General features: G+C 45.9%; 49 protein-coding genes and 1 pseudogene (2 of these 50 running past the window's edge). 36 read left to right on the plus strand and 14 right to left on the minus strand.

Going from position 1 to position 57,671, the window contains the following annotated elements:
* From AC58QO_RS12515 to AC58QO_RS12550, 8 genes are all read left to right on the plus strand, one after another.
* Positions 1–660: the 3' portion of an amidohydrolase gene (locus AC58QO_RS12515; RefSeq protein WP_497265835.1), read on the plus strand. 636 nt of this gene lie to the left of the window's left edge; the window shows 660 of its 1,296 coding nt (coding positions 637–1,296); its start codon lies off the left edge, out of view; its stop codon occupies positions 658–660.
* Between the two features lie 43 nt (positions 661–703).
* Positions 704–1,192 carry a cell wall elongation regulator TseB-like domain-containing protein gene (locus AC58QO_RS12520; protein WP_497265837.1) on the plus strand — a complete coding sequence of 163 codons (489 nt, stop codon included), beginning with the start codon at positions 704–706 and terminating at the stop codon, positions 1,190–1,192.
* A gap of 619 nt (positions 1,193–1,811) precedes the next feature.
* The gene (locus AC58QO_RS12525; RefSeq protein WP_497265839.1) at positions 1,812–2,348 is read left to right on the plus strand and encodes a hypothetical protein; all 537 of its coding nucleotides are present in this window, start codon (positions 1,812–1,814) and stop codon (positions 2,346–2,348) included.
* Complete coding sequence (locus AC58QO_RS12530; protein ID WP_497265841.1) at positions 2,341–3,846, plus strand: AAA family ATPase; 1,506 nt, start codon at positions 2,341–2,343, stop codon at positions 3,844–3,846. Before AC58QO_RS12525 ends, AC58QO_RS12530 begins: the two co-directional genes overlap by 8 nt.
* A gap of 145 nt (positions 3,847–3,991) precedes the next feature.
* Complete coding sequence (locus tag AC58QO_RS12535; protein ID WP_497265843.1) at positions 3,992–4,864, plus strand: 3-hydroxyacyl-CoA dehydrogenase family protein; 873 nt, start codon at positions 3,992–3,994, stop codon at positions 4,862–4,864.
* Positions 4,861–6,069, plus strand: a complete 1,209-nt coding sequence (locus AC58QO_RS12540) for an acetate/propionate family kinase (protein ID WP_497265845.1) — start codon at positions 4,861–4,863, stop codon at positions 6,067–6,069. Before AC58QO_RS12535 ends, AC58QO_RS12540 begins: the two co-directional genes overlap by 4 nt.
* 71 nt (positions 6,070–6,140) lie before the next feature.
* On the plus strand, positions 6,141–7,430 hold the full coding sequence (gene asnS / locus AC58QO_RS12545; RefSeq protein WP_497265847.1) for an asparagine--tRNA ligase: 1,290 nt from the start codon (positions 6,141–6,143) through the stop codon (positions 7,428–7,430).
* Between the two features lie 38 nt (positions 7,431–7,468).
* On the plus strand, positions 7,469–8,161 hold the full coding sequence (locus AC58QO_RS12550) for a DnaD domain-containing protein (protein WP_497265849.1): 693 nt from the start codon (positions 7,469–7,471) through the stop codon (positions 8,159–8,161).
* Positions 8,162–8,313: 152 nt separating this feature from the next.
* Here AC58QO_RS12550 and mtnB read toward each other — a convergent pair whose 3' ends face one another.
* From mtnB to AC58QO_RS12590, 8 genes are all read right to left on the minus strand, one after another.
* Positions 8,314–8,949: a methylthioribulose 1-phosphate dehydratase gene (mtnB, locus tag AC58QO_RS12555; protein WP_497265851.1), complete on the minus strand. Its 636-nt coding sequence runs from the start codon at positions 8,947–8,949 to the stop codon at positions 8,314–8,316.
* Positions 8,946–9,608: a 2-hydroxy-3-keto-5-methylthiopentenyl-1-phosphate phosphatase gene (locus AC58QO_RS12560; protein WP_497265853.1), complete on the minus strand. Its 663-nt coding sequence runs from the start codon at positions 9,606–9,608 to the stop codon at positions 8,946–8,948. The genes mtnB and AC58QO_RS12560 overlap by 4 nt, the downstream gene beginning before the upstream one ends.
* A complete protein-coding gene (locus AC58QO_RS12565; protein WP_497265855.1) occupies positions 9,605–10,873 on the minus strand; it encodes a 2,3-diketo-5-methylthiopentyl-1-phosphate enolase in 1,269 nt (422 codons plus the stop codon). Before AC58QO_RS12565 ends, AC58QO_RS12560 begins: the two co-directional genes overlap by 4 nt.
* A 41-nt stretch (positions 10,874–10,914) precedes the next feature.
* Positions 10,915–11,784: a pyrroline-5-carboxylate reductase gene (gene proC / locus AC58QO_RS12570; protein ID WP_497265857.1), complete on the minus strand. Its 870-nt coding sequence runs from the start codon at positions 11,782–11,784 to the stop codon at positions 10,915–10,917.
* Positions 11,785–11,811: 27 nt separating this feature from the next.
* Positions 11,812–13,059, minus strand: a complete 1,248-nt coding sequence (locus AC58QO_RS12575) for a glutamate-5-semialdehyde dehydrogenase (protein WP_497265858.1) — start codon at positions 13,057–13,059, stop codon at positions 11,812–11,814.
* A gap of 11 nt (positions 13,060–13,070) precedes the next feature.
* Complete coding sequence (locus AC58QO_RS12580) at positions 13,071–14,774, minus strand: proline--tRNA ligase (RefSeq protein WP_497265860.1); 1,704 nt, start codon at positions 14,772–14,774, stop codon at positions 13,071–13,073.
* A gap of 39 nt (positions 14,775–14,813) precedes the next feature.
* On the minus strand, positions 14,814–15,914 hold the full coding sequence (gene proB, locus AC58QO_RS12585; RefSeq protein ID WP_497265862.1) for a glutamate 5-kinase: 1,101 nt from the start codon (positions 15,912–15,914) through the stop codon (positions 14,814–14,816).
* Positions 15,915–16,297: 383 nt separating this feature from the next.
* Positions 16,298–17,497, minus strand: coding sequence for a pyridoxal phosphate-dependent aminotransferase (locus AC58QO_RS12590; RefSeq protein WP_497265864.1), 1,200 nt, complete (start codon positions 17,495–17,497; stop codon positions 16,298–16,300).
* Between the two features lie 154 nt (positions 17,498–17,651).
* Here AC58QO_RS12590 and AC58QO_RS12595 point away from each other — a divergent pair, with 154 nt between their 5' ends.
* The 3 genes from AC58QO_RS12595 (at position 17,652) to AC58QO_RS12605 (ending at position 21,084) form a co-directional block, all read left to right on the plus strand.
* The gene (locus AC58QO_RS12595; RefSeq protein ID WP_497265866.1) at positions 17,652–18,182 is read left to right on the plus strand and encodes a DUF1572 family protein; all 531 of its coding nucleotides are present in this window, start codon (positions 17,652–17,654) and stop codon (positions 18,180–18,182) included.
* 372 nt (positions 18,183–18,554) lie between these two features.
* Entirely contained in the window at positions 18,555–19,364 is an 810-nt protein-coding gene (locus AC58QO_RS12600; RefSeq protein WP_497265868.1) for a carbon-nitrogen family hydrolase, read from the plus strand.
* A gap of 337 nt (positions 19,365–19,701) precedes the next feature.
* The gene (locus tag AC58QO_RS12605) at positions 19,702–21,084 is read left to right on the plus strand and encodes a glycine--tRNA ligase (RefSeq protein ID WP_497265870.1); all 1,383 of its coding nucleotides are present in this window, start codon (positions 19,702–19,704) and stop codon (positions 21,082–21,084) included.
* A gap of 59 nt (positions 21,085–21,143) precedes the next feature.
* On the opposite strand, the gene AC58QO_RS12610 is transcribed toward AC58QO_RS12605, so the two are convergent.
* A complete protein-coding gene (locus AC58QO_RS12610) occupies positions 21,144–21,635 on the minus strand; it encodes a cysteine dioxygenase (protein ID WP_497265872.1) in 492 nt (163 codons plus the stop codon).
* Positions 21,636–21,941: 306 nt separating this feature from the next.
* Positions 21,942–22,814 carry an SDR family NAD(P)-dependent oxidoreductase gene (locus AC58QO_RS12615; RefSeq protein WP_497265874.1) on the minus strand — a complete coding sequence of 291 codons (873 nt, stop codon included), beginning with the start codon at positions 22,812–22,814 and terminating at the stop codon, positions 21,942–21,944.
* A gap of 439 nt (positions 22,815–23,253) precedes the next feature.
* Here AC58QO_RS12615 and AC58QO_RS12620 point away from each other — a divergent pair, with 439 nt between their 5' ends.
* The 17 genes and pseudogenes from AC58QO_RS12620 to AC58QO_RS12700 all read left to right on the plus strand — a co-directional run bounded on the left by AC58QO_RS12620 (position 23,254) and on the right by AC58QO_RS12700 (position 43,391).
* Entirely contained in the window at positions 23,254–24,099 is an 846-nt protein-coding gene (locus tag AC58QO_RS12620) for a helix-turn-helix transcriptional regulator (RefSeq protein ID WP_497265876.1), read from the plus strand.
* 692 nt (positions 24,100–24,791) lie between these two features.
* Positions 24,792–25,793, plus strand: a complete 1,002-nt coding sequence (locus AC58QO_RS12625) for a VanW family protein (protein WP_497265878.1) — start codon at positions 24,792–24,794, stop codon at positions 25,791–25,793.
* 57 nt (positions 25,794–25,850) lie between these two features.
* Positions 25,851–27,581, plus strand: a complete 1,731-nt coding sequence (locus AC58QO_RS12630) for a GspE/PulE family protein (protein WP_497265880.1) — start codon at positions 25,851–25,853, stop codon at positions 27,579–27,581.
* A gap of 36 nt (positions 27,582–27,617) precedes the next feature.
* On the plus strand, positions 27,618–28,829 hold the full coding sequence (locus AC58QO_RS12635; RefSeq protein ID WP_497265882.1) for a type II secretion system F family protein: 1,212 nt from the start codon (positions 27,618–27,620) through the stop codon (positions 28,827–28,829).
* A gap of 128 nt (positions 28,830–28,957) precedes the next feature.
* Positions 28,958–29,509, plus strand: coding sequence for a prepilin-type N-terminal cleavage/methylation domain-containing protein (locus tag AC58QO_RS12640; RefSeq protein WP_497265884.1), 552 nt, complete (start codon positions 28,958–28,960; stop codon positions 29,507–29,509).
* A 75-nt stretch (positions 29,510–29,584) separates the two neighbouring features.
* Complete coding sequence (gene pilM, locus AC58QO_RS12645) at positions 29,585–30,583, plus strand: type IV pilus biogenesis protein PilM (protein ID WP_497265885.1); 999 nt, start codon at positions 29,585–29,587, stop codon at positions 30,581–30,583.
* 5 nt (positions 30,584–30,588) lie between these two features.
* A complete protein-coding gene (locus AC58QO_RS12650; RefSeq protein WP_497265887.1) occupies positions 30,589–31,200 on the plus strand; it encodes a PilN domain-containing protein in 612 nt (203 codons plus the stop codon).
* An 8-nt stretch (positions 31,201–31,208) separates the two neighbouring features.
* On the plus strand, positions 31,209–31,928 hold the full coding sequence (locus AC58QO_RS12655) for a hypothetical protein (protein WP_497265889.1): 720 nt from the start codon (positions 31,209–31,211) through the stop codon (positions 31,926–31,928).
* 30 nt (positions 31,929–31,958) lie between these two features.
* Positions 31,959–33,029 (plus strand): type IV pilus twitching motility protein PilT, encoded by a 1,071-nt coding sequence (locus AC58QO_RS12660; protein WP_497265891.1) that lies wholly within the window; start codon positions 31,959–31,961, stop codon positions 33,027–33,029.
* Positions 33,030–34,229 carry an S-layer homology domain-containing protein gene (locus tag AC58QO_RS12665; RefSeq protein ID WP_497265893.1) on the plus strand — a complete coding sequence of 400 codons (1,200 nt, stop codon included), beginning with the start codon at positions 33,030–33,032 and terminating at the stop codon, positions 34,227–34,229.
* A gap of 15 nt (positions 34,230–34,244) precedes the next feature.
* Positions 34,245–36,623, plus strand: coding sequence for a vWA domain-containing protein (locus AC58QO_RS12670; protein WP_497265895.1), 2,379 nt, complete (start codon positions 34,245–34,247; stop codon positions 36,621–36,623).
* Positions 36,624–36,660: 37 nt separating this feature from the next.
* On the plus strand, positions 36,661–37,191 hold the full coding sequence (locus AC58QO_RS12675) for a type IV pilus modification PilV family protein (protein ID WP_497265897.1): 531 nt from the start codon (positions 36,661–36,663) through the stop codon (positions 37,189–37,191).
* Positions 37,192–37,197: 6 nt separating this feature from the next.
* Entirely contained in the window at positions 37,198–37,737 is a 540-nt protein-coding gene (locus AC58QO_RS12680) for a PulJ/GspJ family protein (RefSeq protein WP_497265899.1), read from the plus strand.
* Positions 37,738–37,763: 26 nt separating this feature from the next.
* A complete protein-coding gene (locus AC58QO_RS12685; RefSeq protein WP_497265901.1) occupies positions 37,764–39,653 on the plus strand; it encodes a hypothetical protein in 1,890 nt (629 codons plus the stop codon).
* A 35-nt stretch (positions 39,654–39,688) separates the two neighbouring features.
* Positions 39,689–40,039: pseudogene (locus AC58QO_RS12690) on the plus strand (response regulator); the annotation flags it as partial.
* Positions 40,040–41,318: 1,279 nt separating this feature from the next.
* Entirely contained in the window at positions 41,319–42,098 is a 780-nt protein-coding gene (locus AC58QO_RS12695; protein ID WP_497265903.1) for a prepilin peptidase, read from the plus strand.
* A 33-nt stretch (positions 42,099–42,131) separates the two neighbouring features.
* Complete coding sequence (locus AC58QO_RS12700; RefSeq protein ID WP_497265905.1) at positions 42,132–43,391, plus strand: methyl-accepting chemotaxis protein; 1,260 nt, start codon at positions 42,132–42,134, stop codon at positions 43,389–43,391.
* Here AC58QO_RS12700 and AC58QO_RS12705 read toward each other — a convergent pair.
* The 4 genes from AC58QO_RS12705 to AC58QO_RS12720 all read right to left on the minus strand — a co-directional run bounded on the left by AC58QO_RS12705 (position 43,373) and on the right by AC58QO_RS12720 (position 47,837).
* A complete protein-coding gene (locus AC58QO_RS12705) occupies positions 43,373–43,684 on the minus strand; it encodes a DUF5658 family protein (RefSeq protein WP_497265907.1) in 312 nt (103 codons plus the stop codon). The two genes, AC58QO_RS12700 and AC58QO_RS12705, sit on opposite strands and share 19 nt — an antisense overlap.
* A gap of 32 nt (positions 43,685–43,716) precedes the next feature.
* Positions 43,717–44,610, minus strand: a complete 894-nt coding sequence (locus AC58QO_RS12710; protein WP_497265909.1) for a LysR family transcriptional regulator — start codon at positions 44,608–44,610, stop codon at positions 43,717–43,719.
* Between the two features lie 147 nt (positions 44,611–44,757).
* Complete coding sequence (gene fhuB, locus AC58QO_RS12715) at positions 44,758–46,803, minus strand: Fe(3+)-hydroxamate ABC transporter permease FhuB (protein WP_497265911.1); 2,046 nt, start codon at positions 46,801–46,803, stop codon at positions 44,758–44,760.
* 11 nt (positions 46,804–46,814) lie between these two features.
* Positions 46,815–47,837 carry an ABC transporter substrate-binding protein gene (locus tag AC58QO_RS12720; protein ID WP_497265913.1) on the minus strand — a complete coding sequence of 341 codons (1,023 nt, stop codon included), beginning with the start codon at positions 47,835–47,837 and terminating at the stop codon, positions 46,815–46,817.
* Positions 47,838–48,070: 233 nt separating this feature from the next.
* Between AC58QO_RS12720 and leuC the strand changes: the two genes are divergently transcribed.
* The 8 genes from leuC to AC58QO_RS12760 all read left to right on the plus strand — a co-directional run.
* Positions 48,071–49,492 (plus strand): 3-isopropylmalate dehydratase large subunit, encoded by a 1,422-nt coding sequence (gene leuC, locus AC58QO_RS12725; protein WP_497265915.1) that lies wholly within the window; start codon positions 48,071–48,073, stop codon positions 49,490–49,492.
* Between the two features lie 70 nt (positions 49,493–49,562).
* Positions 49,563–50,168: a 3-isopropylmalate dehydratase small subunit gene (leuD, locus tag AC58QO_RS12730; RefSeq protein WP_028554372.1), complete on the plus strand. Its 606-nt coding sequence runs from the start codon at positions 49,563–49,565 to the stop codon at positions 50,166–50,168.
* Between the two features lie 276 nt (positions 50,169–50,444).
* Positions 50,445–51,893, plus strand: coding sequence for an N-acetylmuramoyl-L-alanine amidase family protein (locus tag AC58QO_RS12735; RefSeq protein ID WP_497265917.1), 1,449 nt, complete (start codon positions 50,445–50,447; stop codon positions 51,891–51,893).
* A gap of 68 nt (positions 51,894–51,961) precedes the next feature.
* Positions 51,962–52,546: a GerMN domain-containing protein gene (locus AC58QO_RS12740; protein ID WP_497265919.1), complete on the plus strand. Its 585-nt coding sequence runs from the start codon at positions 51,962–51,964 to the stop codon at positions 52,544–52,546.
* Between the two features lie 30 nt (positions 52,547–52,576).
* Entirely contained in the window at positions 52,577–55,303 is a 2,727-nt protein-coding gene (locus AC58QO_RS12745; RefSeq protein ID WP_497265921.1) for an S-layer homology domain-containing protein, read from the plus strand.
* A 195-nt stretch (positions 55,304–55,498) separates the two neighbouring features.
* Positions 55,499–56,170, plus strand: coding sequence for an endonuclease III (gene nth, locus AC58QO_RS12750; protein ID WP_497265923.1), 672 nt, complete (start codon positions 55,499–55,501; stop codon positions 56,168–56,170).
* 25 nt (positions 56,171–56,195) lie between these two features.
* Positions 56,196–56,471: a hypothetical protein gene (locus tag AC58QO_RS12755; RefSeq protein WP_028554377.1), complete on the plus strand. Its 276-nt coding sequence runs from the start codon at positions 56,196–56,198 to the stop codon at positions 56,469–56,471.
* Positions 56,472–56,558: 87 nt separating this feature from the next.
* A protein-coding gene (locus AC58QO_RS12760; RefSeq protein WP_497265924.1) for a dynamin family protein crosses the window boundary here: on the plus strand, positions 56,559–57,671 show its start. Its footprint extends 2,598 nt past the window's final position; the window shows 1,113 of its 3,711 coding nt (coding positions 1–1,113); its start codon is at positions 56,559–56,561; its stop codon lies off the right edge, out of view.

A 57,671-nucleotide genomic window follows, 5' to 3' on the forward strand; every position in this document is an offset into this window, starting at 1 on the left:
CACATGTCCGAAACACGACGCGAAGTTGAAGGCAATGTAGAGCAGTATGGTGCAAGACCTGTTGCTCACTTAGAAAAGCTAGGTGTGTTTACTCGACCTACCCTTGTCGCACATGGCGTTCATTTGAATGATGAAGAAATTGCGATTCTCAAAAATTATGATGTGCGTGTATCACATAACCCAGGCAGCAACCTGAAGCTAGCCAGCGGTGTTGCTCGGTTACCAGAACTGCTGCGTGCAGGAGTCAAAGTTTCATTAGGGACCGATGGCGCGGCATCCAACAATAACTTAGACATGTTTGAGGAAATGCGATTAGCTGCTCTTATTCATAAAGGAGTATCAGGGGATCCACTAGCTATTCCAGCGAAAGAGGCCTTGCTTCTTGGAACTCGCATGGGAGCCGAATCGATCTGGTTGGATGATGTAGGTCATCTTGCGCCTGGTATGAAGGCAGACTTCATCGCCTTGGATATTGATCAACCTCATTTCCTGCCTAAGACTGATTTCGTCTCACACATCGTGTACTCCGCTTGCGCTAAGGATGTCGTTGATGTCTGTGTAGATGGCAATTGGATCGTGCGTAAAGGTGAATGCTTAACACTTGACGAAGAAAAAATTAAGCGTGAATTCGAATTATGCTTTGATCGACTAAAAGGCTGATGCTTAGGCTTAGTATGTGGACATGGGGAGGTGCGCCGCGTTCATGAATGCGAAGCGAACAATTACACTTGGCATCTTTATCGTAGCAACGCTGGGTGTTGTGCTGAGCCGATTTTACCTAAATGTGCAGAATGAACACTGGGATGAGAAGCGAGTTGCTGTTGAGAAAGCCTATGAGGGAAGTATGATGACGAAAGCCTCGAAGGTCGATTTTTTCTATGGTGATGAGGCATTTCAGATTGTATATGGGGAAAATAAGCTCGGACAAAGCTTAATTGCTTGGGTGTCAGAAGAAGAGGTTCATACGGAGAGTACGGACGAAGCCTTCACGGAGGCGCAAGCCCGAGATGCCGTTATGAAAAAGGCGCCTGGCAGTCAAATCGAGCGTGTTATGCCAGGCAAGCTAGGTAATGACTTTGTTTGGGAAGTATTTTATAAAACGAAGGATGATAGAGGTACTCGGTATTTCTATGACTACTATGCCTTCAAAGACGGCAAATTTCTGGATACGTATCGGCTCAGCCTTCAATAAGAAGGTTGAGCTTTTTTCTTTTTTAACAGTAGCGCCGCCGGCTGTCGCACGCTAGCGCACAAAAAATGTGCGCAAGAGCACTAGCGCCGCCGGCTGTCGCATGCTAGCGCACAAAAATGTGCGCAAGAGCAGTAGAGCCGCCGGCTTGTCGCATGGTAGCGCACAAAAAATGTGCGCAAGAGCAGTAGAGCCGCCGGCCGCCGCACGGTAGCGCACAAAAAATGTGCGCAAGAGCATCAGAGCCGCCGGCCTCCGCAAGGTAGCGCACAAAAAATGTGCGCAAGAGCATCGGAGCCGCCGGCTTTCGCACGGTAGCGCACAAAAAATGTGCGCAAGAGCAGTAGCGCCGCCGGCAGTTGTACGCTAGCGCACAAAAAATGTGCGCAAGAGCTCAGCGCCGCCGGCTGAAGCATGCTAGCGCACAAAAAATGTGCGCAAGAGAAGTAGCGTCGCCGGCTTTCGCACGCTAGCGCACAAAAAATGTGCGCAAGAGCAGTAGCGCCGTCTGCTCTGCATTTCCACTGTTTACATAAGGCATGGGGTGTGTACGAAGTGATATACTACTCGTATAGCTTTTGAAGCGAGAAAATATTTTTTACAGAAAGGTGGACGCCAATCCATGAAGATGAAGCTGCGCCTTTTACCTGTTGTCTTGAGCGTGATTATTTCGGCCGGAGTACTTTTTGGAGGCTGGTTCGCCTATACAAGCTTTGCGATGGAAAATCCATTATCACACATAATCAGTTCGGCACCGGGTGTGACCGACTCAACCCTTAAGCTTTCATCCAATCAAGTAGACATTGAAGTGACATTAAAGCCAGACGCTAATTTACGTAATGTTGTTGAACAAATTAAGCAAGAAGGCGCCTCGATTATCGGGAAGCGTTCTGTGAACATATCCGTTAAGAACCAATCGTCAGATAAGCTGGATCAGTGGTGGTCTAAAGCTTTATTTGAGGTAGCGCAAGCTATGGAAACGAAGCATTATGCTGATATTCCAACAACCCTGGAGAAGTATGCAACTGGTGTTCCTAATATGAAAGTAGACAGTGAAATGGATGAACACAACGTGTATATCCGCCTAACAGATGGTGATGCTACGAGATTTATCATGCTGCCAAGAATCTCCCAGATCGGAGTGTGGCCGAATGAGTAAAATATATAAAGAAATTGGGATAGGTTTTATTCCTGTCCTGCTCGTTTTTTTAGCATTTCAAGGTGTGAATGTCATTCCGATTATTTTCGTAAGTGCTCTTGGTGTATCGTTATTCTATATGATGAAAACCCGCGGCGGCATCGGGGCGGCAGCAGGCGGCGGAGATCGAAAAAGCAAAAATCGGACGCCGTCTTTCTTGACCTTTGATGAGATCGGCGGACAAGATCGTGCGAAGAAAGAATTAATGGAAGCACTTGATTTTTTGATCAAGCATGAAGAAATTAAGAAGTTAGGTATTCGTCCGCTAAAAGGATTACTGTTGACTGGTCCTCCAGGTACAGGGAAAACGTTGATGGCTAAAGCGGCTGCCCACTATACGAACTCCGTCTATATGGCAGCTTCAGGTAGTGAATTTGTTGAGATGTATGTAGGTGTCGGTGCGAGCCGAGTGCGAGATTTATTTAAAGAAGCAAGAGCACGTGCTGTCAAAGAGGGCAAGGATAACGCCATTATTTTTATTGATGAGATTGATGTCATTGGTGGTAAGCGAGACGGCGGTCAACAGCGCGAATATGACCAGACATTGAACCAGTTATTGACGGAGATGGATGGGATTCATACCAATGAAGCGCCGCGCATTCTTATTATTGCTGCAACGAATCGTAAGGAAATGCTAGATAGCGCATTGCTGCGTCCGGGTCGTTTTGACCGACATATTGAGGTAGATTTGCCTGATAAGAAGGGGCGTTTGGCTATTCTTCATATTCACGCCAAAAATAAGCCGCTCGCAGAAGGTGTTACTTTGGATCAAACAGCGGATCAAACCTTTGGTTTCTCAGGGGCACAGCTTGAAGGTGTATTGAACGAAGCAGCCATTTATGCCATGAGGGAAGATAAGCCAGCCATTGAGCAGCCTCATTTGGCTTCAGCGATCGATAAAGTCATGATGGGTGAACGAACAGATAAAGAAACTGCGAATGATGAGAAAGAGCGTGTGGCGTATCATGAATTAGGCCATGCTATTATTGCAGAGCTAGTTCGTCCAGGATCCGTTTCACAGGTTACCGTTAGTCCGCGTGGGAAAGCATTAGGCTATGTACGTCATAACCCGCCTCAGGATCATTATTTGTATACAAAAGATTATATTGAAGATCAGATTATGATTGCCCTAGGTGGAGCAGCCGCGGAAGAAATGATATACGGCGGTCGCAGCACCGGTTCTCGTAACGATTTTGAACAATCGCTTTCGATGGTTCGCAACATGATGGACGCTGGTCTTACGAGCTTAGGAATTATTGATCGTGAGATGGTGACAAAGGAACAGTTGATGAAAGAAAATGCAGCTATTCTGGATGCGTTGATGCTTCGTACGAAAAAGATGTTAGAAGAGCAACGTAGTGTGTTTGAGCATTCTTTTGCGATTTTGATGAAAGAAGAAGTGCTCTCAGGAGATACATTTCGTACCTTATTTGACGCCTCGGTGTCTCAAAGTGCATAATAATGACCGTTGGCCAATTAGGCCAGCGGTTCTTGTCTTTACCTGGGGCATGGATTATACATATACTTATTAAGAAGACTTCATAAGATCTATGAACATTTGTAATTTCCGTGAGGAAGATGTATGGATGAAGGAGAAACAGGCTATGATGTTCAGAACAATTGGTGTAATCGGCGGCGGAACGATGGGGCAAGGTATTTCTGAAATGCTTGCGGCTCGAGGACTTGATGTTATTCTTGCCGAAAAATCAACAGATAAGCTGGATCGAGCGATCGAGCAGATCACGGTAAGTTTAGATAAGCAAATTGAGCGTTGGGCTTTAACGGAAGCGGAGAAGAAATCCATCCTCTCGAAAATTAGAAGAGCTGACTCGATACAGGACATGGCCTCCTGCGAGCTTGTTATTGAAACGATTTCCGAAGATTTGAATGCGAAAAAGCATGTCTTTTTCCAACTGAATCAAATTTGCTCGCCACAAATTATTCTGGCCACGAATACCTCGACGTTAAGTGTAACAGAGATCGCTGCGATTACGTCTCACCCAGAGCGTGTAATTGGGCTTCATTTTCTACACCCAGTCGCCAAAGTGAATCTTGTGGAAATCGTTCGCGCTATGAAAACGTCGGATGAAACCTATAATCACGTTCGTCGGTTTGTTGACGATTTGCTTTCGAAAAAGAGCATTAAGGTAAATGAATCGCCAGGTTATATAACGACGCGGCTGATTTGTACGCTCATCAATGAGGCACTTCACACGTTATCCGAAGGTGTTGCTTCGGCAGAAGATATCGATCAAGCCATGCGCATAGGCTATGATTTCAAGCATGGTCCACTGGAGATGTGTGACCGTTTTGGACTCGACGCCGTGTTAGCTGCGTTAGAAGGTATGTTCCGCGAATATGGCGATATCAAATATCGTCCCTCGTATTTGCTGAAGCAAATGGTTCGTGCGGGGCACCTTGGGGCGAAGACAGGGGAAGGCTTCTTCCGTTATGACAAGGATGGTGACCGAATATGAACATTCTGGTGATCAATGCGGGCAGTTCTTCCGTGAAGTATCAACTTTATGATATGGAAAATGCGAGCGTTCTTGCCAAAGGCAGAGTAGAGCGCATCGGCATGGATACTGCGATCCTGATGCACGAGCCTGCGGACAAATCCGAATTTCATAAGGTTGATGAAATTCTCGAGCATACAACCGCCATCCGCAAAGTGCTGGACGTGCTAGTCCATCCCGAGCATGGTGTACTGACCGCCATATCACAGATCGATGCCGTCGGCCACCGTGTCGTTCATGGCGGCGAATCGTTCAAGAGTTCCGTCCTCGTCACGGACGAGGTGAGAAAGGAAATCAGGCGCCTCTTCGATTTGGCGCCGCTGCACAACCCGGCGCACATGCTTGGCATCTCTGCGGTGGATGCGAATATGCCTGGCGTGCCGCAGGCCGTCGTCTTCGACACCGCCTTCCATCAGTCGATGCCGGCGAAGGCCTACCTGTATCCGGTGCCGATGGCGCTCTACCGGAAACATAAGGTGCGCCGCTATGGTTTCCACGGAACGTCGCACAAATACGTCAGCGAGCGTGCCGCAGACTTCCTAGGACGCCCGCTGGAGCAGTTGAAGCTCATTACCTGTCACATTGGTAATGGCGCTTCCTGCGCCGCTGTAATGGGCGGCCAGTCGGTTGACACGAGCATGGGGATGACCCCGCTCGAAGGGCTGATGATGGGCACGCGCAGTGGCGATCTCGATCCGGCCATCGTGCCCTATGTGATGGGCAAGGAGGATTTGACGATCGGCGAGGTGAGCTCCATGCTGAATAAGCATAGCGGCCTGCAGGCGATCTCGGGGATCTCCAGCGATATGCGGGAGATCGTGGAAGCGATGGAAGCGGGCGATAAGAACGCGTCGCTGGCATTTGAGATGTATGCGTATCGACTGCGCAAATACATCGGGGCTTACGCCGCAGCGATGAATGGCGTCGATGCGATTGTTTTTACGGCGGGCGTTGGCGAGAATTCCGCGCCGCTGCGTCAGGCGGTATGCGAGGGATTGAGCTTCCTTGGGGTTGATTTTGACGGGGAAGCGAACACGCAAGGTAGAGGCATCGAAAAGCGAATCACGAAGCCAGGATCGCGGGTTGAAGTACTTGTAATTCCAACGAATGAGGAATGGGTTATCGCACAGGATACGTATAGTCTCGTTCAATCGATGCCAAGCTGATTCTTTCGTGGAAATAGTGAAATAGTGTACAATAGAATAGATCTTCAGTTCTAGGGAGGAAGGATATAGTTATGAAAAGTACAATAGGTGAAGTAAAACATCATGTCGGCGAGTCCGTCACCATCGGCTGTTGGCTAAACAAGAAACGCTCCAGCGGTAAAATTCAGTTTTTGCAGCTACGAGACGGTTCGGGATATATTCAAGGTGTTGTGGTTAAAAGTGAAGTGAGTGAAGAGGTATGGGAAGCAGCTTCCAAACTTACGCAAGAGAGCTCGCTGTACATAACAGGAAAAGTAAAAGAAGACACACGCAGTAAAGGCGGCTTTGAGCTCGATGTGACAGGTGTTGAAATCATTCAAGTCACGGAAGAGTATCCGATTACACCAAAAGAACATGGTGTCGATTTCCTCATGGACAATCGTCATCTATGGATTCGTAGCCCGCGCCAGCGTGCTGTACTTGTGATTCGCGCAGAAATTATAAAAGCAGTTCAAGCGTTCTTCAATGACCGTGGCTTTCATTTGGTGGATCCGCCGATCCTGACGCCTTCCTCATGTGAAGGTACAACGAACTTGTTCCACACGAAATATTTTGATGAAGATGCGTTCCTGACACAAAGCGGACAGCTATATATGGAAGCAGCAGCTATGGCGCTAGGTCGCGTATATTCCTTTGGTCCTACCTTCCGTGCGGAAAAATCCAAGACGCGCCGTCATTTGATCGAGTTCTGGATGATCGAGCCGGAAATGGCGTTCGTAGATCACGTGGAAAACCTAGAGGTGCAGGAGCAATTCGTTTCACATATCGTGCAGACGGTTTTGGCGAATTGTCAGGCTGAGCTTGAAACATTGGAGCGGGACACATCCAAGCTGGAGAAAATCAAAGGCAGCTTCCCACGTATTACGTACGATGAGGCTGTCGATTATTTGCAAAAAAACGGGCATGAATTCGCATGGGGCGAAGATTTCGGAGCACCTCATGAGACTGCAATTGCTGCACAATATGAAACACCGGTATTTATCACACATTGGCCGACCGAGATTAAGGCGTTCTACATGAAGCCAGACCCTAGTCGTCCAGAAGTCGTCCTCTGTGCGGATATGATTGCGCCTGAAGGCTATGGCGAAATTATCGGGGGCAGCCAACGGATCGATGATCCTGAATTGATGGAACAGCGTTTCAAGGAGCATGAGCTATCCCAAGAGGCCTATCAGTGGTACTTGGATCTTCGCAAATACGGTACCGTACCGCATTCTGGCTTCGGTTTAGGCTTAGAGCGTACAGTTGCTTGGATTTGCGGCTTGGATCATGTACGTGAAACGATTCCGTTCCCACGTTTGTTATACCGTCTGTACCCTTAAGTAGTGGCATTGTCCATGGGGAGAAAGGGGATCGACGCATGAGTACTCAAACGAATACACAGATGAAGGTCGAAGCGATCCTGTTGAATAGCTTTATGGAGGGGAGTGTCGCGGTGCCGAGTCTGCTGCTGAAGCATTACCGCGCACTGCTGCTGAGTGAGGTTGACGTCATGACGCTCATTCATTTCATTTCTTTTGTTGAAAAGGAACGGAACAACTTCCCGACATTGGATGAAATCCAGGAGCGAATGTCGGCCTCACCCGATGTGGTTATCGCAAGCGTGCAAAAGCTCATTCGAGAGCAGTATATCGCTATCGATGAGGATACGAACGAAACGACCGGGTTTCGCAGTGAGCAGTATAACCTGACACCGATGTACAAGAAATTAGCGAAGTGCGTCGCGGATCAGCAGCTTAAAGAGTTAGCTGAGGCCGCTGCATTGGCACAAACGCAAGCTCCGTCTGATGATCGTGCGAAGAACATTTATACGACGATCGAAAATGAATTCGCCAGACCTTTGACGCCGATGGAGCTGGAAACGATCAGCAATTGGCTTGATAAAGATATGTACAAAGAAGAGCTGATCATGACGGCTTTGAAGGAAGCGGTTTTTGCCGGAAAAGTTCATTTCCGTTACATTGATCGGATTCTGCTCGACTGGAGTCGCAATCGCGTATCGACGGTTGACCAAGCGAAGGAATACTCGCAGCGGTTCCGACAGTCGCGGTAAATAAAAAACGTCCAATTCTTCTCCCTGAGGGAGGAAGGTTGGACGTTTTTTTTTGTTAGAAGCTGTCCGTAAGTCGAAAAAATCGACTTACGGGAGAGAAAAGTAGCCACTAGCCCAGCGCAAGTCGAAAAAATCGACTTAGAGCTTCAAATTTACTTCTTCAACAAATGCAAGCGGTACACATATTCGAATAGGAATTCGAACGCTTCTAGATGACGCTTCGCTTCGAAAGCATTGGCGCCCCAAGCGTAAATCCCGTGCTTGCGAAGAACGATACCTGGGATACGCGGTACAATCGCACCTTCAACAAGCTCAGCAATACGTGGAATATCCGCATAGTTGGGCAAGATCGGAATCTCAATTTGAGCTTCTTCATCCCAAATATTGAATGCTTTAATGAGCTCAACGCCATCGACTGGAATGCTCCCACGCTCACCGAATAGCTCAGAAGCTAAGTTGTTAAAGATCGTATGCACGTGGAAAATAGCGCCAGCGCCCGTTAAGCGGTAAATTTCACTATGGATTAAGGTTTCCGCTGAAGGCTTCAGGCTCGTTGCTTCCGTTGGCAGGCCTTTCTCATTGACGAGAAGGAAATCCTCAGGGGTTTGGACCGATTTATCTCTACCACTGGAAGTTATAGCGAAAGTGAAAGCACTTGGCTCGAAACCGCCAACACGCACAGATAAGTTACCGCTAGTCGCAGGAAACCATCCACGTGCCGCTAGATTCGCTTTGATATCACGCAATTCAGCGAATGCACGCTGTTTTTCTTCTAGTAAAATACTCATTTGACCGGTTCAGCCTCCAATTGCTTAATAATATCGAAGAAGGTTTCGAAGGGATGGTACGCATAGCCGAGTTGATCGCAGCGCTCGATGAGGTGTGATCTGGCGAAAATCGTATCCACAAGCTTAGCTCCCTCGAAATCGGTGATGCTGTCTCCGATAATAATTCGCTCATACCGCTGGGGATCGTAGGATCGAATGATGCTCGTTTTGCACATGCCGCAATCCGTTTTGCAGTGGGCATCGCAAGGATTCGGCCATAGGATCTCGATTTTTTCCCCTTCGAAAGAGCTGGCATTGCAATAAATATGATTCTCTGGAATATCGAATTCGCGCAGGAGCGGGTAAATAAAGAAATCAATACCTCCGCTTGTGACTAATAGCGTAATCCCTTGCTCCTTGCAGTAGGAGACAAATTCTTTAAAACCATCGCGAATGACCGCATTGTTAATCGCATAGTCAATAATCTCAGCTTTTCGTGAGGTCGGCAGAAGGTCGAACATCGCCCCAACACCTTCACGAATGGAGATTTGCTGCGTCACAATTTGATCGACAATGCCTTCCCAGCCTTCAGGATTGAAATGCTTCATAATCGCTACAATGTTATCGCTAACGGTAATCGTACCGTCAAAGTCACAAAAAATAATGCGTTCCTTGCTCATTCTCTAATCCCCCATGTGTCTATAGCTGATTGCAGCTCTGGATGTGTTTGGGCGTAGTCACGTAGTGATTTGCCTTGAAGCGTCGCGTCAATAGCTTGGCGGAACGCTTGTCCACCCGCGATCGTTCCCATTGGGTGACCGTGGATACCGCCACCGGCGTTCACGATAACATCCTGTCCGAAATCACGCAAAATGAGTGGGACAAGTCCAGGATGGATACCCGCGGAAGGCACCGGGAAGCTTGGAGCTAATTTTAATTCTACATCAGATGGCGCCTGATAAGTGTAATCTTTACGTAAATCGTTAGTTAACAGAACATGCTTAATGGCCAAATTCTCTTCCTTCGGCATCACAACGGAGCCGTATGGCGAAGGGAATAGCACTAAATCAGCACCAGCAAGACGCATAAGCTTGCCTAGAAGAACAGAAGGCGCGATACCGTAATGCGGCGATGGATATGTAGCTCCAGCCAAAGCGGGATGAGCCATGATCGGAATGTTGATTTCCGGATCGGAGCTTAATTCATGCAGCACATCGAAGCCGTATGCCAATACATTGAAGAGCAAAGCATTTGCACCTGCTGCAATGGCTTTCTTCGCTTGGGCTGCAAGTTTGGAGGTTGACCCCGTCAAATTAACCGCATAGAGCAGCTTTTGCCCGGTTTCCTTCGTCGCTTGCTCAGCCGCTTCGAGACAAATCGCAATCCGTTTCTCCATCGGCGTTAACGGATTCTCGAATAGAATCTCGTCGTCCTTGATGAGATCAACGCCGCCTGCGGCTTGCAAGTAAAACTGCTCGCGAAGCGCTGGCAACTCGTATCCTACAACGGACTTAAAAATACTCATAAGCAGCGGGCGGTCATGCACGCCAAGCAGATCACGAACACCTTGCATCCCGAATTTCGGTCCCGGGAACCCGGCCAGGAAATTGGAAGAGAAGGCGAGGTCGATCAGCTTGATTTTGCCATCCATAGACAGCTTGCCGAATACCGTTACTAATAGCGCGGGGATATCTCGGCTATAGTTCACATCTGGATAGGCGATGGTGATATCTGCGTAACGGCCCGAAAGAGGTTCGCCATCCCCTGGCTCATGGACTTCAACGGAAACGACCTTGCCCAAATGCTTCTCCATGGAAGCCTTTTGAGCCTCAGGGAGCTCGGTCCAACTGCCAACGGTAAGGCCAACCGCGATGCCGGTTGCTTTTTTATGAAAATCGGCTTTCTCATCGAAACTCCGATAGGTTGCTAAACAATAGGAACTCATGACAATATTTCACCTGCTTTAACTAGATTCAAATAGTAGTATTATACCGATTTCCCTACTGGACTGGTTGAAGCGATTTGCTCGCCCATTTCCTTCGCTCGTGCAGCGGACGAAAATACAGCTTGTGCAATGGCTTCGCTAAATTGAAAACGATCCAGGGCTTCAATTGATTTTTGTGTAGCTCCATTAGGTGATGTAACTTTGCGTCGCAGCTCCGCAGGATCTTCTTTCGTATGCTGAACCATGTGTGCGGCACCAAGCACAGTTTGAAGTGTAAGCTGTCTCGCGTCTTCCTCGGTTAGCCCGCCTTCAATCCCTGCTTTAATCATCGCTTCCATAAAATAGTATACATAGGCAGGACCGCTTCCGGAAACGCCTGTAAGAATTTCCAGCTTATCTTCTTCCACAATCGTGACCGTGCCCACAGCTTCAAACATTTGGATCGCAAACTGCTTGAATGTATCATTAACCTTAGAAGAGAAGCTCATTCCTGTTGCCCCTAAACCGATAGTTGAGGAGGTGTTAGGCATGGTGCGAACGATAGGCATGTTGGTTTGCAAAAGCTGTTCAGCTTTCTCAATGGAGAGGCCAGCAATGACAGAAATTAGCAGTTGATTTTCGTTCAGAAGCGGCCCGAGCTCTGCAAAAGCAGATTCGACATCCTTAGGCTTCATGCAAAGTACAACAACGTCTGCTTCGCGAATGAAAGCATCTTTCGTTACAGGATCCGAGCTTGCTTGAAGGCCGTATTCTGAGCGAAGAAATGCTAATCTGTCTTGGTTGGAGCGATTCATCATATACACATTCTGCGGATTAGCAACTTCTGTCTGGATAAGACCGCGGACGATGGCTTCCGCCATGGAACCTGCGCCTACAAAGGCAATTTTGGCTTGTGAAATGTTCGTGGACATCGGGCATTCCTCCTTAGGTTATACGGCTTATTCGCGTATTTGTCCGCTTCCGTAGATGCGGTATTTGGTCGAAGTTAAAGCAGGCAGTCCCATAGGACCACGTGCGTGAAGCTTCTGTGTGGATATGCCGATCTCTGCTCCGAATCCAAACTCATAGCCATCGGTAAAGCGCGTCGATGCATTATGATACACCGCAGCAGCATCTACTTCCTGTAGGAATTTCTCTGCATTGGCAGCATCTTCTGTCACGATGCATTCGGAGTGCATGGTGCCGTAGTCACGAATGTGAGCTAGGGCCTCGTCGAGGTCTTTGACAACTTTGATGGATAAAATATAATCGCCATATTCCGTACCCCAATCAGCCTGTTCAGCAACCAGCATACTTGGAACTAAGCTTCTAGCACGCTCGTCGCCACGCAGCTCAACGTGTACACCTTGGAACGCTTCAGCAATCGCAGCTAAATGTTGTTCCGCTATAGCTTCATGAACGAGCAAGGTCTCCATACTATTGCAAACAGATGGGCGTTGTGCTTTCGCATTTATGCCAATACGAACGGCCATATCGAGCTGTGCACTTTGATCAATAAAAGTATGACATACCCCTGCGCCTGTTTCAATGACTGGGACCGAGGCGTTATTGACAACATTTTGAATAAGTGAATGACCGCCACGTGGAATCAACACATCAATCAGCCCATTGAGCTTCAACATTTCGTCGACAGAGCTGCGATCAGCACTGAGAATTAATTGCAGAGCATCTGCTGGCAGAGCAGAACGCTCTAAGGCTGAATGCAGTACTTCCACAATTTTCTCATTCGAAAATAGGGCTGAAGAACCGCCACGCAGCACGACAGCGTTGCCGGTTTTGAGACATAAGCCTGCCGCATCGACCGTTACGTTCGGTCTAGCTTCATAAATGATGCCGATGACGCCTAGGGGAACACGGATTTTGCGAATCCGCAGACCATTCGGGCGGTCAAAAGACTCGAGCGTATCCCCAATCGGATCTGGGAGCTCAGCGATTTGACGCAAGCCTTCAGCCATGGCTGCAATTCGAGATTCGTTTAATGCTAAACGATCGAGCAGGGAGGCACTAGTACCTTGCTCCTTGCCACGCTGAAGATCCTTCGCATTGGCTTCGATGATCGCTTGCTGCTCTGTCACTAGCGCATCCGCCATTAGCAGCAAAGCAGCATTTTTCTGCTCTGTCGTAAGATTGCCCATTGCTTGGGCGGCTTGCTTGGCAAGCTTGGATTTACGTATGACTTCACTCATGGGAAGACCTCCTAGTTGAAAAAGGTTTGGCAATGCGCTAACAATTGTTCCACGTTAAGTTCATAGAGGCTACCGGTTCGACGTTCTTTACATTCGACGATGCGTTCGCTCGTTTTCTTACCTACGGTTAGACGCAATGGGAATCCTAGTAAATCGGCATCATTAAATTTCACGCCAGGGCGTTCCTCACGATCATCCCAGAGGACGGAGTATCCTGCGCGAGTTAATGACTGGTAAATTTCCTCAGACAAGGCCATTTGAGCTGCATCCCCAACTTGAACTGTTAAAAGATGCACGAAATATGGCGCTATGGCGTTGGGCCATATAATGCCTTTCTCATCCTGATGCTGTTCAATGACAGCAGCCAGCACGCGTGATACGCCAATCCCATAGCAGCCCATTATCATCGGCTCGGAGAGTCCGTTCTCATCCGTGAAGGTTGCCCCGAGAGATTCGCTATATTTGGTGCCGAGCTTGAAGACATGCCCGACTTCAATGCCTTTTGCAAATTCGAGCTCATGTCCGCAATGAATACATCTTTCGCCTTGACCAACGTTGCGAACATCTGCGTAGGTGATGTCACCTAGATCTCGCTGAACATCAACATGCTGAAGGTGATAATCCGCTTCATTGGCGCCAACCACCGCGTTCTTTAAGCCTTTGATCGATGTGTCTGCGATCAGCTTGACGCTAGTAAGACCAGTCGGTCCTATAAATCCAGCTATCGAGCCTAGCGCAGCAATTTCGTCCTCTGTAAGCATGGTGACGTCTTGTACCCCAAGTACATGCTTCAACTTGATTTCATTGATTTCGAGATCACCTCTGACAAGCACGATAGCAGGAGAGTCATCCGCTTGTACGGCAACGGATTTAATGATTTGCTGCGGTTCAATCTGAAGAAATTGAATTAATTGTTTGATGCTTGTTACGCCTGGCGTATACACGCGCGATGGCTGATTGTTTGGAAGGTCGTTAGCAGCTACGTTCTCGTTCATGATGTTGCCGTTCGCTTTCTCCAAATTAGCCGCATACTGGCAGGAAGGGCAATGTACGATCGTATCCTCGCCGACATCCGCTAAAGCCATGAATTCATGCGTATCCGTGCCGCCAATTGCGCCGGAATCCGCTTCAACAGCTCGGAATTGTAAGCCGCAGCGTGTGAAAATGTTGACATAAGCATCAAACATCGCTTGATAGCTAGCATCGAGACCGCTTGCGGAGCGATCGAAAGAGTACGCATCCTTCATTAGAAATTCACGTCCACGCAGCAGGCCGAACCGTGGTCTGCGCTCATCGCGATATTTCGTTTGGATTTGATATAACGTAACAGGCAGCTTTTTATAAGAATGAATCTCATCTTTGACGAGCGTTGTAATCACTTCTTCATGTGTAGCGCCTAACGCAAACTCGCGACCATTGCGGTCTTCAAGCCGCATTAATTCAGGACCATACACATCCCAACGGCCAGAGGCTTTCCATAATTCGGCAGGATGGAGGGCAGGCATGAGCATTTCTTGCGCGCCAGCGTTGTCCATCTCTTCCCGCACGATCGTTTGAATATGTTGAAGGGCCTTAAGACCCAATGGTAAATAGGAATAAATACCGCTGGATAACTGACGAATGAGTCCTGCTCGCAGCATAAGTCGGTGACTGGCTGCCTCGGCATCTCCCGGTACATCTCGTAAAGTAGGGTTAAGTAATCGTTGTTGTCGCATGATTAAGGGAGCGCCTCACTTTCTTTAGGTATTCTATGATTAGGTCAAAGGCACCCATTCATCGCGGTGGATGACTTCAATGCGTGACACTTCGACACGTTTCTGGACTTCGTCGGTAGATAGGCCAGCCGCGGCTTGCACTTGCCAAGCCGCATAATTGACAACGCCGCGGCCAAGCAGCGTACCTTCACTGCAGAGCACCTCGACGACGTCGCCGGGGTGGAAGTCGCCAACGGCTGCTGTGATGCCAGCGGGGAGCAGGCTCTTCCCACCGTTGATCAGGGCTGCCTTGGCCCCCTGATCAACGATGATTTGCCCTTGGGGCAGCGAGTGGAAGCCGACCCACTGCTTCTTGACCGGCAGATTGTTTAGCGCCGTGTCAAAGTACGTGCCCTTGCCTGTGCCCTGCACGGCAAGGTGTAGATCATCGGGCTCCAGCACGCGCCCGATGAAGACCGGCACGCCCCCGCGCATCGCGATGCGGGCGGCCTCGACCTTAGAGCGCATGCCGCCGGTGCCGACCGCGCTCCCAGAGCCTCCAGCGAAGCTGAACAGCTCATCGCTGATGGCGTCGACGCGATCGATGCGCTGCGCGTTCGCGTTCTTGCGAGGATCGTCCGTGTACAGTCCGTCCATATCGGTAATGATGATCAATTTGTTCGCTTTGACCAAATTGCCTACGAGCGCCGACAACGTATCATTGTCGCCGAATTTTAATTCATCCACCGAGACGGTGTCATTCTCGTTAATGATAGGGACGACGCCGCGCTGCAAAAGCTCGTCAATTGTCATCATCGCGTTCTGCACGCGCTTGCGGTTGGAGAAGTCGTACCGGGTCAGCAGAATTTGCGCCACGCTCACGCCGTGGGACGCAAAGGCTTCATGGTACGCCTGCATTAAGAGCGCTTGGCCGACGGCTGCGGCGGCCTGTTTCTCATGCAGTACCTTGGGCCGTGTGCGGTAGCCAAGGGACGTGAAGCCTGCGGCGACTGCGCCCGAAGTCACGAGCAGCACTTGGCTGCCGCTGCGCTGCAATTGCGCTAGCTCAGACGCAAAAAAACGTATTTTATCCGGATTCAGGCCGCCCGTATCAGAGGTTAATGAGGAGCTGCCGATTTTGACGACGATTCGCTGAGTCATATTCATCCCATCCTTCAGTTTCCAGCTATGTAGATACAAAAAAAGACTCACGTCCTTAATAATAAGGACGAAAGTCTGTTGCTTCCGCGGTACCACCTTAGATTAGCGCATATCAAATAGACAGCACTCCACTCTAGATTCCCTTGGTAACAGAAGGGCACTGTTCAACTCATCGTTGACGGTTCAGGGGCGGGTTCAGATTCGGTTCACGGCAAGCTCTCTCAGTCGGTGGAGCTTACTCCCTGGTTACGTGCGGCTCGATTCTTACTATTCCCATCATAACGTTGCTGTTTGAAATTTTAATTCTATCTAGAATAGCATGGTACGTAAGACTTTGTAAAGGTGCAAATGGCTTGCTTTCAAGGAGTTTTGTTAAATAGGAATTAAAAAAGATTCAACTTCCCAATCCGCTGTACAGCCTCAGCTAACCGTTCCTCGGAAGATAATAAGCCTAAGCGGACATAACCCTCACCATGCGTACCGAAGCCAACGCCAGGAGCGACGACAACTTTCGCTTCTTCCAACAGAAGATCAGCAAGGCTCTGGGACGAATGTCCCTTTGGCACTGGCAGCCAAGAGAAGAACGAGCCTTGCGATGGTTTTGCGTTCCAGCCAATGCTGGTAAGCGCTGTGTAAAGCGCATTACGACGACTTTCGTACACATCCCGCAGTTCTGTTACACAGTCTTGAGAGGCCGTTAACGCTGTTGCAGCTGCTGCTTGAATACCGCCGAACAAAGAGCAATAGTAGTGATCTTGCATCAGGTTGATGAGACGAATCACTTCTTTGTTGCCTAGGGCAAAGCCGACGCGCCAGCCAGCCATGTTGTAAGTTTTGGAAAGTGTATAGAACTCGATGCCTACTTCCTTGGCACCAGGCGTTTGCAGGAACGAAATCGGCTTCTGACCATCGAAGCCAATGGCGCCGTAAGCGAAGTCACTCGCTACAACGACCCCATTTTTCTCAGCAAAGGCAACTGTTTCTTCATAGAAAGAAGCGGGAGCCGTCGCACCGGTTGGGTTGTTCGGGTAATTAATGAACATCAGCTTGGCGCGGTCCAAGTCGGACTGCTTCAGCTGTGAATAGTCAGGCAGGAAGTTATTTTCTTCACGCAGCGGCATGAATGCCATTTCGGCACCAGCCAGTGCTACCCCAGACCAATAGTCTGGATAGCCAGGATCAGGAACGAGGCAGACATCGCCTGGATCCAATAAACATTGTGCAATTTCGATGAGTCCTGTTTTGCCTCCAAAAAGGATCGCAACTTCGGTATCAGGATCCAGATCAACGTTGTGATCTTCCTTATAACGCTGAGCAATCGCCTGTTTCAGGAACGGAAAGCCGCTGAATGGCGGGTATTTATGATACAACGGATTCGCAGAAGCTTCTTGAATCGAAGCTACGATATGCGGAGGGGTAGGGCGGTCAGGATTCCCTTGACCCAAATTAATGACATCATGGCCAGCAGCGATTTGCGCATTGGCTTTGCCAACAAGTGTTGCGAAGAATTGTGTCGGCAGACCCTTCATTCTTTCGGCTGGTTGTATGGCAAATCGAGAAGATGTTGAAGATACGTTAGTCACGGTTTAATTCACACTCCGGAGGTCGGGATTTTAAGCTATACCCTAAATGTAACATGATTAATCTTTTTTTCATAGTCGATGAAGATAATCGATTGTACTTCATTTTGACATTGTCATATGATGGAGGCAACGATGTACGAAGGAGATGAATGAGATGACAGATCATGCCCAAGTCGCTGATGTTTTTCTACAGGAGTCGATACGTGCTTTTCAAAGTATGAAGAAGCTGGGGGATAAGGCATTTGCCCAAACAGCGGAGACCTATTTCTATCAGACTATAGATGAAGAATCGAATTCCCTTGAAGTGCTTATCAAACATATGCATGGGAATATGTTGTCCCGTTGGACCGACTTCCTAACCACAGATGGGGAAAAAGAAACGCGAGATCGCGATGGCGAGTTTGTAGGAGACAGCCTTTCCCGAGAAGAACTGATTGCCCTGTGGGAGGAAGGCTGGCAAGTGCTGTTCACAACACTTCACTCGTTGACATCCGAGCATGTGCTCTCTAGCGTGCGCATTCGTGGTGAAAACCACACCGTATTGCAGGCGATTCAACGTCAAGTCTCTCATTATGGATATCATGTCGGACAAATTGTGCTGCTGTGCAAGCATTGGGCTTCTAAGGATTGGCAAACGCTCAGCATTGCAAGAGGCCAGTCTAGGTTATTTAAACCTACGTTGTAGTTAGTTCGATTTTGCCTGATTATTTCGGGTGTTGGTGACTATGCAGCGGAATTAGTTCGATTTCACCAACTTAAATTGCCCTAAATCAGCTAACATCCCTAAATTTGGCCAAATAGTTCGCCATAATCGAATTAATCCAGCCTTACACTCGATTTGATGCCATTTAGTTCGATTTTTTCTGACTAAACGTATTAACTAGCTCCATCTGGTGGCGAGCACTGTGGGAATGATGGAAATGGCGAGCATGGTGAACATGGCGGACAGAGACCTGGGATGCGGGACAGATGAACAAGTGAGTGTTGAGTTAGGCGATCGTTTCGACTAATATGTACACATAAAGCATTTTCTTTTAGCCGGAAGGAGTCTTCATCAATGTCCCAATCCCAATTACTTAACCTTGCTCTTATTCAAATGGATATAACCATCGGGGAGCCCGATGCGAATTTTGCTCACTTAGAGAAGCTGCTGCTTGAAGCTGTGGAAGCCGAGCAGAAGCCAGATGTCCTTATTTTTCCCGAAATGTGGAATACAGGCTATGCCCTAACTGAAATCCATCAACTTGCTGATGTGAATGGGGAGAGAACGAAAACGTTCTTGAGTGGATTCGCTCGTACACATGGCGTAAATATTATTGGCGGATCAATTGCGGATAAACAAGGAGATCGTGTGCTCAACACCATCTATGCGTGGGACCGCGAAGGTCGCGAGATCGCTGAGTATTCCAAAATCCATCTTTTCCGACTTATGGATGAAGAAAAATTCCTGCATAGCGGGGAAAAATTAGGTTTGTTCGAACTCGAAGGCGTACCTGCTGGTGCGATGATTTGTTATGATATTCGTTTCCCAGAGCTTTCGCGTAAATTGGCGCTAGATGGCGCACGGATTGTGTTCGTGCCTGCGGAATGGCCGCATCCTCGTCTGCATCATTGGCGTACACTTCTCATGGCCAGAGCCATTGAGAATCAGATGTATGTGGTTTCCTGTAATCGCGTAGGGACTAGTGGCACGACGAATTTCTTCGGTCACTCGATGGTCATCGACCCATGGGGTGAGGTGCTAGTTGAAGGTGACGAAAGCGAAGCGATCTTCCGAGCGACGATTGATTTGGAAGAAGTTGTGCGAGTACGGGGCAAGATCCCTGTTTTTGAAGATCGCCGGCCCCATTTATATGAAGGAAGTTGATTTTTGCAGCGATATTTTGTAAACTAAAACCAATTGAATGATCAATTGTGGCTGTGAAGGATGAATAGTACTTGAACTACTTCATATTCAGCGAGTTGGGGAATGGTGTAAGCCCAGCATGAAGCTCAAGGAAAAGGCTATCCGGAGCCAATACGATAAAGGGGATACATGCTCTTGCAGGTGTATCAACTAGGGTGGAACCGCGGGTGCTCAAGCTCTCGTCCCTAGGCATTATTTGATGCCTTTGGATGCTGAGCTTTTTTGATGTCTGCTCATGTCCAAACGGTTGTCAACGGGCGAAGACCCACTAACTAGAAGCTTAAGGAGCGATTGAACAATGAGTGTAACAATGGAGCAAGTTGTCGCATTAGCGAAGCACAGAGGATTTGTTTTTCCTGGTTCAGAAATTTATGGCGGTTTGGCAAATACGTGGGATTATGGTCCACTAGGTGTTGAATTGAAGAACAACATTAAACGCGCATGGTGGAAAAAATTCATTCAAGAATCCCCGTATAACGTAGGGTTAGACGCGGCAATTCTGATGAATCCTCAAGCTTGGGTTGCATCAGGTCATGTTGGAAACTTCAACGATCCAATGATCGATTGCAAAAGCTGTAAAGCTCGTCACCGTGCGGATAAATTGATCGAGAACAAGCTGGCTGAGAAGGATATCGAAATCATCGTCGATGGTATGACGTTTGACGATATGATGAAGCTGATCGTGGAACATAATATCGTGTGTCCAGATTGCGGAAGCAAAGATTTCACGGATATTCGTCAGTTCAACTTGATGTTCAAAACATTCCAAGGTGTAACAGAAGCAAGCTCTAACGTTGTATATCTTCGTCCTGAAACAGCGCAAGGAATCTTCGTTAACTTCAAAAACGCACAACGTACGATGCGTAAAAAGCTGCCATTTGGTATCGGCCAAATCGGTAAAAGCTTCCGTAACGAAATCACGCCAGGTAACTTTACGTTCCGTACGCGTGAATTCGAACAAATGGAGCTTGAGTTCTTCTGCAAGCCAGGTGAAGACTTGAAATGGTTCGAGTACTGGAGAAGCTTCTGCCATAACTGGTTGCTTTCCCTAGGTGCCAAAGCAGATAATCTTCGTCTTCGTGATCATAATGACGACGAGTTGTCTCACTACAGTAATGCAACAACAGATATCGAGTACAAGTTCCCTTTTGGCTGGGGCGAGCTATGGGGCATCGCGGATCGTACGGACTACGATTTGAAGCAGCACATGGCGCATTCTGGTGAAGATTTTAACTATATCGATCAAGAAACAAATGAGCGTTATGTTCCATATTGCATCGAGCCGTCCCTTGGGGCAGACCGTGTTACTTTGGCGCTTTTGATTGATGCGTTTGAAGAGCAAAAATTGGAAGGTGACGACAGCCGTACAGTTCTTCACTTCCACCCAGCATTGGCACCAATGAAAGCAGCGATTTTCCCACTTTCCAAGAAATTAAATGAAGGTGCACAGGCTGTTTTCGCAGATCTTGCGAAGCATTTCATGGTCGATTACGATGATACAGGTTCGATTGGTAAAAGATACCGTCGTCATGATGAGATCGGCACACCATTCTGTATCACATACGATTTTGAATCCGAGACAGATGGTCAAGTAACGGTTCGTGATCGTGATACGATGGAACAAACACGTATGCCGATTTCCGAGTTGAAAGCCTTTATCGAAAACGCGCTTCAATTCTAATAAGAAACCCCTTGTAAGCACGTCGAGAGACGCAAGCCTACAAGGGGTTTTGCTTTGTTTTAGATAACATAATCCAAGACTTCACTGTAAGGTAAATAACGTCGAACTTCACGTAGTGGCGGCGTATACACATGGAGGGAAATGGCAGGTTCATGAAAAGGATTGCTTAACTGGTGAATTTGCTCTGCAGGAGCCGTAAAATATTCGCCAGCCTGAATGAAGTCGTCCTTCTGAGCGATCGGATACCCATCTGTGTCTAAGGAGAAGGTAGAATTTACTAAGCCTCCTGCGACTAGATAAGCCGCGCCAATGGACAAGCCATGGTTATGGATTGCCGTTGAACGGGAAGCGGGAATGTGAATGACGATTACTTCCAGATGTGGCGTGCTATAAACAACATTTCTGCCATAAGGCAGCTGCTGGGGCTCGGTTTTGTAATCAGGAGCGAAGCGGAGTTCTTCATGGATCGATTGAAGAGCCACTTTTAATTGCTCCAATGTTGGAGTATGCAACTTACAGAATGTCTGTTCAATTGCTCTGACGAGTGTCATTGTCTTCCGCCTCCTAGGCATTCTCATCACTTTATCAAAATTAATTTGGGAAAGGATAAGTTTTTTTTATATAATATGCCTCGGAACTTCAAACGGTTAGGGATAAATGGGGAATTTTGTGTGAAAAAGATTTCAGAGGCGGCTGTCTACCCTTACAAAGGTGTGCTCACATGCTGCGATTCCAAATAAGGGTCTGCCATAACGCTATTTCAATCAAATTAGTGGAATCCGGCCGATTAGTCGGTGTAATGCAAAGGCATTACAAAAAGAGTTAGCCGAAATGTTCGACTAACTCAAATTCCTACATTAATTGACTCGAAATGGCGGCATGCGTCTGCCATCAATATCAGTGAAGCCATATTCTGCTGCTAGGTTACCAACCTCCAGTAGTTGTCCAGCTTTAAGGCTTACATGGGGGTCAGAGGCAAGGGCGACGACTGCTCTGCCGATATACTCCACGGATTCTGTTAGATGAAGGTCCTCAACAGTCATAAAGTTAGGATCGTCTGCTTTTAAGCCATAATGCTGAAGCACAGCCTCCGTGCGCATCCACCCAGGTGCCAGAGATAGTGCGGTTACAGGAAGTTGATTCGCTTCGAGATTCTGGGACATGGCGCGTGTCATCGTAACGACCGCTCGCTTCACCGTGTCATAGAAGACACTAACAGGATAATCTCCGCCGATATCCGAGTATACACCTGTATTAATGAGGAGACCTTTCTTCTGCTCCAAAAAAAAGGTAGTCATTGCATAGCGGCTGGATACCATCTGAGCGCGCAGCCCTGCGTTAAACATTTTATCCCAGCGAGCCATGGGCTGCTCCCAGAATGGATTTAGGAAATCACCATCCTCATTATTCTCATAGCCACCCCAGGCATTGTTAACGAGGAGATCCAATTTCCCTTGCTCTTGTTTAATCCGAGTGTAGAGTGCTTGCACATCCTCATCAACGGTATGATCACAACGAGCGGCAATCCCCAAGCCTCCTCGAGCTGTAACTTCCTCTGCTGTGTCCTCAATGGTTCCTGTTATCCCATCTCTGCTCAATTGCTCTCGTGTGCTGCGACCTGTGACATACACGGTTGCACCTGCTTCCCCAAGAGCTAAAGCGATTCCTCGGCCGGCGCCGCGACTTGCTCCTGTCACTAAAGCTACGGTTCCTTGTAGTTTTTTTGTCATTTGTAGAAGCTCCTTTTCCTGATTGAGTATTAAAATGGTATTAAATGTAAATTATGCTGTCAATATAGCTCTCATAATTGTATCCAAATTGTGAAGGGGTGAGACGATATTCTTAGATCGCCCACAGGAATCCCAATTATTGTGACACATAACTAGTATATATCCTACGAATGGCACGTGCCAGAAATCCTTAATCCACGTGATAATAATGCAAACGCTGTCTTTTTGTAGTGCAAGTATACTATCTTCTGAGAATTACTACCTTTGCACTATTTCAAGCATTCGATTTGAGCCGTATAGTTAGTGTCACATGCGCGAAAAATACATAATTTTGTAAGGTGTTGATAGAAACAAAGGCATGAGACAATATATTTCAATTCTACTCACAGCATGGATGCTAATTCATTTCAAGGTTATATAGGGGAAGGGAGTGGGATTGATGACAGGATTAGCTGAAGAGACGCAAATGCATGAATTCACAGAGAGAGTCGGGATCTCACAAGCGGAGATTGCTAAGCTGCATGAGAAATCATTTCTGAATGGCGTTCAAAGAGATTCGACACGTGTAAGGTTTCGTGTGCAAGGAAAGATGATGGAACGTCTGCTTGCTAAAAACCAAGTACTCATGGATGTCATCCTTCGACAAGCGCATCTGAAGACGAATACATTCTACTTTCCTAATTTATTGATGGTAACGGATAATCACGGGGTTATTTTAAGCATAAATGGGGACGAACGATCGATTCTGCAAGCAGCTAATTTAAATAATATCGGAATTGGATCTTCGTTATCACTCTCTAGTGCGGGGACAAACGCCGTATCGGCAGCCATTGATCTTCAGCGACCGGTTTGGATTAGTGGTGAGGATCACTATCTTGATACGATGCACAACTGGGTGACGATGTGCGTTCCTATACAAATTGCGGATAATCAAATCATGGGCTACTTAGTTTTGACTGCTTTTCAATACATTTCTGCACCTTTTATGTATCCATGCATCAAATCGATTGCGCTTCTCCTCGAATATGAGTTGAGGAAGACGGAGCTGCAAAGTAAAACATGGTTCGTGGAGGAAATGCTGGAAGAACGATTGAAAGCTTTCAAACTGACGCTTCGTGAGAAGGAAGTCGCTACGTATTGGCTGCTGGATTATGATTATAAGCAAATCGGCAAGGTGCTAGGAATCAGTGAGAATACCGTACGCGTCTATGTAACAAAGATCAATCGCAAGTTGAAAGTAAATTCCAAAGCTTCGTTGATTCTGAGTGTACTTGGTGCGATATAGGTAATCATGAGAAATGGATATACATATGCGTTACATTATTATTTGTGGGTTATTATCACTTGCTATATACATATAGACGAATCAAGGTAAGAAATTGTTCAAATTGTAGAAAAAAAGCTTCTATTACACGCGATGTTTGTGTGGATAGGGGCTTTTTTTAATTCTGCTTGCTAAGAAGCAGTAAGTAGAGTGTGAAAGATCAGCAAAAAGTCAGGATAAGCCCAAGTATGCTCGGGACTACTTTCATTGTTTAGTCTAGGGATTCGCGGAGCTGGCGACATTTTACAACGAATAATGATGAATTTAATGTAAAGCAACATACGAAGAAGACCCATTTTTTAAGGAATTTGATGAAATAACACGTTATATCGGATACATATGCAAATGGTATATAGCAAGAGCGATAGGCCAGTCATCTATCCGCGCTCCGAAAGAACTAGATGAAACCGCTTCCTAGGTACGACTTATGATGTAGAGTCCCGACTCGAATCCTATAATTATGCGCCCAAGTAGCTTGAAATCCCTATAAAATGGCCTCAAAACAGCTGGAGTGGCTTGAGGATTATAGTTAATGCATTAGGTCATTCGAATTAATAAATATGTATGATTTGCTCTACAGAAATTACCGTCTATATTTGAGGCATCCCACCGAAACGGGAGGGAAAATGTCGAGCTTTGAGGGACGGTAGGCTATGAGACAAAGAAGAAAGGCCTTGATCCTGCAGCCTATTAAATGGATTCTTCTTCTAGGCGTCGTCGGTTCTGGAAGTGTATATGGATTACAGGCGGCAGGGTTCATCGAGTGGAACTCCGAGCACAAGCTGGAGAGCTTGATGTTCTGGAAAACCAAAGACAATACTTCAACAAAAGGAATTGCGCTTGCAGCTGGGGCAGATAAAGAGAATGCGAAGCCTTCAGTTAAACCGACACCAACTGTAAGTTTGGCAGCAACGACATCGGCAGTACCGACAGCTACACCTGCAAGTACACCAATAAGTACACAAGCACCAGCAGGAACAACAGCAACGACATCACCGACAGGCTTACAAGTCATCTCGCAAGCGCAAAGTATTGTAACTGTGAATGCGAATGTGAAAGACTGGCTGGAGCAAGCGGGATTGATCAAACTTGAACCTGGGAAGCTGTTCTCCTATCAAGCGTGGTTGACGGAAGTAAGCAAAGGCAAGGTACCTGAGAAGAAAGCAGATGAGTTATCGCAAGTGGCCTCATTATTGTATGAAGCTGCGCTGCGAGCTGGATTGCAAGTTGGTGAGCGTTATGCTCATCAGGATAATCCGACCTATGCAGCTGCTGGATTTGATGTTGATTTTCAAGGTGAGCAGAAAGATTTGACGTTCTATAACTCGTTAGGCGTTCTCATTACGGTAGGCGTGATTTATAACGGTGAAACACCAATCGTAACACTTAATGGAAAACCGAAAACCGATTGGAAAGCTCCTAAAATTACGGTTACTAAAGAAGTATTCGCACCGGAAAGCATTTTTGTGACGGATTTTACGCTAACTGGTCAAAGTGATGCTAAACGGAGTGACGGTCAATCAGGACTTCTGGTTAAAGTGTTCGCTGACGAGAAGAATGATGGCAAGAACGAGCTAATATATAAAGATTTCTACGCACCTCGTCCCATTGTTATCGCGAAGGCGCCGACAGCGGAAGAGCTTAAATCACCTTAAATCAGTAGGTTGCACAGATCCGTTACGTACTCTATCAACAGAAGGGAGGACCCCCCAATGCGCATAGGTGAACTATTTGTCATGAACGGACTCATCACGGAGGATCAGCTCGAACAAGGGCTGAAGCAGCAAGTGCACACACGGAAGAAAATCGGTGAGATTCTCATTGATAAAGGGTTGATCACGGAAAGACAGCTAGTTGAAGTGCTAGAGTTTCAGCTAGGGTTTCCAGTCGTCAACATGTTTGAGACGCAGCTTGACATGCAAACGGTTCAATTAATTCCAGAAACGCTTGCTCGTAAGCACTGTGTCATTCCTATCGAACGCAAGAATGGCAAAATTAAGGTAGCGATGGTTGATCCGCTAAACTATGGTGCCATTGAAGAAATTCGAATGGCGACGAATATGAGTGTGCAGCCTGTCATTGCCATTCGTTCCGAGGTCGAACAGGCCATTACGAAAAACTATGGCATGAAAGAATCCGTCGATGAGCTAATGGTCGACTTGGATAAAATCGAGATCAAAGACGAGGAATCGGAAGCCAATGATCAAGGTTCGCCAATTGTAAAGCTGGTTAATCAGATCATTCAATCCGCTGTGCAGCAGAGGGCGTCCGATATTCATGTTGATCCCCAAGAGAAACAACTGATCGTGAAGTACCGGATTGATGGTGTGCTTCGAACAGAGAAAGCATTGCCGAAGCATATGCAAGGTGTACTGACTGCGCGATTGAAAATTATTGCGAAGTTGAATATCGCCGAGCGCAGACTGCCGCAGGATGGTCGCATCCAAATGCAAGTAGATAACCGCAGAATTGATATTCGGGTATCCACATTGCCAACGGTACATGGTGAAAGTATCGTTCTCCGGATTTTAGATCAATCTGCTGGTGTGAAGAAAATTGCCGATTTGGGACTCAGCGAAGCGAATTTGGTGAAATTCGACAAAATGATTCAAAAACCCAATGGCATCATGCTGATCTCGGGACCTACGGGAAGCGGGAAAACGTCAACGCTCTACTCAGCACTCGGGCAATTAAACGGCGATGATGTCAAAATTATTACCGTAGAGGATCCGGTCGAGTATCGGATGAATGGCGTCACGCAAGTACAGGTAAACTCGCAGATTGGTTTAACCTTCGCATCCGGTTTGCGTTCCATCCTGCGACAAGATCCAAACATTGTAATGGTCGGGGAGGTCCGGGATGCGGAAACGGCAGAAATTGCGGTGCGTGCTTCCCTCACGGGGCACTTAGTCTTAAGTACTATCCATACGAACAGTGCAGTAAGCACGATAAGCCGTCTAGTCGATATGGGGATTGATTCTTACTTAATCGCTTCTTCTCTCTCTTGTATTGTCGCTCAGCGCTTAGTACGGCGAGTGTGCCGGGAATGCGCTGCTCAGGTACCTGCTAGAGAGGATGAAATCAAGCTGCTGGAAACACATGGACTGCTCGGTGGCAGTGAGCAACAGCTTGCTGGTACAGGATCGGGTGTCGTGGTGCCTCTGACATCTCCAAGGGCTACAGATAAGCCAGTCATGGTTACTAGGGGGAAAGGCTGCGGAACCTGCAATAAAACAGGCTACAGAGGACGTATTGCCGTTCACGAGCTGTTAGTTGTAGACGAACCGCTGCGCAGCTTGATTGTGCAGAATCGTCCTGTCAGCGAGCTAGAGCAGCATTTAGTTAAGAATGGTTTTAAAAATATGTTGTACGATGGTTTGCTCAAGATTCGTCAAGGACACACAACGATTGAAGAAGTGTTAAAAGCCGTGGCGGACGAATAGATAGCCTGTAAGTCTTGATTGGGGGTGAACAATAACTTGGCGAACTTTACCTATGAAGCCGTCAATGAAAGTGGCAAAAAGCTGAAGGGAATGGTAAAAGCCCAGAACAAGCAGCTGGCCATCACGGAGCTGCGGGGACGCGGGATCACCATTCGAAGCATTCAAGAGCAGCGGAAGACGACGATGGATCTGGAGATCCACATTGGTCGCGCGGTCAAGCTAGAAGACTTCGTTATCTTCTGCCGGCAATTCGCCACGTTGATCCGTGCTGGGATTCAAATTGATCAAGCCGTTACGATTCTGGAAGATCAATCAACATCCAAATATTTGAAAGCTGCTTTAGGCGATATATCAGAGCAAATTCGCAGTGGACACCCCTTATCCAAAGGGATGGGCGAGCATCCGAAGGTATTTCCCGATATGTTCGTCAATATGATGGCTTCGGGTGAAACAGGCGGGAACTTGGATGAAGTGCTAGAACGAATGGCGGATCACTACGAGAAAGAGCACAAAACGGTTCAGAAGGTTAAGTCAGCAATGACGTATCCAATCGTAGTTCTTGTCATCGCAATCGGCGTTGTCATTTTCCTTCTATTGAAGATTGTCCCAACCTTTGCGGATATGTTTCTAGAGCAAGGCTCGGAGTTGCCGCTGATTACCAAATTCGTCATGGCTTCCAGTGATGCCATCGTGCATTATTGGTGGATGTTCTTGGCTGGTCTGGTGGGTGTGATTCTCTTATATCGGAGCTTCGCAGCCGGAGAAGAAGGGAAGTTCTGGATCGATACGATCAAGTTTAAGATTCCGGTCTTCGGTATTATTCTCAAAAAAGCCGCAGTTGCCCGGATGGCGCGTACGATGTCCTCGCTGTTCGTAAGTGCAGTGCCTGTGCTACAGGCGCTGGATGTAACCGAGAAGGTCGTTGGCAATCGAGTCATTTCTAAGGTTCTGAGAGATGCCAAAGACAGCTTGCAGCAAGGTAAAATGCTCTCGGAGCCGATCCAAAAAAGCGGAATCTTCCCTAAGATGGTCGTACAAATGCTGATTATCGGTGAGGAAACCGGACAAGTCGATAACATGCTTTCGAAGATTGCGGATTTTTTTGAAGCGGATGTAGATCAGAGTGTAGATCGATTGAAGGCGGTGATTGAACCTCTCATGCTGCTGTTCGTTTCCAGTATTGTTGGTGTAATTGTAGCAGCCATCATGAGTCCGATGTTCAAAATGTACGATAATTTCTTAGGCTAAATTCAAATTAGCATGAAGGGAGGTGATACACAAACATGTCGCCGGCTTTACAAGCATCACAACATAACGTTAGTCAAGATTGGCAAGATCAGGTACATAACCAAAATAAACCTAGAGGTGGGAATGCAATGAACGAATTGACAATGAACAACAAAAAGATGAGTTTCCGTTTACCGAAATTTTCGAAGTTTTCTTTGAAAGAGTTGAACAAAAACCAAAAAGGTTTGACTTTGATTGAGTTACTAGCAGTTATCGTTATCATCGCCATTATCGCTGCGATTGCGATTCCATCCGTTGGCGGAATTATTAAAAATACTCGCGTAAGTGCTCATAAATCAAATGCGCATATGGTCATTGATGCAACTCGTTTGATGATTACTGGACAAGGCTTAAGCCCGACTGAAGCTACAGTAGCTGCAGGATGGTCCCTTGATCAATTATTTGCAGGCGGATTCTTGGAAACAGTTCCTAAAAACCCATCTGACAAACCGAATGATTACGATGGAGCTGCTTCTAAGGTTGTTGTTACACAAGATCCAACGTCAGGTAACTACACATATAACATTACACTAGTGAAAAAAGGTGGAGGCGTAACACACATCACAAATAAAGCTGAATCCGAAATCGATGGTTTGAAATTCGCTTCAGGTGCTACTGGTGCTACAGGTGTACAAGAATAATTAAAGTTCTCAAGCGCGCCGTCTTCGGGCGGCGCGCCCATTTCAAGTCATGCATAACCGAGAGGGGTTACCGCAATGTTCGCAAAGAAAACGAGCAAGTACACATACGGCATGCAAATTTCGGATACAGAAGCGAAGCTAGTTGAAATTATGAACGTGAATGGACAGGTTACCCTGACACAGCGCCATTCCATTGCGCTGGATAGAGGCAGTATTAAACACGGAAAATTCGTGGACGAAGACTCGGTCATTGCTCGCATCTCATCCTTAGTGAAACAAATAGGGTTACAAGGTGCTCATATCAATGTGACAGTGCCGCTTTCCAATGTGGTGCTGCGTAAATCGGTCTTTTCGGCCTTAAAAGATAAAGCATTACGCAACATGATCGACGTTGAATTGCATGGTGGGCAGCAGCTGCCCTTTAAGAATCCTGTTTTTGATTTTGTGCGACTAGGTGCACCAAAGGATGAGGCAGCGGCTTCTGCGGAAGGCGCTTTGAAATCGTCTAAAGCCTCTGCGCAAGAGGAAGTGCTTATTTTTGCAACACCGGGCGAAGTGGTTGAAAGCTATGCGCACGTCGTCAAGCAATCAGGGCTAGTGCCAGTGTCCGTAGATTTGGCACCGCTGGCTCTGCACCGCATGTTGGTACGTCATACGAAGTTAACCGGCTCCGCGATGAAGGATCGATTCATGCTGCTGCATGTCGAGCCAGATCATGCGGATGTCAGCATATTCGTGGATGGCATTCCCGTCTTTTTCCGATCCATTCAGATCAATACGAGTTTCTTCCTCGATACGGGAACGGATCAGCTTGCGGCATACGCACGTAATCTATCCATGGAGCTTGGTCGTGTCTTGAATTATTTCCAATACACCGTCTCTACCGATCAAAAGCATGTTGAACTCGTGTATCTCGTAGGCGATCATGAATGGATTACAGCATTGCCTGAGCATTTGGAAAGTGCTTTCACTGGTGAGATTACCTCATTTCCACTGCAGGCTATTCTGAAAGATGAAGATACAACATGTCAAGCTTACGCGGTTCCGGTTGGACTGGCGATGAAAGGGGCTTAAGGACGATGAGCGCAGGCGTACAGAAGCTACAGTCCATCGAAATTAACTTGCTGCAAATGCGGCACGAAGAACAAACAGGAACAAGTCCCATTCTCAAGTATGTATTTACAACTGCTATCGTATTGGTAGTTGGCGGTATGGGTTGGATGTATATGAGTGCAAAGTCTGAAATTAAAGCGACGAATACGGCGATTGAGCAAGTGAATCTTCAAATAAAAGAAGGTCAATCCAAGCTTGCGAGTTCCCCAACAGCGGGGGCAGTTGCAGATTTCGTGGGACTTCCGAAACAGCTCATTGCTAGTAAGCCCTTAGCAACAGAAGTGTTGGATAAACTTTCAGCTCTAATGCCGCTGACATCAAATCTAACCGCACTTTCCTTTGGAGATGGTAATAAGCTCAAGGTGACTGGGAATTTTGCTTCTAGCGAGGATGTTATTACATTCATGCAGGCGACAAAGGCTTCAACCTCATTCACACTAATTTCGACTAGTGGGATGAACAAAGTGGCTTCAGCGCCAGAGGATAAAAATGCACCAGCTGCAACGGATCCACCCCTGCCTGTTATTCAAGCGACTTTCGAGCTTCAGTATAAGTCCGATGCCAACAAGAAAGGTTGATCAAACGAATGAGCATGCTTAACAGCACTAGAAATCAAATCATCGTAGCCATCATCCTTACGTTGGCGCTCGTGATGGTGTATATCAACTTCGTCTCTCCGCTGCAAAGTGAGAAGGCGTCCAAAGCCAATCTTTTGGTCCAAAAAAAGCAAGAATTAGCAGATTTGAATAAAAGGACTTCTGGAGGTAGCGCCATAGGTGCTGCAGAGCAAGTCAGCCTTTCCAAAACACGCAGTCGCGTACCTGAAGTGCCGGATGTAGAAGGGCTCATACGTGAGGTGCGGATGCTAGAGGTCATCACGAAGATGCCGCTGGCCAGCTACAATTTCGAAATTGGCAAAGCTGCTGATCCTGTAGTGACAACTGCTGCAAGCTCACCACAGAGCAGTCCGGCCGCAGCGAAAGGGAATACAGCAGGTACACCTGCTGCGCCAACCATGCCTTCGTTAGCGATTCCAATTAAGCTCAACACCACGGCAAAAGGGGATTATCAGCAGATTCACCGCTTTTTGGACGAGCTTCAAACAACGAATCGCTTGCTGCAGGTGGATAAGTTAACTTTTGCGGTGAAAGGTGGAGCACCTGTTAAACTGAATGCATTGAAACGTGAAATTACTGTCAATGTGTCATTAGTTTCGTATTATGCACCTGGTTTACAGAAGTTTTTCAAAGCACCGCTGCCTGTTCCATATAATAAGCCTGCCGGAAAGACTAATCCACTCTATTAATTAAACCATGTACATTCAGGAGGAAATACGATGAGTATGATAGCACCAACCACGTCTGACACGTTATCACTGAAAGATCTGCTGCGTGTTTCTTACGAATCGAAGGCTTCTGACTTGCATATCAATGCAACCACAGAACCACTCATGCGGCTTCATGGGAAATTGATGAAAGTGGTTGATTCTGTGCTTTCGCCAGAAGATACACATCGTATGGCGAAAGAGATTTTGACGAAGGAGCAATACGAAACGTTATCCAAAAAAGGAGAAGTCGACTTTTCGTTCGAGCTTCCTGGTCTATCTCGTTATCGTGGCAATGTGTTCAAGCAAAAGCGTCATATTAACATGGTATTTCGTGTGTTATCGACGACAGTGCCTTCCCTGTTCAGCTTAAATCTGCCTGATTTGGTTCAGGAATTTGCTCATAAACATCAAGGTCTGGTCTTAGTAACAGGTCCCACCGGAAGCGGGAAGTCAACAACACTAGCATCCATTATTGATTTCATTAATGAAACCCAGAAGAAACATATCATCACCTTGGAAGATCCGATTGAGTATATTCATCCAAGTAAAAACTGTCTAGTCGCACAGCGCGAAATCGGTATCGATACGTTAACGTTCTCCAATGGTCTGCGAGCGGCACTTCGTCAAGATCCAGATGTCATTCTTGTCGGTGAGATGCGGGACTTAGAAACCATCAAAACAGCCATAACAGCTGCTGAAACAGGTCACCTAGTCCTCGCGACACTTCATACCCCGGATGCGCCTCAGACCGTCGATCGGATTATTGATGTATTTCCAACAGAGCAGCAACGACAAATTCGTGTACAGCTTGCTTCCGTACTGATTAGTGTTTTATCTCAACGTCTAGTACCACGAATGGATGGGCGAGGAAGAGCAATGGCGCTTGAAATACTGATCAATACACCCGCTGTTGCCAACTTAATTCGGCAAGAAAAAATTTATCAAATCAAATCCGTCATTCAAACGAACCGGCAAATCGGGATGCAAACGATGGTATCCAGCCTGAAACAGCTTGTTGAAGAGGGCATCATCCACCGAGATGCGATCAAAGAATATGAAATGACGTTAGGAGAAGATTAAATGAAAAGAAATAAACATGCACTCGTAACTGCACTTCTCGTATTATCCATCATGTCACCGTCTGCAGTCCTTGCAGGCGAAGCAACGGTTAACACCTCAGCCACCATTCAAGCGAGTAATCCATTCGCAGTTTTACAGGGTCTTGATTATGAAGCTCGGAATCAGAAATACGAAACAATGAAGCTATCTCCTGCTGGTTGGCAGGTTGGCATGATTATTTCCAAAGAGCCGTTTGCTGTTGTTACTCAAGCAGATGCTTCAGGCGCACATGTGAAAATATGGACAGGAGCGATCGCTCGAGATTATAACGATTTGCTCGTTTTCTGGGATGAAATCGGTGTCGATCCGTCGGGGCAGCTTGATTTCCATGCGACAGATGTGGAAGAGACGACACGTTCTTACTTTGAAAGCGCCTCCCAAGAATTTTTTCGAGTCAAAGCTTACTTGGGCAAGGTACCGTGGGCTAACATTCCAACAGATGCAGAGGCAGCGCAAAATGGGAGTACGAAGGTCACTTCGGATGGCTTAGTAAACGTGTATGGGATCGCTTTTCAGAATCCCGATCGCGCCGTTGCTTCAACACTCGGATCGGTTAAGAAATCAACAGATATGCCGGAAGCAATACCTACACTGCGCACTTGGAAACAAACTTCGGTAACCACAGTGCCTACCGACGCTCAGACCCATTGGGCTAAGGATGAAATTCTTGATCTGATGCAGAAATCAATTATTGATGGCTATGAAGATCACACGATTCGTCCGAATCGCACGCTTTCCAAGGCAGAGTTTATAACGCTTGTTGTTAAAGCATTAGGGATTGAACCTGTTAAAACAGCTGTAAAGGGCTACGAGGACATGGGGAAACATTGGTCAAGCGGCATGGTTGCTTCTGCTCAAGCAATGGGATTACTTGATCTAAGACCTGTTGATCTGAACTTTTCTCCAGATTTACCGATTACACGGATTGAAATGGTCGGCTTGGTTGATCGTATTTTACAAAAGTATGCTGTTAAGGTAGGCACAGGTACTGGCGAATTCAATGACATCGGAAGCTTAACAGAACTCAACAAGGCATCACTTCTGAATGTGATTCAGGCAGGTATTGTTGGCGGTTATGAAGACGGATCATTCAGACCGCAAGGTTCACTCACTCGTGCTGAAGCTTTCAAGGTCATCTCGAGAATCATTCATTTGGTATAGAGAGGAGTTCAATCCATGCATTGGTATCTAAAAGCGAAAAAGAAAAGTGCGATCCTATTGGCTGGGATGCTGCTCACGAGTATGCTGCCAGCCTTCGTTGGTTCGAATCCCGTTTATGGAGCAGAGACAGACAATGGATGCTTAGCCATTAGCGGCGTAGGAAATGTTCCCGTTACAAGTGTTGAACGGAATCAATTAGTCACAATTAATTACACGCTTGACCCGAGTGGTACACATACGGTTACTCAATCACGTGATGCCATTGATATTGCCTTCGTGGCTGACGTATCGGGTAGTATGGATTACCATATGAACAAAAATGATAGCAGAACACCAATTCGTATAGACATTCTAAAGAGTGCTTCAGCTACGTTAACGAATAAATTTAAAACGGTAAACATGGGAGACCGTCTTGGACTTATTAAATTTAGCTCTGGGGCGTCGAAAGTGCTTGATTTGTCAACGGATTATGCCAAAGTGCAAACCGAAATTAACAAATTAGATGCGGGTGGCAGTACGAATATTGATGATGGACTCGCCAAAGCGAAGACCATGCTAACGGCGAGTGGAACAAAGCCCGTGAAACAAATTATTTTGCTAACGGATGGAAAAGCAACTGTATGGACGGATGAGACCGACGGTAATAAGGAGAAAAGCGGTGACACAAGCGCTGCGAATGCTGCTCGAGCGGATGCTGATGTTCTTGCAGGTCTTGGAATTAAAGTGTTTACGATTGCTTTGGCAACACCAGGTTCAGATGAAATCGATTTGGATTTGCTGCAATATATCGCAACCAAGACGGGTGGAACTGCCTACCAAGCGAGCTCGGCAAGCCAGCTTTCAACCATTTTTGATAACATTGCCACTACGATTGAAGCACCAGCTCAGCTCAAAAATGTACAGCTTCGCCAACCGATTCCATCTGGGTTCATTTTAGCGCCTAGAGAGAATGCTTCGAATGTGACGTATGACTCCGTAACGCATGAAGTTGTGGTCAATGTGGGAAATATTGATTTCCCATATGTTCAAGATAAGATCGATTTAGCCATTAAATTGATCCCTGATACGGCAGCTGGTGACTATCCATTGCAAGATGCCAAGGTGACTTATAAGGATGCATGTAGTGCGAATCGTCAGTTCAACATTAATTTCAATACACAGCTGTCAGTAAGCGTTCGCGTCGAAGACAAATATGGCAATGTGTATATAGGGAATAGTGCGGGAGAGCTGCAACGCCTACGCGCCAGCGATAAACAAAAACAATGGACGATTAAGAATAAGAATGTGGCGATCACGGATATTCATTTTGTTGATTCTGATCTCCATTCGATCGTGCGAATTAGTTACAAAGATGGAACGACAGACCAATTTGATCTAAAACCAAAGCCGCCAGCATCCTATGAACTTGTTGATGGAAATGGCAAGCCAATCAATGAAAATGGCTGGCATGTCGGCCCAGGTAAGCTTCGTTCTGTTGCGGGTTCGAGCAACCAACTTCCTAGTACAACCGTTTATGCGAATGATGATTTCCAAGGGTCCTATATTGCCGGTTATGAAATATCCGTTAATAACGGCAATTGGCAATCACAAACGGCGAGCGGTGTCGTCATTCCTGATGGCAATGGTGTGAATTTCAAATCGAGAGCGTTCACCAATGCCATCAGCGGAAGCGCATCAATTCCGATTTCAGGGGCTGTCGCGACAGGGAATGTTTCCTTAGACAGCACGGGGCCAATGATAAGCTGGAGCCATAATATCGTTAATCCTACGGATGACGCCATCATTTATATTACGGCAACCGATAACCTTAGTCCGGTAACAGGTGTGAAAGTCTGGTTCGATAATAAATCGCTCTCTATCTCTTCAACCTCATCGAAGATGACAAGTAATGGCAATACGTATGCATTTAGATTAAGCGATGTAACTGGCTTTGAAACTCTTGAGAAGCGCCAAGGCTGGCATCAAATCCATTTTGAAGCCACTTCCATCGGTGGAACAACCTCAACCGCTCAAGCACCAGAGTATTTCGTTATTAATCCAGGTCCAACAGCTACGCTTAAAGGTGTGAATTATAACGCTGGAGACATTTCGGATAAACCGGTAAGTGTAACGGTGGTGGATGAGAAGTATCCTGTAGTTGATCGCACCTTTGGCAGCCACAAAGAGGATGGCTATACGTTGAAAGCTATGTACTACGTCATTAAGCAATCCTCGGCAGCACCTGAGAAAAGTGAATGGAAACCATTATCATCGAAGCGTTTAACGGTAACAACGAAAACCAATACGACATCTGGCACTTATTATGTGTTCCTAAAGCTAGTTGATAGTTCAAATGTCGAAATCGTTCAACAACCGTTTACCGTGCAATTCGATACGGAGCAAAACAACAACTAGACTGGCGAAATCGGTGGGGTAGTGAGGAGGACTAACGGTGCGCCGCAATGAACGTCTGAAGCAAGTAGGGCCTAACGAAGACGGTATGTCACTCGTGGAAATCTTGATTGCTGTGACGATTATGTCGATCATCAGCGTCACACTGATGGGCTATTTTACTTCTGCTGTTGATAAATCGGCTCAAGAGAGCCGCAAAATTATTGGTGCCAACTTAGCTCGGTTGAAAGCAGCTGAGCTGCGAGATTACTTCAAATCGGGCTATGATGACGCCATTGTTTCTCAGCTGGCTAGCAGTCCTAAATTTTCAGGTGACTTATCGAGCAATGGATCTGAGCTGATGAAAGGCAGATTGAATTCAACGGAGATTAATGGCACAACGTACCGCTATTTGGTTGAGCTGGATAAGAGTTATTCTCGCTGGGAAGCTTCCGATCCGTTTCGGAATGATTCTGATGACTATTTGGCTCAAATGTACGTTACTGTGTATTGGTCGGGTCAAGAGTCTACAGAACCGCCGTCAGCAAAATCATCAACGACACTCGATACGTATCTTATCAAAAGGTGGTAACGCCACATGCAGCGCAATGAGAAAGGGATGTCCTTAATTGAGCTATTGGCTGCCATTATGATCTTTGGAATGGTAGCCTCCATCCTGTACTCTTTTATGCTAATGGGCGTGTCGATGTATAAACGAGTCACGATGGAAACCCAGATGCGTAATCAAGGAGACGGGTTATACAGCCAGATTATTTCGGAGCTGAAGGAAGCGATCTACGTCCAGGACGAGGGAACGGATAAGAAGATCATTCGTTATGCGAAAAAAAATGATAAGGCTGAAATTTATATTGATCTCTATGAAATGGAAGTAAAAGCGGATCCAAAAGGCGGAGGGAAAATTGAAATAAGGCAAGCTGGAACGAATGTGGTTAAGAGTGTTTTCCAACTGGGCAGCAATTTTACCATTCGGGAGGGCAGCTTAAGTGAAGCGAGTCAGAATCATGACCGAGTTCAAGTTAGGCTAGAGTATGCCAGAGTTAATAGCGATCAGTTTAAGCAAGCAGATAGTCCTAAGCTGGTTATTGATTCGCAAATCCCACTATTTCGCAATGATTAAATGTAACGGATTGGAGGAGGCATGTATTGAACTCTATGAATGAAGACAACAATGGCCTCCAACCGAGGATGCATAATGAGGAAGGCTCTGCACTTGTCATTGCCTTACTCGCTGTCGTGTTAATGACGATGATGGGGCTCATTCTAATGAGCGTGCTGCGAGGTGGAGCTATACAAGCAGCTACAACCGAATCAGGCGTTCAAGCGGAGGCGATTGCTCAGAAGGGGTTGGATGACACACTCGCACAAATCCGTAGAGCCGTTGCTAATGGAGAATCCATTGGGGGAACGAATTACCGGAATCGGATTCGGAACGTGGAAAATCAATTGAACTTGATGAAGGATTTTATAGATAAGCATGCGGGTGATCCTGACAATCCGAATGGTAACAACGGAGAAGTGGTGGAAGCTAAAAAAGGCAGCTATCAAGTCGATATTGTCTTGGCTGAGCCGACGAATCCAGAGTTATCACCGAAAAAGCCTTTGGCGATTCCAGATTCTCCTTACGTACGTAAATTTATCATCACTTCGCGAGGCATTATGGAAGGGAAGCCCTCTACCATTGTGACCAAAGAGATGACCGTTTATGTGAGTACAATCAACCCGGTGTTTCGTTATCCCGTCTCGTCCAGCGGCGATTTGGTTTTAAATGGAACCCCTTCCATTACAGGTGATATCTATGTCGCTAAACATCTGCAAATCCGAGATGAGGCGTTATTTTCAGGTATTACCAGTGGAGCCAATCGGAGTAAATACGGCATTCAGACAGGACTTCCTGCGATCCGTGGATTCATTCGTGTCAATGGTGATAGCGATACGATAGCACCAGGGAAGTTCAATTTTACACAATCTGACGGAGTGACCGAGTTTCCGCCATTGACGAAGACGAGTGAGATTGTACAACCGTCTTATTTTGCTCCACAGTATTTTCCATTAGAAGATCCTACCCTAGATGCTGATGTTGATGTCGATGTGCAAGGGTATGTTTCGAATAAAACGCAAACCGAATTAGCTGCCAAGTTAGCTGCATTGGGCGGTTATACGACCCCGGATCCCGCGATTATAGAACTGCCTCCGCTGTATGGTGATTTGACAGGGAATAGCTTGTACAACGATCAGTGGGTGACAGTTTCCGGGGACTTGAAAGTATTTGATGCAGCTTCAGTCAAAACGGAGAAAGATTTTTTCGTTAATAATGGGGTTCTCACCATGGCGACGGATAACTCGAAGCTCAATCTCATGAATGGTTCCCTCTATGTGAAGTCACCCGATCCTAATTTAGTGGCTGCTGATCTCCGAGGAGAGCTTTCGCTGCAAGCAGGTAAATTTGTAGCCGTTGATGGCAATGTGACACTGAATAACGGGTTTCATTTTCCGAAGGGTACAATGTATATCAAGGGTGATCTGAAGATCATTGGGAATGTATGGCTGGAAGGCACTGTGTATGTTGACGGAAATGTAGAATTAAAGCAGATGACTTCGATTAACAAAATGGAGGGTACTACCAATACAAAGTTAACGCCGCTTATTGTTGTTGCTTCTGGAGAAATTGTACTGGGTAATAGTACGAACGCAGGTGATGAGAATGTTCGCGCCTTCTTCTATACGAAGCAAGGTATTCGCTTGTATGGCGTCATTTCGAAGTTGTCGCTGACTGGCGGGATACACGGTGGTACTGGAGGGGTTGAACTTAACGCAGTGCGAGGTAACTTGACTACGGGCGGTGGAAGCTCCGTTACCAGGTATCTAGGTAGTACAAATTGGAGCAATGAAGTGCCTGAAGTGCAATTGGACAATTCGAAACCATCTAGGCTCCAGATTTTCTATGATGATAATCTTTACGATACACCGCCAGATGGCATCCCTACGACAGACGATTTTAACGTGTTTGTGAAAAAGGTTAGATACATCAAGTAACTACAGATTAACCATTCTGGAAGGAGGTACCTTCAATGTCATTCCAAATCCTAGTCGTTGACGATACGAAGTTTATGCGGAAAATGTTGACTGATATTTTGAAGCAATACGGTCATGAGGTGGTCGGGGAAGCAGAGAATGGTAGGCAGGCTGTACAGAAGTATGAGGAGCTTCAGCCGGATATTGTCCTAATGGACATTACGATGCCTGAAATGGACGGGATTGAAGCGATGAAAGAAATTCGCAAGCTCAATCCTACCGCTGTTGTTCTCATCTGTTCGGCGATGAGTCAACAGGATCTCATCTCTGATGCACTAAAAGCAGGGGCAAATGGGTATGTCATGAAACCGTTTAAACCAAACCGAGTGAATGAAATTGTTCGTAAATATGGTGTTCCCCGTGTAATCGGCCATTTGATACCGCAAGATATGCAGCGCACGGAAGCCATTCCCGCAGAAATCGAGGTAGTAGAGGCGACATTTGAGAAAGAAGAATTGGAATTGCAGGCTAAGATAGCCGAAGGTGCTAACGCCCATGCAGAAGGTCTGAATGCAGTTGACCTAGCTTATTCAGAACCTAAGGAATTACTTCTAACGAAGCAAGATGAAGAAATCTTGCAAGAAGTCGCTTCGAATGTCGAGCCGAATCAAGAGATCATTAGTAAACTTGTTCATGAAGAAGTACAAGAGCCTGAAGTCATCGAACTTCAACAAACCACGATAGAATCCGAAATTAAGAGTCAGGTTGTGGAGGAAAGGAAATTTGCAGCAAAACCCGCACAGGTCGTCAACGCCTTAGAGGTATTGCTTGCATTTGCCGAAGTTGAGGAGTCAAAAATTGCGATGGAATCGACAGATGCCATACAAAAGCAAGACAACTCTGAACCTTCGCTGTCGTCCGAATCTGAGGATCGTCTCTCGGAAATGGAGAAGCTTGCTGCCGCGATGCAAGGAGATTTGGACCAAGAATGGCAGTTGGAACAAGAGGTACAACAAGCTGAAATAGATCAACCAGTACAAGACATACAACATGTCCATGAGGAAGAGATGTTTTCCGTTCAGTTCGAAGAATTTGCAGAATCGGAGACCATCGAAGCCGCAGAGCTGGCTAACGAAGAAATCGTTGAAGATTTGGAAGCAAGTTCAATCGAACTTAGCTTAGAAGATCTCAATGATTTAACGATGGAAATGGAAGCTCTCACGTCTGTTGAATCTACTCATGTAATGAAAGATCTGGTCAATGAAGCTCCGCTAGTAAAAGAGGAGGCTCCAATCAACACCACATACAAGTCTCAAGAACCAACTGATGTGAATAAAGTAGGCTTTAAGGCTGTGACTGGCGGCAAGATCATTAATTTATTCAGGGGGAATGGACCAATGAAAAATTTCACGAGCAGTGTTATGTGTAATTGGAGTGAGGAATTAAACGGCGAGATGTCACAATACCTGGTCGTTTGTACAGAAGCCGAGAATAAGATCGAGATTGAAATGGGTACTGCAGGCGGGCAAAAGCAATCCATCACAGTAACCATTGAGAGTTTTAATCAATTAGCTGCCTGGCTGCAGGTTCAGTTGGGAACAGCACCGGTAAGTAATCGTGAATATGCCAAGAAAGCAGATTTCTAAAGTAGATTTATAAGGATAGACATCATGAGGGGGTTTGGCGATGGGGTGGGAAGCATGGAGTTACACAGTCCTGTTATTCATAGTGGGTGCTTTGTTCGGTTCATTCTTTAATGTAGTGGGGCTTCGGGTGCCCAAGGGCATTTCCGTTGTATCCCCACGATCCAGCTGTGGAAGCTGCGGGCGTCAGCTCAACGCGATTGACTTGATTCCAATCTTGGGATGGTTCATCCGAAGAGGGAAATGTTACACATGCGGTACATCTATATCGCCTGTGTATATCGTCGGAGAGTTGGCAGGGGGCATTTTATTTGCCTCACTTCCCTTCTTGGTCAGTGTAGATGAACTGTGGATTGCTTACCCACTAGTGTCTGTGCTTCTCATTCTAACAGTCAGTGATTTGGCCTACATGCTGTTGCCCAACAAAATCATCTATCCAGCGATGCTGCTTTTCGCGGGTTTGCGATTGTTCGTTCACCCTCTGCCCATTTGGCATTATGCATTGGGATTGGTGGTAGGAGGAGGCACACTGATTATCGTATCTCTTGTGGCAACATGGATGGGGAAGCCAGCTATGGGCTTTGGGGATATTCGATTGATGGCATTAGTTGGACTTGTAATGGGAATCAAGCTTGTGCTGTTATGCATCTTTCTATCGGCGCTGCTTGGCAGCGTCATCGGTGTGGCTCTTATCGCCTCAGGTAAACTGGATCGGCGTTCACCAATTCCCTATGGTCCCTTTATCGCTGTCGCTGGTTTCATCTGTTTTTGCTTCGGAGACCCATTAATGACGTGGTACATGGACCTCATCCTATGGCAGTAAAACTACATTTCGTAAAAGAGAGGTCGAACTCCTATGAACTGGTTTCTTGCTCAATCGTTCCGTGCTAAACTTCAACTCGGTTACTATGCTGTTGTTGCCTTTTATACCATTATTATCCTAACACTTATGTTAACGGCAGACGTTTCTATCATCTTTGCCTTATCTTCATCCCTCGTCTTGATGGTGTTCAGCTTTCCTTATGTGCGGTTCTTGGAAAAAGCATTAACAGAGCCGATCGATAATGTAACACGTGTGGCGATGAATATTGCTAAAGGCGATTTCACGCAAACGGTTGATGCCTCCTCGAAGGATGCGTTAGGCGATATGGGACGCTCCTTTAATGCGATGATCGTGAAATTGAAAGAACTTCTAAACGAAACGGCTTCGATTTCTAAGCATGTGGCAGATTCCAGTCGTGACATTTACCACAAAAACGAAGGCATTAATACAATGATCGTAGAAGCAACAGGGTCAGTGACTTCACTAGCAGAGGGAGCTAACGAAATCTCATCTGGTGTTTTCAAAAGCTTTTCCGTCGTGAAGGAAATTGAGACCAAAATCACGGACTATGTCGATTCGACACATGAAATGAATAATCGGTGCGGTCAAACACTAGAATTGGTAAAAAAAGGCATGCGCGCGGTAGAGAGCCAATCTGAAAGTGTTTCTCACATTGTGCTTGCGACGAGTAATGTATCGGGGACGATCGATGATTTGGTGAAAGAAGCTGCAGGAATCTCATCCATCACTCGTACGATTTCGGAGATTGCCGAACAAACCAACTTGCTGTCCCTGAATGCTTCGATTGAAGCAGCGCGTGCAGGCGAGCACGGAAGAGGGTTCTCCGTTGTTGCACAAGAGGTACGCAAGCTGGCTGAAGAGTCCTCGAAATCGGCGAAGAGCGTATTCCATATGGTACATAACATCGAGAATAGTATTAAAATGGCGCAGAAGAATATTCAGATTAATGAGGAAATTGCTCGCAGGCAGACGGAATCCATCGAAGCAACTGAAAAAATATTCGGTGATATGGTAGAAAGCATCCAGTTCATTACACAAAGGATGAGTGAGTTCACAGGAGAGAGTCAGAAGATGTTGAATGCAGCCCAATTCATTACGGGCACAATGGAAAATATTTCTGCCATTACGCAGCAATCAGCCGCGGGTACGGAGCAGGTATCGACGTCCATGGTGCAACAAACGCGTTCAGTTAAGGCTGTCGTTATTCAGTCAGAGCAAATGCTGCGCATGGTAACGCAATTACAGCGTACGATTCAAATATTTAAGCTCTGAGATAGAGATGAAGAAATCCAGAACGCATGCATGAGGAGTATACCCAAATAGATCACCGTCGAGAGGCGGAACAAATTGTTGATGAGCAGGCGTTTGCCGACTTTTGCTGCAAGAAAGAAAAGGGAGAGGGGGAGAATGATTTTAATGCCATAGAAAGCAAGGTAGCTGTTCTCATAAAGGAAAGCCATGAACGGATTCGCTTCGCCAATTAATTGTAGGCGGAGGCCCATATCTGTTAATCCGGCATCCATAAAGCTCGCAATACATAAGAAAATAATTAAATTTCGACTCAAAGGAACCACTCCTTTTGACTTAGTAGGTTATGCTAACGTATCGTTTGCATAACCTCTTTCATTGTGGAGATAAAAGCCTCGGCTGCCTTAGAAATATAACGGCCTTTGCGGTACGCAATTACGAGTTTGCGTGTTGGTCTGCCTTCTAGAGGGACATTGATAGGAGAGAGCTCGCTTAAACTTCTTTTAGAAATCAAGTAAGGCACGAAAGCGATGCCCATTCCAGCTGCGACGAGTGATTGCACAGTTTCCATATTACTCGATTCGAAAACAATATTAGGAGTTATCCCTGCTTCTTGGCACAGCTCAAGTGTTAACTTACGAAAGCCTTGGCCTTTTTTCAAAGCGATGAAGGATTCTTTCTCCAATTGAGCGATGCGAATGGGTTCTTTGCTGGTTGCTAATGGGTGCAGCGGCGGAACCGCAAGGATGATTTCTTCCTCCAGCAAGGACTCATAGACGAGAGATTCTTCACGCAGCGGCAAGGAGAGAAGAGAAATATCAGTCTGACCATTCACCGTTAACGTTTCTAAATTAGATGAGGTTTCTTCCACGAGCGAGATTTCGATATCTGGAAAAGCCGCTTGAAAGACTGGGACAACGAAGGGTAAAATGGTCGACCCTGTGATTGGCATACTGCCGATCACTAGTCGGCCTTTCTTCATTTGAGAAATGTCTTCCATTTCCTTTTTGAGACCCTCGATCATATCGAGAATTTTTTGTGACTTCTCGACAAAGAGGGAACCTGCATGTGTCAGTTCCACCGAATTGGTGCTGCGTTGAAATAACAGCACGCCGAGCTCCTTCTCCAGCTTGGACAACTGCTGGCTTAAGGAAGGTTGGGCAATGTGAAGCTTCTCAGCTGCACGAGAGAAATTTCGTTCAAGTGCGATCTGGATAGCATATTGTAATTGGCGTAATTCCATTCGAAGAAGTGTCTCCTTTTAAATAGCTTGAAAGTAATCATATCAAGGTTTTTGGACCGAAACAAGGTGGATATAGGAATAAATAACTATAAAGGGCAGTGATGACTGGATTCAACCAGTTTCACTGCCCTTTATAGTTAAATAAAGTTATTTTCGAACCGTGCTTCGATACATTAAGAAAAGTATATACGGTGCACCAATGATGGCGACAACGATGCCTGAAGGAATCTCTTTGGGGATGAGAATCGTTTTGCCGATAATATCAGCGCCTGTCAGAAGAATTGCGCCGATGACGGCTGAAAGCACAACTGATTTCTGGTGATGCTGTCCCAAGAAGAGACGTACGGCGTGCGGCGCAAGTAAGCCGATGAAGCTTACGGTACCGACCGCTGCTACAGCAATTGCGGCAACAAGCACGCCGATTATGGCGGAAATGAGTCTCGTCTTCTGCAACTTGAGTCCTAGTCCAAGAGACACATGTTCCCCGAAAGCCAATAGATCTACACGTCGACCTAGCAGCCATGCACTTGGTATCAATATAACTGTCGTGATCAGCAGCTGGATGCATTCTTTCCATCCCCTAGCGTAGGTACTGCCAGCCAGCCATGTAAGTGCAGGGGCGGCACCCATCTTGGATTGAATGACGAGAAATTGAATGACTGCCGAGCCCAGTGCCGAAACAGCAATCCCAACGAGAATAAGTACAACAGGATTCAGGCCCTTTTTCCAAGCTAAGGCATACACGCTTCCTGCAGAGAGGATTGCGCCAATAATAGCACCAACGGGCACCCAAGTGCCGGGCGCAGTCGGCCAAATCGTCAACACCAAGAGGGCACCCATCCCAGCTCCAGATGTCACGCCGACAACAGAAGGGTCCGCAAGCGGGTTCCGAACAGCTCCTTGCATCATGGAGCCTGCGACTGCTAGCGAGGCGCCGGCAAGCGCAGCCACGAGTATGCGAGGAAGACGCAAATTGAGAATAACGTTGCGAGACATCTCTTCGCCATGACCGGTTATTACCGCTATGACATCAGATAATGGTATCCGCAGCGCGCCAGCTGTTAATCCGAAAAGCATCAGGAAAATTAGGGCTGCGGTAGATACGATGACTAAAATGGGATAAGGAATTTTAGTGCCTACATAACCGACACTCATAGAACTGCTCTCAGCTGAAGATTTCATTTTGGAGCCGCGAATCGCAAGCCAGATTAAACAAGGAGCGCCAAGCAAAGCTGTAACGGAACCCACAGGGAGTTCTCCGAGTGTACTTCGAAACATTTTGGCAATCATATCCGCACTAAGTATGACCACAGCTCCCCATATGGAGCTTCCAGGAATTAACAGGCGATGACGCTGTAAGCCGATCAAACGGACAAGATGAGGTGCAATGAGACCGATAAAACCTATTGGTCCTACAACGCTTACCGTGACACCCGCCAGCAGTATGGCAGATGCTAGGGCGACTAGCCGAACGAAATTCACATTTTCACCTAGCGAAACAGCGGTTTCTTCACTTAATGCAAGCATATCTAGCTTTTGACTAAATAGAAAAGCGACGATGAGTCCGATGCAGATCCAAGGAAGTGCATACTGGACGCCTTGCCAATCGTTCTGACCTAGAGCGCCAGACCCCCACATGAATAAGCCATTTGTCTCATTCTCATACATGATTTGAAGTCCGCTTGTGAAGGCAGAGAGGACTAACGTCACAATCATTCCCGCAAGTGCCATCCGGAGTGGAGAACTTTTCCGTCCGCCTGACATGAAATAGGCCATGACCGCTGCGCCACAAGCACCGATAAGAGCAAGAAGTAAGGAATGATCGGACTTCAAGGCAGGGAAATAAACGGCTGCCAATACGATAATGAAATAGGCACCCGCATTTAGCCCTAGTGTTGAAGCGGAGGCAAGCGGATTGCGTGTGACGGTTTGTAGAAGTGCACCTGCAACAGCGAGTGCAGCTCCGGCAAGCATACCCATCACGGCGCGCGGCATGCGAAGCCCCCGCACCATGGCATGGTCGGGGGTATCTTGTGGAGTTATCAAAGCTTGGATAACCGCATGCACGGTAATGTTCGCTTCTCCTTGTGTTAAGTTGAGAAAAAGGAGGAGGCAGAGTGCAAGCAGTCCACCGCCAAACACAAGGAGTGATTTCCACTCGATATAAACGAAACGGTTAGTTTTCGATTTCATCGCAGGTTTGATCATTTCGTCAAGGCAGATGCCGCAAGCTCAGCAAATACTTTGGCAGATAAAGGACCACCGAATGTCCATGTATTGCCTGGAAGCTTGAAGGTTTTATTTTCTTTTACAAAAGTAAGACCTTTCCATACTGAATTGTCTTTAAGTTGTTTTTCAAATACATTATCCGTGTCTTGAACAATGTAGAAGAAGTTTGCATTTTGAACAGCAGGCAAGGCTTCTACTGAAGCAGTTTGATAACCGTAAAGCTCAAATTTGCTTGATTTAAACGTGTTTTTCAAACCAATTCGTTGCAAGATTTGAACGACCATGGAGTTGTCTGTGAACATACGCAGATCTGCGTTGTTTTGATTGCTGAAAGCTTGCGTTAAAGCAAATTCTGCGCCTTCTTTCTTCGCTGCAGCTAGTTTTGCTTTTGTATCCGTATAGGCTTTGCTTAGATCAGCAAGCACTTTGTCGCCTTCTGCTTTTTTACCTAGAAGATCTGCAATCGTTTTGAAAGTAGATTCCATTTCTTCGTATTGATTGCCTTTCCCTTCAGCAGGGTAGGAATTAAATGCGATGGTTGGGGCGATTTTGGAAAGAGCTTCGTAATTTTTACTTGAGCGCAATGCACTTGTAATAATCAAGTCAGGCTTCAAACCAGTGATCGTCTCTAAGTTAGGCTCTTGACGAGTACCCACATCAACAACGGAGGCATCAAGTGCTGGCTTAACATTGACCCAGTTTTGGTAGCCTTTCGTGTCAGCTTGACCAACTGGTTGAATCCCAAGAGCGAGTACATCCTCCGTATAAACCCATTCTAAAGTAACGATACGTTTCGGAGTTCCTTTAATTTCAGATGTACCAAGTGCGTGTGTAATCGTTTTTGAAGCATTTACTGTTGGAGCAGCTGAAGGTTGTACAGTTCCTGCTGGGCTAGGAGTAGTCGTAGACGACGATGAGTTCGTAGTTCCGCAAGCAGCGGTGAAAAAGAGTAATAGAAGTGATAGCGTAAAAGTAAGTGGTTTAATCAATTTTCTCACAGTTATCCCCCTGAAAATATGTAATTTAGATGAAGTATCGATGGCCAATTCGACTTCACTAAGAGAATGATAATCATTATCAATGATTATGTCAACAACTACTTCTTCATAGGAATAATCTATCAAGCTTATAGTTATTATATCTTGGAACTATGACGCAATCCGTGCTAAAGTACTATATGAGGGTAAGACATTAGCAAACTAATGCGGATAATGACAAGAGGTGACTGGATATGAGTAAAAAGACAATGTTCGAGAAGATTTGGGATAATCACGTTATTAACCAGGAAGATGGCAAGCCTAGTGTTATTTATATTGATTTGCATCTAGTACATGAAGTAACTTCACCGCAAGCTTTCGAAGGACTTCGCATGTCCGGTCGTAAAGTTCGTCGTCCTGATTTAACTTTTGCAACTATGGATCACAACGTTCCAACCAAAGACCGTTTCAATATTACAGATCCGATCTCCAAGCAACAAATCGACACACTTTCACAAAACTGCCGTGACTTCGGCGTTACATTATTTGACCTAGATAGTCTTGATCAAGGTGTTGTTCACGTAATGGGTCCAGAGCTTGGTCTTACACACCCAGGCAAAACGATTGTATGCGGCGACAGCCATACATCCACACACGGCGCGTTCGGCGCACTTGCTTTCGGTATCGGAACAAGTGAAGTTGAGCACGTTATGGCAACTCAAACGCTTCAACAATCCAGAGCGAAATCTCTTGAAGTTCGAATCACGGGCAACTTGAAACCAGGCGTTACTGCGAAGGATTTGATCCTTGGTGTTATTGCAAAATATGGCACGGATTTCGCAACTGGTTATGTTATTGAGTATACAGGCGAAGCGATCCGTGGTCTTTCCATGGAAGAGCGTATGACGGTTTGTAACATGTCCATTGAAGGTGGCGCAAGAGCAGGTCTAATCGCTCCGGATGCTACTACATTTAACTACTTGCGTGGTCGTGAATATGTACCGCAAGGTGCTGATTTCGACGAAGCAGTTGCTGAGTGGTCCAACCTTGTGACTGACGAAGGCGCTACGTATGACTGGGTATTGGAATTCGACGCCGATACGTTGATCCCGCAAGTTACCTGGGGAACAAGCCCTGGTATGGGGACAAGTGTTACTTCCTTGGTTCCAGATCCACAAAGCTTCGAAACAGAGAATGAACGTAAAGCTGCTGAAAAAGCGCTTGAATATATGGATTTAACACCAGGAACGCCTATGACTGATCTGAAAGTAGATTATGTCTTCATCGGTTCTTGTACAAATGGACGTATTGAAGATCTACGTGCAGCGGCTAAAATTGCCCAAGGTTACACAGTAGATCCAAGCGTAACAGCAATTGTTGTTCCAGGTTCAGGCCGTGTTAAAATTCAAGCTGAGAAGGAAGGTTTGGACAAAATCTTCTCCAATGCTGGATTCGAATGGCGTGATGCAGGCTGCAGTATGTGTTTGGCGATGAACCCAGACGTACTTCAACCAGGACAACGTTGTGCTTCCACATCCAACCGTAACTTCGAAGGTCGTCAAGGCCGCGGTGGACGTACGCATCTTGTATCCCCAGCAATGGCTGTTGCTGCAGCGATCAAAGGTCATTTCTATGACGTTCGCGATTGGGAAATTAAAGAATACCAACAAGCTTAATTCTGAGCTGAAAAAAGCAAATCTTACGAAGCTAGTTTTGCTGTAGCAAAACTTTAAGGAGAATGAGAACATGGAAGCTTTCAAACAACATACAGGTCTAGTAGGCCCTGTTGATCGTGTAAACGTAGATACAGATGCAATTATCCCTAAACAATTTCTAAAACGTATTGAGCGTTCAGGTTTCGGACAATTTCTTTTCTTCGAGTGGAGATGGGACGAAGCAGGCAACGTAATTGAGAATTTCCCATTGAACCAAGATCGTTATCAAGGAGCTTCCGTTCTAATTTCCAGAGCGAACTTTGGTTGCGGATCCTCCCGTGAGCACGCACCTTGGGCGATTCAAGATTTCGGATTCCGCGTTATCATTGCGCCTTCTTACGCAGACATTTTCTACAACAACTGCTTCAAAAACAGCATTCTGCCAATCAAATTGTCGGAAGAGCAAGTTGAGGATCTGTTCCAACGTACAGCGAAGCACGAAGGGTACAAGCTGAATGTTGATCTTGAGAACAAGAAGCTGACGGATGAGTACGGACTTGAAATCCAATTCGATTTGGATGAGCACCGTCGTCAATTCTTGCTGCAAGGCTTGGATGATATCGGTTTGACGCTTCAGCATGAAGCGAAAATCACAGCGTATGAGCAAGCTCACCAAAAGCGTTTAGCTTACAAATAAGCTAATGGAAAAAGGCGCATCCCCGTTTCGGGGATGCGCCTTTTTTTGCATCCGCAGAAGCAAAGCTTTCTCATTTTTTGCATATTTGGAGGAAAGAATATGCAACTTTTGGCAGTTTGCTACGTCTAATAGTTTACTAGAATGTCGAAGAAGGGGAGGTTATGCTGTCAGGTATAGGTTAATTTTGCTATAATGATAAGAAAGCTGATAGATTGATAGAGTTGGCTGTCTGGCTGTGTTGTTACATCCCCCAATTCCGACATTACATAGAGGTGAATGATGAAATTTCCTGCATTTTGTTTGTTTTTGCTCGCTTGTCTGTTGCTGCTGCCAACTACGGCTTTTGGCGCTGAAGCTCCTAAGCCGATTAAGCTTTTTATGAATGAGAAGCAATTGGAAACTGTCGATGTTCAGCCGCGTATTATTAATGGTACGACGATTGTCCCTTTGCGAATAATTGTAGAACAAATTGGTGCCATTGTGACATGGGAGGAAGCTACCCGGAAAGTCACAATTAAGAAGGACAATATTAATATTCAACTAGTTATTGATACGACGACAGCACTCATTAATGGAAAGAAAGAAGTATTAGACGTTGGACCTAAGATTGAAAATGGTTCTACGATGCTGCCACTGCGGTTCATTGGAGAGGAACTGGGAATTGAATTTAAGTGGGATGGAGCTACTTCTTCCGTTCATATGTTCAAAAAAGATGATTCGGACTCAAAGCCAGTGACAGGACCCATCGATGTTATCGTTCCAGGCGGAAATACGAACCCAGAGACTAAGCCTCCAGGAACGAAGCCGTCAACAGGCACAGGCACAGGTACACCCACACCTACTCCTGACCCTTCGACTCGTGTGATCACTTCTATTGCGCTGTCCGAAACGGACTTAACTGTCATTACGAAGGAGGGCACCATAACTCCGAAGGTGTTAACTTTAGCCAATCCCTCACGCCTTGTTTTTGATTTTCCCAACACGACGCTGGATGACTCACTGCAGAAATTGCTAGTAAAGAATTCCGGTGAACTGCCGTCCAAGCAGCCGCTGGTTTCCAAAGTGCGTTTCTCGAATTACAACGATAATCCGGCTACGGTGAGAATTATTCTGGATTTGATCAGCCCAGCAGACTACCAAGTTCAGGTATCAAAGTTTCCTAATGAATGGAAGGCTACGATCGGTGAGCGGAAGTTAACAGTCATCATCGATGCCGGTCACGGAGATAACGATCCAGGTGCGCTTTCCATAACTGGCAGGCACGAGAAGGAGTTTACACTCGCAACAGCGAAGAAGGTAGAGGCGCTATTAGCCAAAGATAAGCGAATTCATGTCCTGATGACGCGTGCCGATGATACTTTTATCCCACTAGATGATCGTGTTTCTTTTGCGAATGATATTTCAGCGGACCTTTTCTTATCGATCCATGGGAATAGCGCAAAAGCAACGGTTTCTGGAACGGAAACATATTATAACAGGCCGGAAAGCTTAGCTTTCGCCAATGTTATTCATAAGTATGCAGTTCCAGCAACAGGCTTTGCGGATCGTAAAGTTCGCGAAGGGGACTTTCGCGTTATCACCAAAACCACGATGCCTGCTGTCTTGCTTGAAGTTGGTTACTTGTCCAATAAGAATGATGAATCAGCCATGTACAAAGAGGCATTCCAGGACAAATTAGCTGCTTCTCTTGTTGCTGCAATTAAAGAATATTTGAATCTTAATTAAGCAATGAGAACATGAAGCGGAACAAACTAGGCTAGCATGTCTAGGCATAACGCTAAGGAGTGAAAAAGATGAACAAAACAAGTCGCCTAGTTCAAGGAGCGCTCCTTGTAAGTGCCATCACGTTGTCCATAACGGCCTGTGGCCAGAAAAGTCAACTAACAGGAGCCGCTTCAACGGCACCGCAAGCTACTTCTACACCGATTGCAACAGCGTCTACGCAAACAGTAACGCCGAAGCCGACAAGTGCGCCGCTTAAGCAGCTGCAGGTAAAGGCCTATTACAGTGACCAAGATGAAATGAAGCTGGTAGAGAAAGTGGTAACAATCAGCGTAGAGAAGGATTCTGACGCTTATGAGGCTGCTCTTAAGGCTTTACAAAAAAGTGATGATCCGAAAGCGATCCCGTTATTTGATGATTTGAAATTCACCAGTGTGAAGTTTGATGCGGCCAAAGGTGAAATGAAGCTCGATTTGGCATTTGGTCCCAAGACGCAGTTGGGTGCTCCGGGAGAAGAGTTATTTGTACAAGCGTTAAAGAAGACCATCTTCCAATTCCCAGAAGTAAAAACCTTGTATGTACTAAAAGATGGTAAACAAGTAGATAGTTTAATGGGACATCTGGAACTTCCATATCCAATTAAACGACCTAACTAAATAGGAATCGTAGAGGAGTTTAAATTCATTATGAAAAATAAGAAATTGGCGAGTGCTATCGTAAGCTCTATGATCATCACAAGTTTAGCAGGTACACCTGTGCTTGCAGCACCCGCAAATCCAACAACTTCAACCACATCCACCAATTCAAATGTTCGACTGTCTTTTTCGGATGTGAGCAGCGATTACTGGGGGATTCGTCACATCTCCAAGCTAGCCTTGGAGGGAGTTATTGAGGGAGTAGCGGAGGGAATCTACTCACCTGAAACTTCTGTAACTCAGCAAGATGTATTAATTATGGCTACACGGATGATGGGCTTACAGACGGACGTGGATACATTAGCGTCTGAAACTGTTTTCCCTGATTTCATGTTAGTTGATAAATATGCGCGTAATTATGTGGCACTCGCGCTGCAAAAGGGCTTAATCTCAACCGAGCAAGAAAAATTGAGAAGCCAAGGTACGAAGCCTGTAGGCATTTGGGGACAACAAAAAGCAACAAGAGAATGGGTGGCTGAAGTCGTTATTCGTGCCATCGGTAAAGCTTCATTGGCAGATAGCTTATCCAAAAAAGCTACTACATTTACTGACAACGCAAAGATCAGCAGCAGTGCACTAGGTTTCATTAATGCAGCAGTAGCGCTGAAAGTCGTAAATGGGTTCGAGGATGGTTCTTTTCAACCGAAAGGCGTAGTAACACGTGCTCAAATGGCAGCTTTCCTAAGTCGTTCTCAAAAGGATTCGCTGACTTTGCCTGAACGTGCTAAGAAGGGCTATTTGACCAGTTTAACAAGCGGCAGTATTGGTCTTATGGATAAAGACGGAAATACAAGTACATATAAGATATCACCTAATACCGTATTTTTCGGAAACAAAGACGATGTAGCCATTTCGCCAAAAGATTTGCAAGAAACGTACGAAATATCGCTCGTTCAAGTGAATGGTACCGCTTATTATGTTGAAATTATTAGTGATGAGCTGCATATGGATGTACATGAGGGGCAATTGTTAAAGCTTAACCTGACAACGATGAAAGCGACCCTAGACGATTTTGAAAGCTACGATTTAGCATCAGATGTTACTGTTACAGATAGCGATGGGCGTGGTCTAAGCTTGGGTGAGATCGTTGCAGGCAGCACCATCCAAATTCGGAAAAGCCAGCTTGTTGACAGTGACAAGTATACGTCGATCGTAGTTAAGCAAATTCCTGTGAACAAAACAGCGATCGGTGATATTCAAACGTTGCATAAAGATGCCATGCAAATGACGTTACTTGATCCCACTTCTGGTGAGCCTGAGACTTTTGGCTTTTCGAGCAATTTAATCGCTACGCTTGCTGATAATACGTTAATCAATGTGGATGCGATTCATGTAGGCGATACGGTTGAATACACCGTTAAGAATAGTGAAATTGTCAAGATTATTGTTAAAAAGCAAGCGGATGTTGGCACGAGTGTGGAAGGAACGTTCAAACAATTAACGGACGATCAATCCACGATTTTGATTAATAAATCATCTGGCAAGACGGTAGATGTTTTTGAACTAAGTAATAATACACGTGTTGTTATCAATGGCTTAGCCAATGCGAGCATTTATGATCTCGCTTCCGGTGACCAATTGAAGCTGGACGTACTGAACAATAAGGTTACAACAATTACGGTAACGAATCGCTCGATTGAGAATATTTATTTTGCCAAAATCATTGATTATAAGGACTCATCTAAAATTTTAACCGTTACAGATAATGCTGGTACCCCAAATGCTTATATTTTAAATGATGGTATTTCGATAATGTATGCGGGCAGCAAAATACCGTTTAGCTCCTTCAGTGGTATTTTTACAGCTGGTAAATATGTTGATGTTCTTGTTTCTAATAAAAAGGTTATGAGTATTCAAATGTCCTCTCAGTTGGATGGTGTATTAACGCAATTGAATTTACTAACCAACGATATAACCTTAAAAACAGATAGTGGACAAAACTTAACATTTAAACTGAATTTCACACCAATCGTTGAACTAGCAAATAAACCGAACAGTACGATTTCTGATCTAAAAGTGGGGGATAATGTAAGTCTTCTTCTTAGCTTTGATCAAACGACGGTAACTAAAATCGTCACTAGCAAAACGGCCGTTTTTAAAACGCTATTAACGAATGGCAATACTAAACAAGCTACCTTGATGGACGGGACGAATACCAACTATAACATCCCTTTAGACGGGGTTCCTATTGTGAAAGCCGATGGAAGTACTGCGGCGTTCGCTGACCTGGCGATTGACGATTATGTGAAATTGAGCTTTAAAGGCCTTACAATTACGAAAGCCGAGCTAGTCACGCCGATTCGTGGTAAAGTAACAGCCGTGAATGCAGCAGGTACAAGCTTGACGGTTCAAGATTTCACGGGGAAAAGCCAAGTGATTAACGCAGGTACTAACTATAGTGTAAAACTAAATGGCGGCGTGGATTGGAGCTTCTCCTCGATCAAAGTAGGAGACCGTGTTCAATTGATGAAGGATATCAATGATAAATTGCTGATCCAAGTTGCTGTAGCTTCTAAACGCGAATTTGATCAATATAGCGCAACGTTGAGCCAACTCAACTTGAAAGCAACTACTGCTGGCGATCGAACTGCGTATAATCTGTTCCCAAGAGCATACTTTCATACGGGATCTTCCGTTGTGCTGCCAACTTCATTTGTTGCTGGCGATCAACTGACGCTTTACATCCTTGACGATAAAATTGTTGAGATTGAAAAGTAGCATTTTGAACAAAAGTTAGCGGACATCCGTCTGTATTTGAGAAGCAAATCTTCTCAATCAGGCGGTTTTTTTCTTAATTTCAAAAAAAAATGTTTATTTTTTAGAAAATGTTCGCATTTTGACGCTTTCAAGGATTGATTCTGACCTTACAATTCGCTAAACTGGAGAATATTACGACCCTAAGGAAGATCAGCTATGACGCAGAAGACAGTAAGACATATTCTGGATACCATCGGTGAATTATATCCGGATGCTCATTGTGAGCTGAACCACAGTAATCCATTTGAATTAACGATTGCTGTCTTGCTATCAGCTCAGTGTACGGATGAAACCGTGAATAAGGTTACCAAAGACTTGTTCGAGAAGTACAAACGTCCCGAAGACTATTTGGCAGTTCCTTTAGAGGAATTGGAGCAAGACATCCGTCGGATCGGACTATTTCGAAACAAGGCTAGTCATATTCATAAGCTGTGTCAATTGCTACTGGACAAGTTCGGTGGTGAAATTCCTGAGAAGCATGAGCAATTGGTTGAATTGCCTGGCGTTGGACGTAAGACAGCTAATGTTGTTGTTTCGAACGCTTTCGGCGTACCGGCTATTGCGGTAGACACACATGTGGAACGAGTCTCCAAGCGTTTAGGACTTGTCGGCTGGGATGATTCCGTACTTGAAGTTGAAAAGAAGCTAATGAAGAAAGTACCACGAGACGAATGGACGCAAACACATCATCGATTGATATTCTTTGGTCGATATCACTGTAAGGCACAAAACCCCAATTGCACGCTATGTCCGTTATTGGACAATTGCCGCGAGGGGAAGAAACGTATGAAACCAAAGCCGATTAGGAAAACTATTACAAACAAATGAAATGCAGACAAAGGATGGGATTGAAATGAAATGCATCGCCGTATATACCAATAGCTTCGAATTGTTCTCCGATATTTATGAGCAGGTTATCAACACACCACTAGCCGATAATGAGGAAAAAGTCATTGAAGGTGTAACTGTCAGTGAATCCGGTGAGGTTCCTCAGAATTACATAGACAAAATGAAAACAAAATCCGAGGTTGTCGTGATGAAAGTGAAGGATTCGGATATTACGATTCTTCAGCATCGTGACGTTTTTGAAATTTTCCTTCCGGAAAAAGAGAAAATTGCCCTCACGTAAGTCCAGAATCTCCCTTTGGGAGATTTTTTTTCTGTAGACATGGCATGCATACTGAATAATTAAATGATAGAGGAGCGGAATGAACGAATGACGCAATTGGTAGCTAGAAGCATCGCGGTCATGCCGGATGCGCTAAAGAATATGCAGCAAGTGCTTGCGCATGCAGGAGATCATGATAATGCCGCGAAAATGGGGCAGTTGCTGGATAAACTCGATAGTGGTCGCATGAACATTGCGTTCTGCGGGCATTTCTCTGCTGGTAAATCAACGCTCATTAATCAGCTTTGTGGGCAGGCCTTGTTGCCTTCCAGCCCTATTCCGACTAGTGCTAACATTGTTAGCATTCGGAATGGACAGCCAGGTGCGCATGTGACGCATCGTAGTCAGGAAGGAATACTCACCCCCCAAGGGAAAACGACGACCATTCCTCTCAGCGAACTTGAGGCATATTGTGTGAATGGAACAGATATAGAAACGGTTGAAATCACATATCCGATTTCATTTCTCGGCGATGATACAGCATTGTTAGATACCCCGGGTATTGATTCCACGGATGATGCGCATCATCAATCCACCGAATCCGCTTTACATCTAGCTGATGTGGTCTTCTATGTCATGGACTATAATCATGTGCAATCCGAAGTGAATCTTGCTTTTACGAAGAAAATGAAGGAGTGGGGCAAACCGCTCTATCTGGTTGTCAATATGATCGATAAGCATAAGGAGTGGGAGCTTCCTTTCGCGCAGTATCAATCGGGAACGAAGCAAGCTTTCTTAAATTGGGGTATTGAGCCGGATGATTTGCTGTTCGTAACGATGAAAGAGCCTGCTCATCCGCATAATGAATACTCCAAGCTGCAATGGCTCTTGAGCCGTCTTATTGAGCACGGAGATATCTTGCGCAGCTATAGTATCGACGCTTCTGCGCGTTATTTGGCAGCTGAGCATAGCAAATGGCTGGCTGAGCAGCATGAATCGCAAAAGGCGGAATTACTGGAAACGATCAGTCAGGAAGGTGACGTCGAAGAAGTTCAAGGGCTGTCGGTTGCCAAGCAAGAAGAGCTGACTGTGCTGAAAAGCTTGCCAGAAACGCTGACTACTGAACTTCGTAAAGATGTTGGCGCCATTATCGAGAATGCTAATATAACGCCTTCTTTGACACGGGATTATGCAAATGCTTACTTGGAGAGCCGTAAGCCA

The organism is Paenibacillus sp. J31R30, from assembly GCF_059692115.1.

Excerpts from the sequence above, each read along its gene's own strand:
- AC58QO_RS12695 (WP_497265903.1), top strand. The coding sequence starts at position 41,319 with ATGGGGTGGGAAGCATGGAGTTACACAGTCCTGTTATTCATAGTGGGT.
- AC58QO_RS12525 (WP_497265839.1), top strand. The coding sequence starts at position 1,812 with ATGAAGATGAAGCTGCGCCTTTTACCTGTTGTCTTGAGCGTGATTATT.
- AC58QO_RS12660 (WP_497265891.1), top strand. The coding sequence starts at position 31,959 with ATGAGTATGATAGCACCAACCACGTCTGACACGTTATCACTGAAAGAT.
- AC58QO_RS12530 (WP_497265841.1), top strand. The coding sequence starts at position 2,341 with ATGAGTAAAATATATAAAGAAATTGGGATAGGTTTTATTCCTGTCCTG.
- proB (WP_497265862.1), bottom strand. The coding sequence starts at position 15,914 with ATGACTCAGCGAATCGTCGTCAAAATCGGCAGCTCCTCATTAACCTCT.
- AC58QO_RS12600 (WP_497265868.1), top strand. The coding sequence starts at position 18,555 with ATGTCCCAATCCCAATTACTTAACCTTGCTCTTATTCAAATGGATATA.
- AC58QO_RS12550 (WP_497265849.1), top strand. The coding sequence starts at position 7,469 with ATGAGTACTCAAACGAATACACAGATGAAGGTCGAAGCGATCCTGTTG.
- AC58QO_RS12700 (WP_497265905.1), top strand. The coding sequence starts at position 42,132 with ATGAACTGGTTTCTTGCTCAATCGTTCCGTGCTAAACTTCAACTCGGT.
- AC58QO_RS12605 (WP_497265870.1), top strand. The coding sequence starts at position 19,702 with ATGAGTGTAACAATGGAGCAAGTTGTCGCATTAGCGAAGCACAGAGGA.
- AC58QO_RS12655 (WP_497265889.1), top strand. The coding sequence starts at position 31,209 with ATGAGCATGCTTAACAGCACTAGAAATCAAATCATCGTAGCCATCATC.
- pilM (WP_497265885.1), top strand. The coding sequence starts at position 29,585 with ATGTTCGCAAAGAAAACGAGCAAGTACACATACGGCATGCAAATTTCG.
- AC58QO_RS12670 (WP_497265895.1), top strand. The coding sequence starts at position 34,245 with ATGCATTGGTATCTAAAAGCGAAAAAGAAAAGTGCGATCCTATTGGCT.
- AC58QO_RS12535 (WP_497265843.1), top strand. The coding sequence starts at position 3,992 with ATGATGTTCAGAACAATTGGTGTAATCGGCGGCGGAACGATGGGGCAA.
- AC58QO_RS12650 (WP_497265887.1), top strand. The coding sequence starts at position 30,589 with ATGAGCGCAGGCGTACAGAAGCTACAGTCCATCGAAATTAACTTGCTG.
- AC58QO_RS12540 (WP_497265845.1), top strand. The coding sequence starts at position 4,861 with ATGAACATTCTGGTGATCAATGCGGGCAGTTCTTCCGTGAAGTATCAA.
- AC58QO_RS12710 (WP_497265909.1), bottom strand. The coding sequence starts at position 44,610 with ATGGAATTACGCCAATTACAATATGCTATCCAGATCGCACTTGAACGA.
- AC58QO_RS12755 (WP_028554377.1), top strand. The coding sequence starts at position 56,196 with ATGAAATGCATCGCCGTATATACCAATAGCTTCGAATTGTTCTCCGAT.
- AC58QO_RS12575 (WP_497265858.1), bottom strand. The coding sequence starts at position 13,059 with ATGAGTGAAGTCATACGTAAATCCAAGCTTGCCAAGCAAGCCGCCCAA.
- fhuB (WP_497265911.1), bottom strand. The coding sequence starts at position 46,803 with ATGAAATCGAAAACTAACCGTTTCGTTTATATCGAGTGGAAATCACTC.
- AC58QO_RS12580 (WP_497265860.1), bottom strand. The coding sequence starts at position 14,774 with ATGCGACAACAACGATTACTTAACCCTACTTTACGAGATGTACCGGGA.
- AC58QO_RS12565 (WP_497265855.1), bottom strand. The coding sequence starts at position 10,873 with ATGAGTTCCTATTGTTTAGCAACCTATCGGAGTTTCGATGAGAAAGCC.
- leuD (WP_028554372.1), top strand. The coding sequence starts at position 49,563 with ATGGAAGCTTTCAAACAACATACAGGTCTAGTAGGCCCTGTTGATCGT.
- AC58QO_RS12745 (WP_497265921.1), top strand. The coding sequence starts at position 52,577 with ATGAAAAATAAGAAATTGGCGAGTGCTATCGTAAGCTCTATGATCATC.
- nth (WP_497265923.1), top strand. The coding sequence starts at position 55,499 with ATGACGCAGAAGACAGTAAGACATATTCTGGATACCATCGGTGAATTA.
- AC58QO_RS12520 (WP_497265837.1), top strand. The coding sequence starts at position 704 with ATGAATGCGAAGCGAACAATTACACTTGGCATCTTTATCGTAGCAACG.
- asnS (WP_497265847.1), top strand. The coding sequence starts at position 6,141 with ATGAAAAGTACAATAGGTGAAGTAAAACATCATGTCGGCGAGTCCGTC.
- AC58QO_RS12630 (WP_497265880.1), top strand. The coding sequence starts at position 25,851 with ATGCGCATAGGTGAACTATTTGTCATGAACGGACTCATCACGGAGGAT.
- leuC (WP_497265915.1), top strand. The coding sequence starts at position 48,071 with ATGAGTAAAAAGACAATGTTCGAGAAGATTTGGGATAATCACGTTATT.
- AC58QO_RS12740 (WP_497265919.1), top strand. The coding sequence starts at position 51,962 with ATGAACAAAACAAGTCGCCTAGTTCAAGGAGCGCTCCTTGTAAGTGCC.
- AC58QO_RS12610 (WP_497265872.1), bottom strand. The coding sequence starts at position 21,635 with ATGACACTCGTCAGAGCAATTGAACAGACATTCTGTAAGTTGCATACT.
- mtnB (WP_497265851.1), bottom strand. The coding sequence starts at position 8,949 with ATGAGTATTTTACTAGAAGAAAAACAGCGTGCATTCGCTGAATTGCGT.
- AC58QO_RS12615 (WP_497265874.1), bottom strand. The coding sequence starts at position 22,814 with ATGACAAAAAAACTACAAGGAACCGTAGCTTTAGTGACAGGAGCAAGT.
- proC (WP_497265857.1), bottom strand. The coding sequence starts at position 11,784 with ATGTCCACGAACATTTCACAAGCCAAAATTGCCTTTGTAGGCGCAGGT.
- AC58QO_RS12625 (WP_497265878.1), top strand. The coding sequence starts at position 24,792 with ATGAGACAAAGAAGAAAGGCCTTGATCCTGCAGCCTATTAAATGGATT.
- AC58QO_RS12680 (WP_497265899.1), top strand. The coding sequence starts at position 37,198 with ATGCAGCGCAATGAGAAAGGGATGTCCTTAATTGAGCTATTGGCTGCC.
- AC58QO_RS12665 (WP_497265893.1), top strand. The coding sequence starts at position 33,030 with ATGAAAAGAAATAAACATGCACTCGTAACTGCACTTCTCGTATTATCC.
- AC58QO_RS12595 (WP_497265866.1), top strand. The coding sequence starts at position 17,652 with ATGACAGATCATGCCCAAGTCGCTGATGTTTTTCTACAGGAGTCGATA.
- AC58QO_RS12735 (WP_497265917.1), top strand. The coding sequence starts at position 50,445 with ATGATGAAATTTCCTGCATTTTGTTTGTTTTTGCTCGCTTGTCTGTTG.
- AC58QO_RS12640 (WP_497265884.1), top strand. The coding sequence starts at position 28,958 with ATGAACGAATTGACAATGAACAACAAAAAGATGAGTTTCCGTTTACCG.
- AC58QO_RS12560 (WP_497265853.1), bottom strand. The coding sequence starts at position 9,608 with ATGAGCAAGGAACGCATTATTTTTTGTGACTTTGACGGTACGATTACC.
- AC58QO_RS12620 (WP_497265876.1), top strand. The coding sequence starts at position 23,254 with ATGACAGGATTAGCTGAAGAGACGCAAATGCATGAATTCACAGAGAGA.